The organism is Hymenobacter elongatus, assembly GCF_004745955.1.
GTDB classification, from domain to species: domain Bacteria; phylum Bacteroidota; class Bacteroidia; order Cytophagales; family Hymenobacteraceae; genus Hymenobacter; species Hymenobacter elongatus.
Map to the genome: position 1 here is coordinate 57,488 of NZ_SRLD01000008.1, position 56,575 is coordinate 114,062.

The 56,575-nt window shown below is 60.9% G+C and carries 52 protein-coding genes and 2 pseudogenes (2 of these 54 cut by a window edge); 18 read left to right on the forward strand and 36 right to left on the reverse strand.

What is annotated here, in order from left to right; all coding sequences use genetic code 11:
• From E5J99_RS05850 to E5J99_RS05880, 7 genes and pseudogenes are all read right to left on the reverse strand, one after another.
• Positions 1–752, reverse strand: the 5' portion of a protein-coding gene (locus E5J99_RS05850; protein ID WP_135496789.1) for an NHL repeat-containing protein. The gene continues 325 nt to the left of window position 1, outside the view; the window shows 752 of its 1,077 coding nt (coding positions 1–752); its start codon is at positions 750–752; the stop codon falls past the left edge of the window.
• A 268-nt stretch (positions 753–1,020) separates the two neighbouring features.
• Positions 1,021–2,151, reverse strand: a complete 1,131-nt coding sequence (locus E5J99_RS05855) for a porin (RefSeq protein WP_135496790.1) — start codon at positions 2,149–2,151, stop codon at positions 1,021–1,023.
• Between the two features lie 171 nt (positions 2,152–2,322).
• A complete protein-coding gene (locus E5J99_RS05860) occupies positions 2,323–2,547 on the reverse strand; it encodes a potassium-transporting ATPase subunit C (protein ID WP_167852012.1) in 225 nt (74 codons plus the stop codon).
• A complete protein-coding gene (locus tag E5J99_RS22215) occupies positions 2,480–2,785 on the reverse strand; it encodes a potassium-transporting ATPase subunit C (protein WP_135496792.1) in 306 nt (101 codons plus the stop codon). The genes E5J99_RS05860 and E5J99_RS22215 overlap by 68 nt, the downstream gene beginning before the upstream one ends.
• 30 nt (positions 2,786–2,815) lie before the next feature.
• Positions 2,816–3,175 (reverse strand): annotated as a pseudogene (locus E5J99_RS05870) (potassium-transporting ATPase subunit B); the annotation flags it as partial.
• Positions 3,176–3,452: 277 nt separating this feature from the next.
• Positions 3,453–3,776 carry a potassium-transporting ATPase subunit KdpA gene (locus E5J99_RS05875; protein WP_394345943.1) on the reverse strand — a complete coding sequence of 108 codons (324 nt, stop codon included), beginning with the start codon at positions 3,774–3,776 and terminating at the stop codon, positions 3,453–3,455.
• A gap of 118 nt (positions 3,777–3,894) precedes the next feature.
• A pseudogene (locus E5J99_RS05880) lies at positions 3,895–4,461 on the reverse strand (potassium-transporting ATPase subunit KdpA).
• A gap of 143 nt (positions 4,462–4,604) precedes the next feature.
• Between E5J99_RS05880 and nhaA the strand changes: the two are divergent.
• On the forward strand, positions 4,605–5,921 hold the full coding sequence (gene nhaA, locus E5J99_RS05885; protein WP_135496793.1) for a Na+/H+ antiporter NhaA: 1,317 nt from the start codon (positions 4,605–4,607) through the stop codon (positions 5,919–5,921).
• A gap of 58 nt (positions 5,922–5,979) precedes the next feature.
• On the opposite strand, the gene E5J99_RS05890 is transcribed toward nhaA, so the two are convergent.
• The 4 genes from E5J99_RS05890 to E5J99_RS05900 all read right to left on the reverse strand — a co-directional run bounded on the left by E5J99_RS05890 (position 5,980) and on the right by E5J99_RS05900 (position 8,153).
• Positions 5,980–6,645 carry a DUF2461 domain-containing protein gene (locus E5J99_RS05890; protein WP_135496794.1) on the reverse strand — a complete coding sequence of 222 codons (666 nt, stop codon included), beginning with the start codon at positions 6,643–6,645 and terminating at the stop codon, positions 5,980–5,982.
• 181 nt (positions 6,646–6,826) lie between these two features.
• Complete coding sequence (locus tag E5J99_RS05895; protein WP_135496795.1) at positions 6,827–7,105, reverse strand: helix-turn-helix domain-containing protein; 279 nt, start codon at positions 7,103–7,105, stop codon at positions 6,827–6,829.
• The gene (locus E5J99_RS21195) at positions 7,093–7,257 is read right to left on the reverse strand and encodes a hypothetical protein (RefSeq protein WP_167852013.1); all 165 of its coding nucleotides are present in this window, start codon (positions 7,255–7,257) and stop codon (positions 7,093–7,095) included. Before E5J99_RS21195 ends, E5J99_RS05895 begins: the two co-directional genes overlap by 13 nt.
• Positions 7,258–7,286: 29 nt before the next feature.
• Positions 7,287–8,153, reverse strand: a complete 867-nt coding sequence (locus E5J99_RS05900; RefSeq protein ID WP_135496796.1) for a DNA/RNA non-specific endonuclease — start codon at positions 8,151–8,153, stop codon at positions 7,287–7,289.
• 347 nt (positions 8,154–8,500) lie between these two features.
• Between E5J99_RS05900 and E5J99_RS05905 the strand changes: the two genes are divergently transcribed.
• From E5J99_RS05905 to E5J99_RS05935, 7 genes are all read left to right on the forward strand, one after another.
• On the forward strand, positions 8,501–9,208 hold the full coding sequence (locus E5J99_RS05905) for a hypothetical protein (RefSeq protein ID WP_135496797.1): 708 nt from the start codon (positions 8,501–8,503) through the stop codon (positions 9,206–9,208).
• An 88-nt stretch (positions 9,209–9,296) separates the two neighbouring features.
• Positions 9,297–10,283 carry a PspA/IM30 family protein gene (locus E5J99_RS05910; protein ID WP_135496798.1) on the forward strand — a complete coding sequence of 329 codons (987 nt, stop codon included), beginning with the start codon at positions 9,297–9,299 and terminating at the stop codon, positions 10,281–10,283.
• A gap of 239 nt (positions 10,284–10,522) precedes the next feature.
• Positions 10,523–12,301 carry an OmpA family protein gene (locus E5J99_RS05915; protein WP_135496799.1) on the forward strand — a complete coding sequence of 593 codons (1,779 nt, stop codon included), beginning with the start codon at positions 10,523–10,525 and terminating at the stop codon, positions 12,299–12,301.
• 95 nt (positions 12,302–12,396) lie between these two features.
• Complete coding sequence (locus tag E5J99_RS05920; protein WP_135496800.1) at positions 12,397–13,173, forward strand: ABC transporter permease; 777 nt, start codon at positions 12,397–12,399, stop codon at positions 13,171–13,173.
• Positions 13,174–13,724: 551 nt separating this feature from the next.
• Positions 13,725–14,549: an ATP-binding cassette domain-containing protein gene (locus tag E5J99_RS05925; protein WP_135496801.1), complete on the forward strand. Its 825-nt coding sequence runs from the start codon at positions 13,725–13,727 to the stop codon at positions 14,547–14,549.
• A gap of 67 nt (positions 14,550–14,616) precedes the next feature.
• Entirely contained in the window at positions 14,617–15,981 is a 1,365-nt protein-coding gene (locus E5J99_RS05930; protein ID WP_135496802.1) for a sigma-54-dependent transcriptional regulator, read from the forward strand.
• 217 nt (positions 15,982–16,198) lie between these two features.
• Positions 16,199–17,962 (forward strand): sensor histidine kinase, encoded by a 1,764-nt coding sequence (locus tag E5J99_RS05935; RefSeq protein ID WP_167852014.1) that lies wholly within the window; start codon positions 16,199–16,201, stop codon positions 17,960–17,962.
• A gap of 125 nt (positions 17,963–18,087) precedes the next feature.
• Here E5J99_RS05935 and E5J99_RS05940 read toward each other — a convergent pair whose 3' ends face one another.
• Positions 18,088–18,360: a hypothetical protein gene (locus E5J99_RS05940; RefSeq protein WP_135496804.1), complete on the reverse strand. Its 273-nt coding sequence runs from the start codon at positions 18,358–18,360 to the stop codon at positions 18,088–18,090.
• 382 nt (positions 18,361–18,742) lie between these two features.
• On the opposite strand from E5J99_RS05940, the gene E5J99_RS05945 reads away from it, so the two are divergent.
• A complete protein-coding gene (locus E5J99_RS05945; protein ID WP_135496805.1) occupies positions 18,743–19,909 on the forward strand; it encodes a hypothetical protein in 1,167 nt (388 codons plus the stop codon).
• 104 nt (positions 19,910–20,013) lie between these two features.
• On the opposite strand, the gene E5J99_RS05950 is transcribed toward E5J99_RS05945, so the two are convergent.
• Positions 20,014–23,022 (reverse strand): TonB-dependent receptor, encoded by a 3,009-nt coding sequence (locus E5J99_RS05950; RefSeq protein ID WP_167852015.1) that lies wholly within the window; start codon positions 23,020–23,022, stop codon positions 20,014–20,016.
• A 474-nt stretch (positions 23,023–23,496) separates the two neighbouring features.
• Between E5J99_RS05950 and E5J99_RS05955 the strand changes: the two genes are divergently transcribed.
• Positions 23,497–24,294 carry a DUF547 domain-containing protein gene (locus E5J99_RS05955; protein WP_135496807.1) on the forward strand — a complete coding sequence of 266 codons (798 nt, stop codon included), beginning with the start codon at positions 23,497–23,499 and terminating at the stop codon, positions 24,292–24,294.
• Between the two features lie 124 nt (positions 24,295–24,418).
• Here E5J99_RS05955 and E5J99_RS05960 read toward each other — a convergent pair whose 3' ends face one another.
• Together E5J99_RS05960 and parS are read right to left on the reverse strand one after the other, a co-directional pair.
• The gene (locus tag E5J99_RS05960; protein ID WP_135496808.1) at positions 24,419–24,886 is read right to left on the reverse strand and encodes an RES family NAD+ phosphorylase; all 468 of its coding nucleotides are present in this window, start codon (positions 24,884–24,886) and stop codon (positions 24,419–24,421) included.
• Positions 24,887–24,966: 80 nt separating this feature from the next.
• Positions 24,967–25,419, reverse strand: a complete 453-nt coding sequence (parS, locus tag E5J99_RS05965) for a type II RES/Xre toxin-antitoxin system antitoxin (RefSeq protein ID WP_135496809.1) — start codon at positions 25,417–25,419, stop codon at positions 24,967–24,969.
• 141 nt (positions 25,420–25,560) lie between these two features.
• Between parS and E5J99_RS05970 the strand changes: the two genes are divergently transcribed.
• The 6 genes from E5J99_RS05970 (at position 25,561) to E5J99_RS05995 (ending at position 33,527) form a co-directional block, all read left to right on the forward strand.
• The gene (locus E5J99_RS05970) at positions 25,561–26,238 is read left to right on the forward strand and encodes an HD domain-containing protein (RefSeq protein ID WP_135496810.1); all 678 of its coding nucleotides are present in this window, start codon (positions 25,561–25,563) and stop codon (positions 26,236–26,238) included.
• A 66-nt stretch (positions 26,239–26,304) separates the two neighbouring features.
• Positions 26,305–26,547 (forward strand): hypothetical protein, encoded by a 243-nt coding sequence (locus tag E5J99_RS05975; RefSeq protein ID WP_135496811.1) that lies wholly within the window; start codon positions 26,305–26,307, stop codon positions 26,545–26,547.
• Positions 26,548–26,660: 113 nt separating this feature from the next.
• On the forward strand, positions 26,661–29,243 hold the full coding sequence (gyrA, locus tag E5J99_RS05980; protein ID WP_135496843.1) for a DNA gyrase subunit A: 2,583 nt from the start codon (positions 26,661–26,663) through the stop codon (positions 29,241–29,243).
• Between the two features lie 170 nt (positions 29,244–29,413).
• A complete protein-coding gene (locus E5J99_RS05985) occupies positions 29,414–30,559 on the forward strand; it encodes a tetratricopeptide repeat protein (RefSeq protein WP_135496812.1) in 1,146 nt (381 codons plus the stop codon).
• A gap of 818 nt (positions 30,560–31,377) precedes the next feature.
• Positions 31,378–32,382: a hypothetical protein gene (locus tag E5J99_RS05990; RefSeq protein ID WP_135496813.1), complete on the forward strand. Its 1,005-nt coding sequence runs from the start codon at positions 31,378–31,380 to the stop codon at positions 32,380–32,382.
• A 155-nt stretch (positions 32,383–32,537) separates the two neighbouring features.
• Entirely contained in the window at positions 32,538–33,527 is a 990-nt protein-coding gene (locus E5J99_RS05995) for a GDP-mannose 4,6-dehydratase (RefSeq protein ID WP_135496814.1), read from the forward strand.
• Between the two features lie 12 nt (positions 33,528–33,539).
• Here the strand turns inward: E5J99_RS05995 and E5J99_RS06000 are convergent, their stop codons facing one another.
• The 10 genes from E5J99_RS06000 to hisG form a co-directional block, all read right to left on the reverse strand.
• The gene (locus E5J99_RS06000) at positions 33,540–34,196 is read right to left on the reverse strand and encodes a lipid-A-disaccharide synthase N-terminal domain-containing protein (RefSeq protein WP_135496815.1); all 657 of its coding nucleotides are present in this window, start codon (positions 34,194–34,196) and stop codon (positions 33,540–33,542) included.
• Between the two features lie 19 nt (positions 34,197–34,215).
• The gene (locus E5J99_RS06005; RefSeq protein WP_135496816.1) at positions 34,216–34,974 is read right to left on the reverse strand and encodes a glycosyltransferase; all 759 of its coding nucleotides are present in this window, start codon (positions 34,972–34,974) and stop codon (positions 34,216–34,218) included.
• A gap of 206 nt (positions 34,975–35,180) precedes the next feature.
• Positions 35,181–35,822, reverse strand: coding sequence for a bifunctional phosphoribosyl-AMP cyclohydrolase/phosphoribosyl-ATP diphosphatase HisIE (gene hisIE / locus E5J99_RS06010; RefSeq protein ID WP_135496817.1), 642 nt, complete (start codon positions 35,820–35,822; stop codon positions 35,181–35,183).
• Between the two features lie 71 nt (positions 35,823–35,893).
• Positions 35,894–36,652 (reverse strand): imidazole glycerol phosphate synthase subunit HisF, encoded by a 759-nt coding sequence (hisF, locus tag E5J99_RS06015; protein ID WP_135496818.1) that lies wholly within the window; start codon positions 36,650–36,652, stop codon positions 35,894–35,896.
• Between the two features lie 23 nt (positions 36,653–36,675).
• Positions 36,676–37,392 (reverse strand): 1-(5-phosphoribosyl)-5-[(5-phosphoribosylamino)methylideneamino]imidazole-4-carboxamide isomerase, encoded by a 717-nt coding sequence (gene hisA / locus E5J99_RS06020; protein WP_135496819.1) that lies wholly within the window; start codon positions 37,390–37,392, stop codon positions 36,676–36,678.
• Between the two features lie 7 nt (positions 37,393–37,399).
• Complete coding sequence (hisH, locus tag E5J99_RS06025) at positions 37,400–37,987, reverse strand: imidazole glycerol phosphate synthase subunit HisH (protein WP_135496820.1); 588 nt, start codon at positions 37,985–37,987, stop codon at positions 37,400–37,402.
• A 145-nt stretch (positions 37,988–38,132) separates the two neighbouring features.
• The gene (gene hisB / locus E5J99_RS06030; RefSeq protein ID WP_135496821.1) at positions 38,133–39,236 is read right to left on the reverse strand and encodes a bifunctional histidinol-phosphatase/imidazoleglycerol-phosphate dehydratase HisB; all 1,104 of its coding nucleotides are present in this window, start codon (positions 39,234–39,236) and stop codon (positions 38,133–38,135) included.
• 48 nt (positions 39,237–39,284) lie between these two features.
• Positions 39,285–40,337, reverse strand: coding sequence for a histidinol-phosphate transaminase (gene hisC, locus E5J99_RS06035; RefSeq protein WP_135496822.1), 1,053 nt, complete (start codon positions 40,335–40,337; stop codon positions 39,285–39,287).
• A gap of 61 nt (positions 40,338–40,398) precedes the next feature.
• Positions 40,399–41,709, reverse strand: coding sequence for a histidinol dehydrogenase (gene hisD, locus E5J99_RS06040; protein ID WP_135496823.1), 1,311 nt, complete (start codon positions 41,707–41,709; stop codon positions 40,399–40,401).
• Between the two features lie 174 nt (positions 41,710–41,883).
• Entirely contained in the window at positions 41,884–42,735 is an 852-nt protein-coding gene (gene hisG / locus E5J99_RS06045) for an ATP phosphoribosyltransferase (protein WP_135496824.1), read from the reverse strand.
• Between the two features lie 499 nt (positions 42,736–43,234).
• Here hisG and E5J99_RS06050 point away from each other — a divergent pair, with 499 nt between their 5' ends.
• Complete coding sequence (locus tag E5J99_RS06050; RefSeq protein ID WP_135496825.1) at positions 43,235–44,158, forward strand: DUF2911 domain-containing protein; 924 nt, start codon at positions 43,235–43,237, stop codon at positions 44,156–44,158.
• 102 nt (positions 44,159–44,260) lie between these two features.
• Here E5J99_RS06050 and E5J99_RS06055 read toward each other — a convergent pair whose 3' ends face one another.
• The 6 genes from E5J99_RS06055 to mnmA form a co-directional block, all read right to left on the reverse strand.
• On the reverse strand, positions 44,261–46,804 hold the full coding sequence (locus E5J99_RS06055; protein ID WP_135496826.1) for a TonB-dependent receptor: 2,544 nt from the start codon (positions 46,802–46,804) through the stop codon (positions 44,261–44,263).
• A complete protein-coding gene (gene rpe / locus E5J99_RS06060; RefSeq protein ID WP_245318739.1) occupies positions 46,804–47,508 on the reverse strand; it encodes a ribulose-phosphate 3-epimerase in 705 nt (234 codons plus the stop codon). Before rpe ends, E5J99_RS06055 begins: the two co-directional genes overlap by 1 nt.
• A 195-nt stretch (positions 47,509–47,703) precedes the next feature.
• Positions 47,704–48,027, reverse strand: coding sequence for a hypothetical protein (locus E5J99_RS06065; RefSeq protein WP_135496827.1), 324 nt, complete (start codon positions 48,025–48,027; stop codon positions 47,704–47,706).
• Positions 48,028–48,195: 168 nt separating this feature from the next.
• A complete protein-coding gene (locus E5J99_RS06070; protein ID WP_135496828.1) occupies positions 48,196–49,893 on the reverse strand; it encodes a S8 family serine peptidase in 1,698 nt (565 codons plus the stop codon).
• Positions 49,894–50,075: 182 nt separating this feature from the next.
• Positions 50,076–50,786 (reverse strand): hypothetical protein, encoded by a 711-nt coding sequence (locus E5J99_RS06075; protein ID WP_135496829.1) that lies wholly within the window; start codon positions 50,784–50,786, stop codon positions 50,076–50,078.
• Positions 50,787–50,849: 63 nt separating this feature from the next.
• A complete protein-coding gene (gene mnmA, locus E5J99_RS06080; protein ID WP_135496830.1) occupies positions 50,850–52,004 on the reverse strand; it encodes a tRNA 2-thiouridine(34) synthase MnmA in 1,155 nt (384 codons plus the stop codon).
• 273 nt (positions 52,005–52,277) lie between these two features.
• Here mnmA and E5J99_RS06085 point away from each other — a divergent pair, with 273 nt between their 5' ends.
• A complete protein-coding gene (locus E5J99_RS06085; RefSeq protein ID WP_135496831.1) occupies positions 52,278–52,904 on the forward strand; it encodes a beta/alpha barrel domain-containing protein in 627 nt (208 codons plus the stop codon).
• A gap of 22 nt (positions 52,905–52,926) precedes the next feature.
• Here the strand turns inward: E5J99_RS06085 and E5J99_RS06090 are convergent, their stop codons facing one another.
• From E5J99_RS06090 to E5J99_RS06105, 5 genes are all read right to left on the reverse strand, one after another.
• Positions 52,927–53,628 (reverse strand): hypothetical protein, encoded by a 702-nt coding sequence (locus E5J99_RS06090; protein WP_167852016.1) that lies wholly within the window; start codon positions 53,626–53,628, stop codon positions 52,927–52,929.
• Between the two features lie 12 nt (positions 53,629–53,640).
• Positions 53,641–53,763: a hypothetical protein gene (locus E5J99_RS22005; protein WP_262712970.1), complete on the reverse strand. Its 123-nt coding sequence runs from the start codon at positions 53,761–53,763 to the stop codon at positions 53,641–53,643.
• Positions 53,764–53,776: 13 nt separating this feature from the next.
• The gene (gene trmB, locus E5J99_RS06095) at positions 53,777–54,439 is read right to left on the reverse strand and encodes a tRNA (guanosine(46)-N7)-methyltransferase TrmB (RefSeq protein ID WP_135496833.1); all 663 of its coding nucleotides are present in this window, start codon (positions 54,437–54,439) and stop codon (positions 53,777–53,779) included.
• A 9-nt stretch (positions 54,440–54,448) separates the two neighbouring features.
• On the reverse strand, positions 54,449–55,756 hold the full coding sequence (locus E5J99_RS06100) for a bifunctional folylpolyglutamate synthase/dihydrofolate synthase (RefSeq protein ID WP_135496834.1): 1,308 nt from the start codon (positions 55,754–55,756) through the stop codon (positions 54,449–54,451).
• Positions 55,757–55,866: 110 nt separating this feature from the next.
• On the reverse strand, positions 55,867–56,575 hold the 3' portion of the coding sequence (locus E5J99_RS06105; protein WP_135496835.1) for a hypothetical protein. Its footprint extends 176 nt past the window's final position; only the last 709 of its 885 coding nucleotides appear in the window; its start codon lies off the right edge, out of view; its stop codon occupies positions 55,867–55,869.

Below are 56,575 nucleotides of genomic sequence, written 5' to 3' on the forward strand. Positions count from 1 at the left end.
TGGCCGGCGGGCGTAATTTTCCGGATGGTATGCGTACCGTTTTCAGCCACATAGACTATTCCTGCGGAATCTACGGCGATGCCCGAAGGGTGAGAAAACCGCGCCATGGCGTTTTCTCCATCGATAGCGCCTTTCTGGCCCGCCGCGCCGGCGAGGGTCGTCACCACGCCCGCCGCCGTAATGCACCGAATCGTATGGCTCTCGGTGTCGGCTACGTACACGATGCCTTTTGTGTCCACCGCAAGAGCGTGCGGATAGTTGAAGCGGGCTTCGTCTCCCTGCCCGTTTGTGCTGCCTTTCCGACCGGCTTTGCCCGCCAGGGTTGTCACGCTACCGGCGAGCGTGATTTTTCGGATTATGTGATTCTCGCCATCTGCCACATATAGAGTGCCAGATGCATCGATAGCCAGGCCCACGGGACGGTTGAAGCGGGCCGCTGTACCCTGGCCATCGAGGTGGCCTTTGCTACCCGCTGTGCCGGCCAGGGTTGTTACCGCGCCCAGCGGCGTGATTCGGCGAATGGTATGATTGTCTGTATCGGCTATATACACCGCGCCGTCTGTTGCGACGGCAATGCCCGTCGGCCGGTTGAAGCGCGCGGCGCGGCCGGTTCCGTCGCTACTGCCCGGCTGTCGGGCGGCCCCCGCCACGGTCGTAACCCTGTGGCTCAACGCACTGGCGGGCTGCTGCGCATACGTGGGTACCGGCAAGAGGAGTAGCATGGCCAGGCAGCTGGGAGAAAGAATGTTCATGCGAAACGGGCGAGGTGGCGCAGTATACTACGGAAGTGCGTGCTGCAAAATTGGATCTGTTCCTGCTCGTCTCCAGGAAGCCTGGCACCAGGTTGTGGGCTTCCTGGAGCATGCGGTGGGTTTTGCTGGCTGCCAGCCCGATGCAGACCTTGTAGACCTTGCAGACCTTGAGCCGGCCGCGGCGGCGGTCCTGCACTAGGCGCAGAAACCGCTCGGCGAGTTGGTCGCACGGCTGGTCGGCGGCGGGCGTCATGGGAAGGAGGAGGCGTTAAAACGAAATGGCAATGCTGGACGTCACGTTGCCGTAGCTGTCGGAGGTCCGGCCGTCTTTGTGCTCGAAGACCTTCTCCTCCGCGTTCAGCACGCGGCCTTCCACCCGGAGCAGCACGTTGCCGGTGGGGGCGTAGTCGAGGTTGAGCGACGCGCCTTTTACCTGGAAATCGGCATCCGTCACGTTGGGCATACTGGAGTTGATGATAACCCCGTGGTCGGCGTTGTAGTACTCCCCGCGCAGGGCCGCGGTCCACTTATCGGCCAGCTGGTAGCGCACGAAGGCCGCGCCGGTGTGCCAGGTGTCGGACCTGTGGCCCCGGGCGGCCTGCTCCTGCTTGCCCACGTCGAAAACCAGCGCCAGCGAGAGGCGGTCGGTGGCAGTGTAGCTGGCGTAGAAGTTATGAAAATAGCGCCGGCGCTTCACCGAGTCCTGGGGCTGCTCGTTGCCAAAAAAGCCGCTGCTGTTGAGGAGCAGCTTGTCGGTGGGCTTCCACTGAAGCTGGGTGCCCAAGGCCTTGGCCTGGTTGGTTTCGCGGATATTCTGCCAGCCATTCAGTCCCAGCACCGTCAGCGTCAGCCGGGGGGGCAGCTCATAGGTAAAGCGCACTCCCGATTCGTAGTAGGGCGAGTTTTCGGCCATGAGCGAGCGGCTCAGCGTCCAGTTGTCCTTGCTGACGGCCGACTCGAACCCGATGTGGGCCCCAAAAATGCCGGCATCGAGCCAGGCTTTCTGAAAGGGCCGGAAGCCGGCGTAAGCCTCATAAATGTGCTTAAACACCTGGTCTTCGGCCGCATAGTTGGCCGACACGTAGGAGCCGGCGTGCAGGCCAAGAGCGCCCCGCACCTTTTCATCTTGGTAACGCAGCCCGATCAGCGCGTTGTTGACCGTAAACTCGTTCTGGCGGTCGTGCGAGTACAGAAAGCCGGGCCGGTCCTGGGTGTCGTTGTGCTTGAAATCGTAGCCGTAATAGGCATCCACGAAGCCGTAGGGCGTAAGCGGGCCAGCGGTGGCCGGCGTGGCCGGGGCCTGGGCGGGCGTCACCACCGAATCGGCTGCGGGCGCAGTTTGGGCCCAGGTGGTAAAGGCCCCCAGCAGACTGAGGGCAAGTAGCGAAATAGCTTTCATAAGCAAGTGCGCGCCGGGAAAAAGCCGGGTGGGCGCTAAAAAAAGAGTCGGGAGAAGTGAATTCTGGGGCTCAAATGCTACCCAAAGCAACGGAAACGCCGGAGAAAAAGCTTGGCCTACTGGCAGCTCGCCTCATCCAGCGCCAGGTCCGGGCGCAGCACGCTCACGCGGTCAGGGGCCCGGCAGGCCGTTGTTCGTGTGCTGTGCCACCAACGCCTGCATTTTCGCTACGGCAAGGCGGCAGACCTTTGCCCCATGCGCCACCTGAACAGCGGCGGCCTTGGGCGACAGATACGGGTCGAGGCCGGAGCCGGAGGCGGGGAGCAGCTCAGCGGGCCCCCAGGCTTTGGTCACGCCCGGGTTCTGGAGCCAAGACGTGTCGAGGCGGGCCTGCATGGTGGCCAGGTTCGGGGTTGCTGCCCCCCTTGTCGGAGCCTGCCGAGCCGGCGGTGTTGTAGTCCACGGCCGAAGGGCAGCCCTGGAAGTAGCCGGGCGCATCGAATTTCTGGCTCACGTTGGCGTAGCCTGCCACGCGACCCCTTTGGCTCAGGGTTTCGCCCTGTCCTTGCAGTGGTAATCCATTTACTTTGGCAACGAAGCGGTAGAGATGCGTCGATTCTGCTGCGCTCAGCATGACGTGCTTGTTGTTATATTCGTCGATTCGCTACAAAAACAGCCCGACCAGCAGGTCGATGACCTGGATGCCGATGAAGGGGCCGCCGCCGCCGCCCAGGCCGTAGATGAGCAGGTTGCGGCGCAGCAGGGCCGAGGTGCCGATGGGCTTGTAGGCCACGCCGCGCAACGCCAGCGGCACCAGCGCCGGGATGATGAGGGCGTTGGAAATCACGGCCGAGAGAATGGCCGACTGCGGCGACTTCAGATCCATTACGTTCAAAGCGCCCAGGGCCGGGCCGGCCACCATGAACAGCGCCGGGATGATGGCGAAGTACTTGGCCATGTCGTTGGTGATGGAGAATATAGTCAAAGTCACCCGCGTGATGAGCAGCTGCCTGCCGATTTCCACGGTGAACATCACCGGGTTGCGGAACATGATGCGCGGGGCGAGCTTCTCGAAAGCCTGGTTCACGGCTTCGGAAACCAGCGCGGGCTGGACAAGGAATTGGGATTTAGCATACAGGAAGGTCAATAAGAACAGGCATGCTGAGTGCAGTCGAAGCATCTCTACCGCGCAACCAATTATTTGCTCTTGCAACGAAGCGGTGGAGATGCTTCGACTGTGCTCGGCGTGCCAGACGACGAGGTGTAATACAGGCTGCAATGCTCGGCAATGAGGCTCAGGGTCAGGGCCGGGAAAAAGGCCAGGGCGGCAATGATGACGATGACGGCCAGAGTACCATCACCCCGAAACTGGCCGTGTCGGCGGGCAGCGTGCCGCCGCCTTCGGGCACGTACTTCTTGCGGGCCAGCACCCCGGCAATGGCTACCGGGCCGATGATGGGCAGGAAGCGCCAGAGTAGCATCATCACGCCGGTACTGCTGTTCCACCAAGGCGGGTTGTCGCCGAGGCCCTCGAAGGCCGAGCCGTTGCTGGCTGAGGCGGAGGTGAACTCGTAGAGTATTTCCGAGAAGCCGTGGTAGCCGGGGTTAGCCAGCCAGCTAGCCACTAGACTTGTTCCTGAATAAAGCGAAACGAAAAAAGAACGTCATGCTGAGCGCAGTCGAAGCATCTCCACCGCTTCGTTGCACGACTTGGACGAAGCGGTAGAGATGCTTCGACTGCGCTCAGCATGACAGCCAAATTTTAGCATCGGTTCCTAATTTAGGAACAAGTCTACTGTATTCCTGAGGATTGCCCACGTAGAGGTGGGCCGTTAGGGCCGTGCCGGCCAGAATCAGCAGCGGGTGCGGCAGCGTCACGATGACGGTGATTTTCATTTCCCGGGCCTCGATTTTCTTCCCCAGTAGCTCGGGCGTGCAGCCCGGCAATAAACATGGCAATGATGAGGTGGGTGAAAAAGTTGAGGAGTCCCACGCCGCCGCCCCGTAAAAGGCGTTGGTCATCATGCCCAGCAACTGCACGAGACCCGACAGCGGCATAAGTGAGTCGTGCATGGAGTTGACCGACCCTCAGCCGATGACGGTGTTGGTGATGCTCCGGTAAGCTGAAGCCGCCGCCCCGAACCGGATTCCCTTGCCTTCCATGGCCCCCAGCGCCTGACTGACGCCCAACTGGCTGGGTTGCCGTGCCGGGGCCAGCAGAGCCCCGAAGCCCACGGTCATCACCCCGAAAATCATGCAGGTCAGCTGGCGGCACTTCAGGTAAAAGCTCAGCGCAAATACCATGGCCATGGAGTGAGGGCTAGGGCAATGTTCTGGCCGGCCGGCGGCCGATTCGTGGCACCACCCTGAAGGAGGCTACCGCCGGAAATTCATAACCTTTGTTTCGAACCGGACCGGCACTGAGCCGTACTTTTGCTACTATATTCTGTCTGATGGCTGTTACCCAATTCGTCCGCCCACTGGTGCGGCCCTTTACCGAGTTCTTTCGTCGCGAGGCGGCGGGAAGCATCGTGCTGCTGCTGAGTGCCGTGCTGGCCCTGGTGCTGGCCAATACCAGCTGGGGTCCGGCCCGGTATTTCCCGGCGTTGTGGGATGAGCATCTGCGCATCGCCTTCAACGGCCTGGTGCTGGACAAAAGCCTGCTGCACTGGATCAACGACGGACTGATGACGGTGTTTTTCCTGATCGTGGGCCTGGAAATCAAGCGGGAGGTGCTGGATGGCGAGCTGGCTACCGTGCGGCAAGCGGCCTTGCCGCTGGCGGCTGCGCTGGGCGGAATGCTGATGCCGGCCCTGCTTTTCACGCTCTTCAACCGCGGCACGCCCACGGCCGGGGGCTGGGGCATCCCAATGGCCACCGACATTGCGTTTGCCCTGGCCGTGCTCCAGCTGCTGGGCCCGCGGGTGCCGCTGGGCCTCAAGGTGTTTCTCACCGCCCTGGCCATTGCCGATGACCTGGGGGCGGTGCTCGTCATTGCCGGGTTCTACACCCACGAGCTGCACCTGAACTTTCTCTACCTGGCCCTAGCCACCTGGGCCGGGTTGCTGGGCCTCAATGGGCTAGGGGTACGGAGCCTGTGGCTGTATCTTACATTAGGAGTACTGCTGTGGTACTTCACGCTGCAATCGGGCATCCATGCCACCCTGGCCGGCGTGCTGCTGGCCGTGGCCATTCCGACTCGCATCGGCCACGAACGACCGGCCCTGCTGCGCCTGCTGGAAGCGCGGCTGCGCTTTCTCAACGACGAGGTACACGGGGCCGACGCCGACCCGCGCACCATCAGCGAGGAGCTGGAAGAGCTGGCCGAAACCATCAGCTCGCCGGCGCAAAAGCTGGAGCAGCGGCTGCACTCGGTGGTCGCTTTCGGGATTGTCCCGCTGTTTGCCTTCGCCAATACCAGCCTCGTTATTGATGCCTCGGTGTTTGGCGAGCTATTCTCCCCGCTGGGCCTGGGCATTATGGTGGGGCTGCTGGTAGGCAAGCCCCTGGGCATCGGGCTGCTGGCCTGGCTTGCCGTGCGCCTGGGCTGGGCCACGCTCCCGCCCGGCGTGACGTGGCGGCACCTGTGGGGAGCCGGCGTGCTGGGCGGCATCGGCTTCACGATGTCGCTGTTCATCACCCTGCTGGCCCTGGGCGAGCATTCCCCGGGCGAAGCCGTGGCCAAGCTGGCCATCCTGCTGGCCTCGCTGGTGTCGGGCATGGTGGGCTACCTGCTATTGAGGGCTACTCATGCTAGCCCCGGCCCGTAAGCGGCGGAATCAAACTCAGCTTTCCTGGTCGCCGGCAAGTGGCCGCCGGGTACTCATGCTAGCTCAGGCCGCGGTTCAGGAATTCGACCAAAGGCTGCAGCCCCCGGAAAGCGTCCGTTACGTGGGTACGGAAACCGGGGGCCAGCACGTTGGCATCAGTGAGCGGATGCGCGGCGGTAAAGCTTTTCAGCTTGAGGTAGGGCAAAGCGGGGTTATCGGCCTCGTAGCCTTTCGGGGGGCGCTTTAAGGTGTTCTCCTGGCTCAGGCCGCTGAAGTAGCGGCTGAATTCCGGCCCGGCCAGCCGCCGCTCGAAGGCGGGCAGGTCGTAGTCGATTTCCTGCCGGATGGCGGCCAGCGCGGGAGCGTCAGGCATATACAGGCCGCCGGCCACGAAGGAGCCGCCCGGCTCCAGGTTCAGGTAGTAGCCGGCCGTGGGCGCGCCCTTGCCCCCGGCGTTGAACCAGGCCCCGAAGTTGGATTTGTAGGGCGACTTGTCGGCCGAGAACCGCACGTCGCGGTTGATGCGGAACACGCACTTTTTGGGCTGGAGGTGAGACTCCGCAATGGCCGGGTCGGCAGCTTCAGCGTCGGCCAGCAGGTCGGTTACCAGCGCCAGGAAATCGGCGCGGGCCGCCTCATAGGCCGGCCGTTGCGCGTCGAACCACGGTTTGCTGTTGTTGGCCTGGAGGCCGCTGAGAAAGGTCAGAGTCGTAGAGCGGAGCATGAACGGCGGATTAGACCGGCAAGTACGCTCCTGGCGGGCAAACTACCAGTACGGCTGAACGGCTGCCCGTTCTGTGTGGCTCTGGTCCGCCGCCCGGTTTCTTGCAGATTGGGTGGTCACCTCCCGACGGAAATGGAGTCGGCTCCGGCCCCCGATGCCTGCCGGTTGCCGGTGGAGTACCCTACTCCTCTAGCCCGTACTCCTGCCTCTTGCGGTAGAGCGTGGTCACGGCCACGTTCAGCATGCGGGCGGCCTTGGCCTTATTGCCGTGGGCTTCGGCCAGCACCTGACGGATGTGGTGCAGCTCGGCCGTACGCAGGGGGCGGTCGTGGGAGGCGTTGGGGGTGATGGTTGGCGTAGCGGACAGGTAGTGCAGCTCGGCGGGCAGGTCGTCGACGGTCAGCAGGTCGTGGTCGGCCAGGATTACGGCCCGCTCCAGCACGTTTTTCAGCTCCCGCACATTGCCCCGCCGGTTGTAGGGGGGTTGGGTAGCGCAACGGGCTCCATGCCCCGCAGCCGCTTGCGCAGCTTGGCAGCGTAGAGCTGCACGAAGTGCCGGGCCAGGGGCTCAATATCCTCGCGGCGCACGTCCAGACCCGGATGCGCACTCAAACAGCTTCTAACGGGTAGACAACTGGGCGCTACTGCGTCGGGCCGGTATCGACGCGGGCTTCCAGAGTGGCCTGCACGGCCGTGGGCACCCGGCTCATGATATCATAGCCGGTGGCCTGCTCAATGGCATCCACGGAGGTGCGGTAGCCGCCCCAGCTGGTGCTCACCGCGTTGTCGTTGGGCGTATCGACGGCAATAATGCGGGTCGTGCTCAGCACGCGGGCCGCGTCGTTGGTGCCGGTGGGTAGCACCACAATGACCTTCCAGATCCGCCGGGGCACTGTGATACGACCGTTATCCAGCGTTTCCTGGTAGCCGTTCGAGCCCGTGCCGCCTTTGCCATAGTTGCCCATAAGGATATAGAGCTCATTGCCCCCACCCACCAGCGTGCGGCAGTAGTCTTCGAGGCTGGCCCAGGTGCGCTGGTTGTTAGTGGGGGCCTGGGGTACCATGTTGGTCATCAGGAAAGTAGCGGAGTTATCGGCTGTAGTGCTGGTACGGTCGGCCGAGGGGCAGTTATGGCCCCGGTCGAAGCCCGAGCTCACGTAGCTGCTGCTGCCCACCGCGTACCAGCTCGCGGGTAGCGCCGCGTCGGCACGGAAGTCATCCTGCCGGGCGGCGGTGCCCAGCCACTCTGGGCTCAGGTGCCAGCTTACCCAATTGGGAATTCCTTTGTCGCGGTGGTAGGAAAGCGCATACTGGGGTTTGAGCAGCAGATAATTGGTGGGCTGCTGCGCATCGGTGGTAGCCCCGCTGGGGTTGCCCAGCGTGAGGTGCTCCGGCAGGGCAGTGTCGGGAGCGGGCGGTGCTACGTCTTTCTCCGTGTCGCAGGAGCCGGCCAGCAGGCCCAGCAGCAAGAGAGCGGCAACGGAAAACGCAGGGGTGGCAGTAGGCATAATGAGCGGCAAATAGGAGTGAGGCAGCTGGGAGCGGAAGCGCAAAGAACGCCAGACGGCGGCACAACGCCCCGGCTGGGCCAGAGCGGCTCGACTCGCGTGACTCGATAAGGTGAGGGTGAAGCGGCCCGGCCTGCGCCCCAACACCGCGCCAAAAGCACGCTGTTATGAAAAAATACCCTGCCAAAACGGAAGGGTTTTCTTGCAAGGTTAACCGGTATATGCGCGTATTATAATTTTTAGTGTCTAATAATCAATGTATTACAAGTGGTAAGCGGGCGGGCCGCGCGCGGCGGCATTGGTCTTGGCACTAGGGCCCTATCACCAGTCACCTGAATGCCGCCCCCATGGACCTTTTCGACAATCTGACCAAAGCCGCCAAAGATTTCTTCGTCGAAGGCAACGACTCCACCGTGCCCACGCCGGCCCGGCCCGGCGCCAACGCCCCGCTGGTCCCGCCAGTACCTCAGCAGCTGCCGGTTTCGCCCGGCCCCGGCTCCTTTGCCCTGAGCCAGCCGCTGACGAGCCCGCCCGAGCAGCGCCACCTCGACCACGTCGCGGCCCTGCTGGCCGGCGACGGCAAGGATTTCGTGGCCTACACCAAAATGGTAAAGAGTATGGCGGCCAGTGGGCTGGCCGGGCCGGTGCTCTACCAAACGGCCTTTCACGCCTTTGCTGCCGTCACGGGCCTCGACGCGCCCACGCTGCTGGCCTCGGCTGAGCAATTCGAGCACAAGCTCGCCTCCGACCGCAACAAAGTGCTGGAGCGCCACCAGGAAAAGCTCGGCGAAATCAAGATCCTGAATGCCAAGCCCAGCGCCATTGTGCAGCTGGCGGGGCAGGAGCAGCAGCTCCAGGCCGATCTGGCCGAGTTGACGCGGCAGCTGGAAGCGAAAAGTCAGCAGCTGCAGGCCACCCAGCAGCAGCTGGTGGCCGAGCGCCAGAAAGCCCAGGCCGCGCTGGCGTCCTACGAGCTGGCCAGCAATGCCGCCGCCGCCGATTTGCAGGCCCACCGCCAGGCCGCGCACTCCTTCCTGCTGGGCCTGGTGAAGTAGGCCGCTTATCACTACTCCCGTTTCGCCGCCTCACTACGCGCCATTCCGCCCCATTTCCCGCATTCTCTCACTCCTTCACCTTTTCTCTATGAATACGTTCCTTCCTGACGACCAGCCAACGGGTTTGCCCAAATGGCAACAGCCCGAAAAGGTAGCGGGCTGGGTTTTTCTGGCCGCCGCCGCCGGTGCGGGCCTCTACTTCTGGGGAGCCATCGTGCCCTATCTGGTCGACATCGTCTTCGACACGGTGAAGCTGGGTATCGGCCTGGGGGCGCTGTTTCTGCTGTTTCTTATCCTGACCAGCAAGCGCATCAAAGCCGGCCTCTGGTACGCGGGGCAGCGCATCTTTCGCACCGCAGCGGGCATTTTCGTCGAAACGGACCCGATTGGCATCATGCAGGACTACATCCGCAACACGGAGAAGGAAGCCCGCAACATGGAGGCCGAAGTGGGCCACATAGATGGCGCCCACGAGTTGGTGAAGAAGAAGATGGCCGGCAACAAGCAGCAGCAGCAGGATTACCTGCGCCTGGCCGACTCGGCTGCCCGCAAGGGCGAGAAGGACTTCGCGGAGTCGTATGCCTCGCGGGCCGCGCAGCTCGACGACTACAACAACCGCCTGCAGCCCATGCTCTCGACCACGGCCAACGTGACGCTGGTCATGCGCCAGATTCTGAAAGCGGCCCTGCGCCAGATCGACAACTCGAAGTTCAAAGTCAACCTGCTCAAGGATGAGTACGAGCTGGTGAAGCGCACCAGCTCCGGCATGCGGGCCGCCATGAACATCCTGCGCGGCGACCCCGACAAGAAGTACTTCTTCGATATGGCCACCGACCGCGTGGCCCAGGATATGGCCCAGCAGCTGGGGCAGATCAAGCAGGCCATGCGCTACTCGCAGGAGTTCGTGAAGGAAATGGACATCCAGAACGGCGTGATGAGCGAGAAGGGCCAGCGCCTGCTGGAGAAATACCAGAAAGGCGACTTCAACACGCTGCTCAACGAAAAACCCGGCACCCGAAGCACGGCTGCCACCGCCAAAGCCACCAACGACGCCTATTCCAGCCTGCTGGACTAAAGAGCTAGCGGGAAAAATTCCCCTCCTTTTTTAAGGAGGGGTGCCCGAAGGGCAGGGTGGTGAAGCCGTTGAACGACGACTGGAATTTGCCTGCTGACTACATCAAATTTCTTGCTGCCCCGGAAGTGCCCGCCAAAGGCGCGGCCGACAAACCACCCCGGCCTTCGGCCACCCCTCCTTAAAAAAGAAGAGGAACTCAAACAACCTTCTCCAAAACTTCCCTTTTTTCAACTAATACCATGACAACTCGCGGTAAAATCGTAATCGGTGCCCTAATTGTGACCTTGCTCTATTTCGGCATCAACAAGCTCATCGGCAGCGGTATTCTCTTCAAAAAGGCCACCACCGAGTCGGTGCTGCTCAACTCCATCGAACTGCCCACCCAAACCGGCAGCGGCCGCCCCAACACTGCCGTGCCGCTGGCGCCGCTGCCGGGCAGCACGCCCACCGAAAAAGGCGCGGCCGTGACCTGGGAGGTAATGGCCTGGAACTCGCAGATGGCCGGCATGCTGGCCAACGGCGGCCCCCGCACCACGCAGGGCTCCAGCATGGCGGCCAACGGCCTCGATATGCAGATCGTGCGGCAGGACGACGTGGCCAAGATGCAGGCCGACCTGGTGAAAAATGCCCTGGACCTGCACAACAACCCCGCCGCGCCCGGCCTCATCGTCAGCATTATGGGCGACGGGCTGCCCGCCTTCTCGGCCGTGCAGAGTCAGCTGGAAAAGGCGGGTACGGGCCTGCAGATTCTGCCCTATAGCCCCGGCAAGTCCTTCGGCGAAGACAAGCTGATGGGCCCCAAGGAGTGGCTCGATGACCCCAAGCTGGCCCTGGGCAAAACCATTGCCTGCTACTTGCGCGACGGCGACCAGAATATTGCCCTGAAATGGTGCGCCGACAACGGCCTGAAAGTAAACCCCGACGAAACTACCTACGACCCCGAGGCCGTGAACTTTATGGCCGCCACCGATTTTCTGGTAGCCGCCGAAAAGTACATCGTCGGCAAGCCCGAGCAACGCACCAAAGTGGTGAAAGGCCGGGATACCGGCGTGAAAGTGGACGTAGTGGCCGACGGCGTGGCCACCTGGACGCCCGGCGACGTGAACATTGCCCAGCAAAAAGGCGGCTTGGTGAACATCGTTTCGACCAAGGACTACTCGAACCAGATGCCCAACATTATGGTGACCACCAAGCTCTGGTACGACGCCCACCTTAAGGAAGTAGAAGGTATCATGACGGCGCTGGCCGTGGCCGGCGACCAGGTGAAAACTCACCCCGAGGCGCTGCGCCATGCCGCCGATATTTCGGCCGCCGTGTACGGCGAGAAGGACAAGCCGGGGGCCTACTGGCTACGCTACTACAAAGGCGTGAGCGAAGCCGACCGCACCGGGCAGGTGGTGGAGCTGGGCGGCAGCAAGGTCTTCAACTTCAGTGATAACCTGGCGCTGTTTGGCCTCGAAGAAGGCGGCACCAACATCTATGCCTCGGTGTACAAAACCTTCGGTGACGTGCAAAGCAAGCTCTACCCCAAGGAGCTGCCCAGCTACGTGCCCCTCGACCAGATGCTGGACCTCACGCCGCTCAAAAAGCTGCAAAGTCAGTACAAGGGCAAGGCTATTGCCCCGGCCGAGAAGCAGCAGTTTGCCGCCGACGATGAAATCCGCCAGAGCGTGAGCAAGCGGGCCTGGAACATCGAGTTTGCAACCGGCAAAAGCACCTTCACGCCCGCCGCCGAGCAGGAGCTGACCCAGCTCTTTGATGACCTGGTGGTGGCCGGCCGCCTGAAGGTAGCCGTGCACGGCCACACCGATAACCAGGGCGACCCGCAGCGCAACCAGCAGCTTTCCGAGGACCGCGCCCTGGCCGTGCAGCAGTGGCTGGCCCGCAAAAGCACCAGCGCTTTCCCCGCCGGCCGCGTGCAGGTGTACGCCCACGGGGCCACCGAGCCGCTGGTCAGCAACACGGCCCCCGCCGGCCGGGCCAAAAACCGCCGCGTGGAAATCGTGCTGGGTAAGTAAGCAAGCTCCTCGATCAGGCGCCGCAGAACGGGTGAAAGCGCGCCCTGCGGTGCGTGTCGAAGCAGTGCTACTCCTGTTGCCTAAAGCGTATGTATATGAAAGAGCTGTTTGCCCCCAATGCCCACCCCAGCCGGCCGGTGTTTGCCGGCATGGTGGCCGCGCAGGTGTTCGTGCTGGGGCTGCTGTGGGCCTTCTACCCGCTGCAATTGTTTCCCAGCCTCGGCGACGTGCTGCGGGCCCTGGGCAGCCTGACCACCAGCCAGGGCCTGCTGCAGGAGCTGTGGGCCAGCATGACCACGGCGTTGCAGGCCCTGGCCATCGGCACGGGGCTGGCCCTGCTGATTTCCTACCTCACGGCGCTGCCTTTTTTTCGGCCCATTGCCTACGCCGCCACCAAGATGCGCTACCTCACGCTCACCGGCCTCACGTTTTTTATGGCGCTGCTGCTCAATTCGGGCCACCAGGTGAAGCTCTCGGTGCTGGTGTTTGCCACCACGGTGTACCTCGTCACGGGTATGACGAGCGTGATTCTGACCACTACGCAGGAAGAAATGGACCACGCCCGCACCCTGGGGCTGGGCGAGTGGCGCAGCTTTTTCGAAGTAGTGGTGCGGGGCAAGCTCGATTTGATGCTGGAAGTGGTGCGCCAAAACTTCGCCATCATCTGGACCATGATTACGCTGGTCGAAACCCTCTACCAGTCCGAAGGCGGCATTGGTCTGCTGCTCTACAAGCAGAACCGCTACCTGCACCTCGATGGCGTGCTGGCCATTCAGCTCGTCATCCTGGCCACCGGGGCCGCCCAGGACTATGGGTTCGGGCTGCTGCGCCGGGTATTTTTTCCCCATGCGGCGTTGGCGGCGGCGCGCTAGGCGGCTGCGGCTAGGTGGCCAGTGAACAAAAAGAACGTCATGCTGAGCGAAGTCGAAGCATCTCGCGTGCCATGGTAATCAAACTGCTAATGCTCGCGAGGTACTTCGACTTCGCTCAGTAAATAGGCCAGAATAGATGTTTTGGGCCACCGTTCACATGCCCCAAAGCGTGGACAGTAAAGAAATAGGCCCCGTCACAACTTTTCTGCACGAGCTTATTTATGAAGTTGTTTAGAAAGTCGCCAACTGTAATCAGCACGTCATGCTGAGCTTGTCGAAGCATCTCTACCGCTTCTTTGAACGGCACCTACGAAGCGGTAGAGATGCTTCGACAAGCTCAGCATGACGTTCTTTTGACTTTCTAAACAGCTTCTATGTGACAAGCGGTGTCACAAATTTTTTAGTAGAAAATAAAGTGTGACACCGCTTGTCACACTTTTCCTCATCTGAGTAAAAGTTGTGACAGAAGCTTTGGCAGCCTTCGCCGTTGCCAACAGCAGCCGGCTGATACCCTGCCATCATCCTTTTCCACCCATCCTACTTCCCCGTCCATGACTCCTTATGTGCATAAAGAACCCCTGCTGACGCTCGATAACGTGTCGATGAGCTACAATGGCGAGGTGGTGCTGCGCGACATCAGCGCTCAGGTGTGCGACGTGGTGCGGCCCCACATGACCCAGGGCCAGGTCGTGGGGTTCTACGGCCGCTCGGGCATCGGCAAATCGGTGCTGTGCCGCATCATTGCCGGCCTCACGCCCCCGGCCGCCGGCACGGTGAAGGTGGGCCAGGAGCAGCGCCCCGTGCGGGCCGGCGACGTGGGCCTGGTGCAGCAGCGCTACCCGCTGTTCAACCACCGCACGCTGGCCGACAACCTGCTGCTGGCCGCCAGCCGCCAGCACGACCCCGATAGGGCCCAGCGCGAAGTGGCGGCCTTCCTCGACCGGTTTCGGCTCACGCCGCACCGCCAGAAGTATCCGGCCCAGCTCTCGGGCGGCCAGCGCCAGCGGGCGGCCATTGCCCAGCAGCTGCTGTGCTCCGACCACCTGATTCTGCTCGACGAGCCGTTTTCGGGCCTCGATGTGGCCATGATCGACGAGGTCAAGAAGATTATTCTGGAAGTAACCACGATGGACGAGCTCAACACAGTGGTCATCGTGTCGCACGATATTGCCACCACCACGGCGCTGTCGGATACGCTGTGGCTGCTGGGCTACGAGCGGGATGCGGCCGGGCAGGTGCTGCCCGGGGCCACCATCAGCAAAGACCACCAGTACGATCTGGCCGGCATGGGCCTGGCCTGGCACCCCCAGGTGGAGGCCGAGCCGGAGTTCAACCGCTTCGTGGAGGAGCTGAAAAATGAAATTCGCGCGGTCTGAGGTTGCTGTCCGGCAAGGGTTACTTTTGCCTCGCAGTTGCCTTCATTTCCTTACGCTCCGTTTTGCTATGCCCACCGGTACGCTACTTATCATCGACGACGAAACCAGCTTCCGCCAGCTGCTGGCGCGGGTGCTGGAGCGGGAAGGCTACACCATTCTGCAAGCCCCCGACGCCCGCCGGGGCCTCGACACGCTGGCCCAGCACGCCGGGCAGGTGCTCGTCGTGTTGTCCGACGTGAAGCTGCCCGATGCCCACGGCGTGGAGCTTATTGCCCGGCTGCGCGCCAAGTGCCCCGACGCCGAAATCGTGCTCATGACGGCCTATGGCACTATTCCCGACGGGGTGCAGGCCATGAAGCAGGGCGCGTTCGACTACGTTACCAAGGGCGACTCGGAGGAGCAGCTGTTCGTCATCGTGGAGCGGGCCGCCGACAAGGCCCAGCTGCGCCGCCGCGTGAGCGAGCTGGAACGCCGGGTGCATCAGCAGCACAGCTTCGAAACCATGATTGGCCACTCGCCCGCGTTGCGGGCCGCCCAGCACCTGGCCCGGCAAGTAGCCGCCACCGACAGCACGGTGTTGCTGGAAGGCCCCACGGGCTCGGGCAAGGAGCTCTTTGCCCAGGCCATTCACCAGGCCAGCCCGCGCCGGAGCAAGCCCTTCGTGGCCGTCAACTGCTCGGCTTTTCCCAAGGATTTGCTCGAATCGGAGCTGTTCGGCTACAAGAAGGGCGCGTTTACCGGGGCGCTCACCGATAAGAAAGGGCTGTTGGAAGAAGCCCACGGCGGCACGCTGTTTCTGGATGAAATCGGGGAGCTGGAGCTCAACGTACAGGCCAAGTTTCTGCGGGTGCTCGAAACCCAGACCTTCACCAAGCTCGGCGACACCAAGCCCAGCCAGGTGAACGTGCGCATCGTGGCCGCCACCAACCGCAACCTCAAGCTGGAAGCGGCCGAAAGCCGGTTTCGCCCCGATCTGTACTACCGTCTTTCCGTCTTCACCATCGATTTGCCGCCGCTCAAAGCCCGCGAAACCGATGTGCCCGCGTTGGCTTCCCACTTCCTGCAGTACTTCGCCACCCGCCTCAAAAAGCGCCTCCCGGGCCTGGATGCCGAGTGTCTGCGGCTGCTGCAGGCCTACGACTGGCCGGGCAATGTGCGGGAGCTGAAAAACGTGCTCGAACGGGCCGCCATTCTCACCCCCGACAATGAACTGGTGGCGGCTCACCTGCTGCCCACCGAGTTTTACGCCCTGCCCGGAGCCGCTCGCGCCGCCGACGACCCCCACGACCGGAGCCTGCGGGCCGTGGAAGCCCGCCATATCCGGCAGCTGCTGACCGAGGCAGACGGCAACAAAACCGAAGCCGCCCGCCAGCTCGGCATTGGCCTCACTACGCTCTACCGCAAGCTCCAGGAATACGGTCTGTCGGCCTGAGAACAGGAGTAGGGGAGTTGGCAACAGGCGTTGAGAACATCCTGTTGCAGTGACTGTCAGTCCGCGCGCCGCCGAGGAATCCCGCGGGCACGGGTAGTTGCTTACGCTGGTCGTAGAGATGCTTCGGCGGCGCGCACGCCGGAGCAAGCAGGACGGAAGTACTGCGTTTGTGAACTGTCAAATACGCCCTGATCCGTCATTCCCGCCCCTTGTATATATGACGCTAAAGAATCGAATCCGGCTGAGCGTGCTGAGCATGCTGCTGCTGCTGCTCATCGTGGGCGGCTATGGCTACAGCGTCCTCACGCGCCTCGACCACCGGGCCCAGTACGTGCAAAAGGCCAATATCTACTCCGTGGAATTGGGCCAGCAGATGCTGTGGGCCCTGAGCGGCCTGGCCCTGGAGCCCGCCCGCCCCACGGCGCTGCCCGCGTTACGCCGGGCCCTCACCCGCGAAGCCTCCAATATCACCGAGCCCGGCGAGGCTGCGCTGGTCGATAGCCTCACCCAGAATCTGGCCGACTACCAAGGCTTGGTTGACAGCCAAGCGGCTAACACGGCCCGGCAAGCGGAGCTGCAGCAGCTCCTTGCCCAAACGCACCGGTTGCTAACCCTGAACCTGCGGGCGTCTGCCCGGCAGGCCCGGGCGGCTACCCGGGCGGTAGGAGCCGCCCAAACGACCCTGCTGCTGGTGGTGGCGCTCAGCGCCGCGCTGGGAGTGAGCCTGGTGCTGCGCCTGCCCCGTATTGTGGTGCGGCCCCTGGGGCGACTCAGCGCCAATATTGCGCTGGCCACCAACCCGGCCACCGGGGCCCGGCTGCCGGTAGAGCGGCAGGATGAAGTCGGGACCGTAGCCCAGGCCTTCAACCGCGTGCTGGGCCAGATGCAGGACCTGCGTACGGCTACCCGCGCCGAGCTCCTGATGCAGCGCAACCGCATGGCGAGCATCGTGCAGGGCCTCGATGAAGGTCTGTTGCTGATCGACCAGAACCGCCGCATTATTCTCGTCAACCCCGTCGCCAGCGACTTGCTGGGCCAGCCCGCCGAGGCCCTCATTGGGCGGCTGGCCGCCGACGTGGCTCAGCACAACGAATTTCTGCAGAAGCTGCTGGCCGCCGAAGCCGCCGCCACGGCGCGGGAAACCCCGGCCGCCCCCGAATACACCATCACCCGCCACGGCGAGGACACGTACTACCGGCTGTCGGTGAGCCCTATTTTGTCGTTCAATGACGTGACGGCCCAAACCGAGTTCGTGGGCCATATTCTCTCCCTGCGCAACGTTTCCGACTTCAAAAAGCTGGATCAGGTGAAGTCCAATTTCCTGGCTACGGTGTCGCACGAGCTCAAAACGCCGCTGGCCAGCATCAATCTGAGCTTAAAGCTGCTCCAGGACGAGCGCACCGATGCCACGGAGCGGCAGCGCATCGCCGGGGGCATCCGGCTCGAAACCCAGCGCCTGCTGCGCATGGTGGGCGAGCTGATTGACGTGTCGCGCCTCGACGCGGGCGTGGGCATCAAGCTGAACCCCGAGCCGGTGGCCCTGGCCCTGGTCATGGACTACGCCGATGATACCATTATGGCCCAGCTGGAGGACAAGGAGCTGACGCTGCGCTACGAGCTGCCCGCCGATCTGCCGGCCGTGCGGGCCGACCTGGAGAAGACTACCTGGGTGGTTATCAACCTGATGGCGAATGCCATCCGCTATTCGCCCGCCGGCGAAACCATCGTTATCAGCGCCGTGCACCACGCCCACCTGGTGCAGGTGAGCGTGCGCGACTGTGGCCCCGGCATCGCGCCGGAATACCACGAGCGGGTGTTCAAGCGCTTCGCGCACATTCCCACCAAAGACGGCCAGAAAGGCGGTTCCGGACTGGGTCTAAGCATTTCCCGGGAGTTTATCACTTCCCAGGGCGGCCAGCTGTGGGTCGAAAGCCAGCCCGGCTGCGGCAGTATATTTCACTTCACGCTGCCCGTAGTGTGAGCTGTTGGGGGCGCTGGTGAACAAACAAAGTGGCCCAAACGCCAGAAGGGACTGCCACGGCAGTCCCTTCTGAGGTACTATACTTAAGTGAAATCCTGTGGCCCGAGTAAAATACTGCCCTGGCGCTAGTTTAGCCACACGGTATGCAGCATCTGGAACCGGTGCGGGGCATAGGCATTGTAGTACGGAGCCTCGGCCTGGAAACCCAGGATGTGAATCAGGGGCATACCCTCCAGGTGCGACTCGACAACGCGTACGGGGTAGAGCTGACCTTCTTCGGGCCAGTCGCCGATGTGGTTGAAGGGGCGGCTGCCGGCGTCAATGCAGCGGGCATAGTCCACGAACGGGGCGTGGGTGGTGGCTTCGGCCAGGGTTAGGTTCGCGACTTCGTGAGGCATGGAGCAAAGGTAAGAGACAAATGGGGTTGGGGCACTATGCTAAGTTTCCCTCCGAAATACCGTCTAACACGCCCGGCGGAGTTCGGATTCCTAAGATAGAGAAATTACTTTCCCCACCGCCTGCCGGGCTGGCTTTTGTATCTGCCTAAAAAAAAGACTGTCTGTCAGGTTGTTAGCGCGACAGAGTCCGCTCTTTCCCATCTGGGCGGCCGGGCTGGGGGAGCGGGCGGAAAAAAGAGCCGATTCTCGTTGGTTGCCCAACCTGCGGAGCGGCTCAATCCCGTATGTTGGCCCAGGGCCGGGAAATGCGGAGCCAACCCGCTACTTTGCTGCCTGAGCCCTCCTTTTTCAGGGGGTGCCGTTTTCTCATTCTTTTCTCCCCATGCAGCTGCAGGAAGTCCACAATCCGCAGCAGGCGCGCGAATTCCTGGAATTCCCGGTGCGCCTGTACCGCCCCGACCCGAACTACATCCGTCCACTCGACAAAGATATCGAGCAGGTGTTCAATTCTGAGCGCAACAAATACTTTCGGCACGGGGCCCTGGCCCGCTGGCTGCTGCTCGACGCGCAGGGGCTTACCATTGGCCGGGTGGCCGCTTTCGTGAATGAGCGCACCGCCCACACCTTCGACCAGCCCACCGGCGGTATGGGTTTCTTCGAGTGCATCGACGACCAGGCGGCGGCCACCGTGCTGCTCGATGCGGGTCGCGACTGGTTGTCCGCCCGCGGCATGCAGGCCATGGACGGCCCCATCAACTTTGGTGACCGGGACCAGTGGTGGGGCTTGCTGATCGAGAACTTTGGCCCCCCCGTGTACGGGCAGAACTACAACCCGCCTTACTATCGGCGCTTGCTCGAAACGTATGGCTTTGCGCTGTACTTCAAGCAGTATACCTACTTCCGCAAGGTGGACGCGCCCTTGTCGCCTGAGTATCAGCTGCGGGCGCAGGAGCTGCTCGTGGACCCCGATTACAGCTTCGAGCACCTGCGGCTGAGCAATCTGGCCCGCTACACCGAAGACTTCCGCCAGGTGTACAACAAAGCCTGGGTGAAGCACGACGGCGTGAAGGAAATGACCCCGGAGCAGGCTACCAACATCATGCGCAAGCTGCGGCCCATCATCGACGAGAAAGTGTGCTGGTTTGGCTATTACCAAGGCGCGCCCATCGGCTTTTTTATTGCCCTGCCCGAGCTCAACGAGCTGTTTCGCTATGTTGATGGTCGCCTCGACTGGCTGGGCAAGCTCAAGTTTGCCTACCACCGCTGGCGCGGGGCCGTGCGCACACTCACCGGCATTGCCTTCGGCATCACGCCCGAGCACCAGGGTAAGGGGCTGGAAATGAGCTTTATTCTGGCCGCCAGCAAAGTGGTGCAAGACAAGCACAAGGTGCACTACGAGGACTTTGTGATGAACTGGATTGGCGACTTCAACCCCAAAATGATGTCGGTGGCCGAGAAAATAGGCGGGGAAATCTGGCGGCAGCACGCCACGTTCCGCTACCTGTTCGACCGGCAGAAGGAATTCCACCGCGCCCCAATTATTGAATAAGGCTCGGCATCTGTTGTCTTATAACTGGAAGAAATGCCCAAAAAAAGGCCGCCTCTGGATAGAGGCGGCCTTTTTTCAGTGTCAGCAATTAGCTGTCTACTCTGCTAGAAGCTATAGCCCACGCTGGCCGTGATATTGCGGGGCAGGATAGGGCGCACCAGATTGTAGGCCGACTGCGAAGGAGTCTTGCCATTGCTCGGGTTGAGCGTCTGGTCGTCCACGAACTTCTGGCTGGTGGCGGCGCTGTTCTCGCCGTTGCGGGCGGCGGCATCGCCGTAGCCGAGGGTGTTGAGAATGTTAGAGCCCTGCACCGATAGCCGGACGCCCTGTAGCGCCCCGGCGAAATTGTAGCCCAGGCCGCCGAAGAGCACCCCGTAGCTAGGCAGCAGAATGGTGTTGCGGCGGTTGGCATACCGGTCGCCGAAAAATCGGTAATTGCTGAACACGTCGAACCCGGCCCGGCTGTACTCAAAGCCGGCTTCGAGCAGGATGTCGGGCGTGTCTTCGAGGCGGTTGCCGTCGATGGAAACCAGCGCTCCGGTTTCGTCCAGCTGCTTGAACTCCACGATGCGCGGGGCCTGCAGCGTGCCGATACCGCGCAGAGTGAGGCCCGTTACGGGCTGGAAGGTAATTTCCGCTTCCAGGCCGGCATTCTGCACCGAGCCGCGCTGGCGGTTCAGGGTAAACGAGCCGTCGGGATTTACCTGCTGAATGGTGAAGGGAATGTTGGTATTGCGGCTGTAGAAGGTCGTCAGACCCAGGCCCAGGCGGTCGGTGCTGGCCTTCACGCCGATTTCGGCCTGCTGCACCCGCTGCACGGAGCCGCGGACGGTAGAGTTGCCGGTTTTGTCCTCCGGGTCGGAGCCGAACGCCCATTGGTCGTTGGTCGGTACCACGCCCGAGTTGGAATAGCGACCATATAAGGCCGTGCGCGGGTCGAGCTTGTAATTGACGCCTATCGAGCCGTTCACCGTCTCAAACAGGAAATCCCAGCTGCGGAACTCGCCGGTATTCTGCAGGTAGGAGTTGTCGTACTGCGTGAGATAGTTGCCGTCGAGGCCACCGTTCTGGTACACCGGGTTGGTGGCGCGGGTCGGCGTGAAGTTGAAGTTGAACCGCGTATCGGGCCGCTGTACCGCTGCCGATTTGCCGGCCCGCCCAAAGTTGTGGCTGGCTTCGTAGCGCACGCCCAGGTCGAGGTGCAGCTTCTCACTGATAGCCCACTCATCGCCCAAAAATACGCTGTTGATCTGGGTGGTGCCGTCGGTGTTGGCCAGCACGCCGCCGCTGGTGCCGAAGCTGTAGGCCAGAAAGCCGTTCTGGGTGGCCTGGATGTCCTGGCCCCCGAAGAAAAAGCCCGCCGGGCCCTGCGCCGTCTTAATGGTCAGGTTGAGCAGACGGGGCCGATTGGCCACTTCCTGCACGATCTGATTGTAGCTGAGCTGCTCCTTAATGGTGTAGCGCGACGCGTACCAGCCGCCGCTGAGGTGGTGGCCGCCTACGGTTTTGCTGATCTGCAGCTTGTTGATTACGTTGGTGGCAGGCTTCTCGTCGGGAAAGATACCGGCAATGTTCACCAGCCCGTTGCCATTGAAGTTGAAATTGCCGCCGGTGGGCGTAATCACGCCGTTCGGGTTGGCTGTGGTCGGCGCGGTGTAGCTGCCGCTGGCCACCAGGGCATTATTGTCGGCGTAGCGCAATTCGAAGCCATTGGCTCCCAGGGCGCCAAAGCCGCGGAGGTACGACTGGGCCAGGCCCACGCCCGGAATGGGCGGCGTCAGGTCATACACGCCGTCAGTGCTCAGGTTGGCGTCGAGCAGGCGGGCATTGTCCTGTAGGGTGAAGCCGTTGCCCAGGTCGAAGAATACTTCCGAGCTGATGGATTTGTAGCGGGTATGCTGCCCATCGGCCAGGTCGCGGTTGAGTGTGCCCTGCCCATTATTGAACGGGTTGGGCAGGCTATGGAAGCGCTGATACTCCGAGTACATCGTGCCCCGGTGCAGGTCGGGCCCGCCCGGAATTTGCTCCGGGTTGTTCAGATTTTGGTACGGAATGCTGGTCAAATACGCAACCCGGTCATTCAGGTATTTGCCATACAGACGCACGTAGCCATTTTTCAGGGTGTAGGTCATGTTGGCTTTCACCTGGCCGCCCCGGTTCATGGGGTAGCCGGCGTACTTGGTGCCCACGTCGTAGCGGTAAAAGCCACCCACGTTAAACCGTAGCGGCGTGCCCTTGATGGGGCCGCCCAGGTTGGCATCGACCCGCTGCAGGCCGCCGAGCTGGGCAAAGCCGGAGCGGTCGGAAGAAAAGCCCTGGTCGCCGCCAGTGAGTTTCAGCGTGCCGCTGAGCTGGGCCGAGTTGCCGGTTTTGCTCAGAAAGTTGATCAGGCCGCCCGGGGCGTTGTTGGCCTGAATGGCCGCCGAGCCGCCCCGCACCACTTCCAGCCGGTCGAGCGTCTCATCCACGCGCATGTGAATGTCGCTTTTGGCAAAGGTTAAAGAGCCGACTTCCAGCAGGGGCAGGCCGTCTTCCAGCAGCTGCAGAAAGCCGAAGCCCGATTCGGCGTTGGCTGGCAGGCCGCGGGCCGACACGGAGTTGGCCGCTTCCCCGCCGTCGGAATTTACCCGGAAGCCGGGCACGGCCATGAGCAGATCGGCGGTGCCCCGCGACACGCGGGTCTGAATCTGGCGGGCACTGAGGGTCGTGACAGCCGTTGAGCTTTCCAGCTTGCTCTGCGGGTTGAAGGTGCCCGTCACGACTACGCCGTCCATCAGCAGCGCGTCTTCAGCCAGGGCGGCATTCATCACCGGGTTCTGGGTGGCATCCACCGTTATGGTCTGGGTAGCCGTGCGATACCCCAGAAACGAGGTCGTAACCGTGTAGGTGCCGGGGCCTATGCCGCTGAGCTCAAACTGGCCCTGGGCGTTGGTAGTCGTGTTGCGGCCCGAAGGCTGAAGTACTACAGTGGCCCCGACAAGGGGCTGGCCCTGCGCGTCACGAATCTGGCCGCTGACGCGGCCCGTGTCCTGGGCCAGAGCGGGCATCGCCGTGGCGCAAACCAGGCCAAGGCCCGGCAGCCACTGGCGGAAATGAGTAGGGGTTAGCTGCATAAATGAGAGGAAGGGAAATGAAGAAGGCGCGGTAGGTGTTGCCCAAACCGCCCGCAAATACGCGGTAGCCGCGCAGGCGGTTTGACGTACGCAGGATTTTTGTATATAGGCTATATACAACACTTGTTCCTGAATTAGAAGTGACATAAAAAAGGACGTCATGCTGAGCCTGTCGAAGCATCTCTCCCGCTTCGTTCGCATGGTTGAGAGTACTGTTGCGGTAGAGATGCTTCGACAGGCTCAGCATGACGTCCTTTTTTCGTTTCGCTTTATTCAGGAACAAGTCTACAGTATAACTGGATGGTCGTTCTACCTCCGTCGCGGAGTAGTACCAGTCTGCCGCCTTTTCCAGCACCGGTCTGGCTGGGTGAAATCCGCTTACTTTGTTGGGCGTAGCGGCGTGCAAATCTAAAGTAGAATGCGTTGCGTACATCTGTCCGGTTCTTTAAATTATACACTTTCTTGCCTCGTTCCATGCGGTTTTTGCCCCGTTTGCTGTTGTTTGCTCTGCTTGCGTTTACTTCGGCCTGCCAGAGCGCCTGTAGCTATGTGCGCTACTTCATTCCCCTCAATCCCACTTCCAAGAACGGCCAGCCCGTAGACCACACCGCCTGGAACGGACTGCTGAAAAAGTATGTCGACAGCCGCGGAATGGTAAACTATGCCGGGTTTAAGGCCGACAGCGCCGCCCTGAATGGCTATCTGACCGTACTGCGCGACAACCTGCCCACCGACAAGTGGAACGACCAGCAGCGGCTCGCCTATTGGATTAATGCCTATAACGCCTTTACCATCCAGCGCGTCATCCGGGCGTATCCCATCAAAAGCATCAAGGACTTGGGGGGCGACAAAACGCTGGTAAACACTGTCTGGGACCAGCGCTTTATCCAGCTCGGCGACGAGAAGTTCACGCTCAACGACCTGGAGCAGCGCATCATGCGCAAGCAGTTCGAAGAGCCGCGCATCCACTTTGCTTTGGTCTGCGCGGCTATGTCGTGCCCCAAGCTGCGCAACGAAGCCTACACGGCCGAGCGCCTCACCGCCCAGCTCGACGAGCAGGGCCGGGACTTTATGAACGACCCAACCAAAAACCAGCTCACGCCGCCGGCTTCGCCCAAGGTGTCGGCTATTTTTAGCTTCTACCCCAAGGATTTCGAGAAAAACAAAGGCTCCATTCAGCAGACCATCAACCGCTACGCCACCCAGAAGGTGAATCCGGACGCTGCTTTGTCCTACATGGAATACGACTGGGCCCTGAACGTGCAGAAGTAGGAACTCACTTTCCCAGCACCAGCGCTAGCAACGAAAAAGGCACCGGATAACCGGTGCCTTTTTCGTTGCTAGCGCTCTGCAGCCGCGGTCTGTGTTGGTCCGGAAGCTACTACATCAGGTCATTCTACTTGTCACTATTGTCCGGCTTCAGACGCGGATCAAAGGGATGCGGCTCCAGCGAAATTACCCGTAGCTGCTCGTGTGCCGGGTGCCGGGGATTGAGCAGGTAGTTCCATTCCGTGGGGGCGTGGGCCGAGGGAACCTTCATAATCCAGTGGCTACCTTCGTCCAGCCAGGCGCGGGTAAGCTGGGCCAGCTCCAGCGGATAGGGCATCTGCTGCCAGTTAGCGGGCAGCTGGGCCATGTTTATTTCCCTGATAGGGGTAGCGTCCGGCACTTCCAGGGTCAGGGCAAAATAGTTGCGCGGTAGCGAGGGCGAGTTGGCGAGCACCTCTAGCTTGGCCAGCGACAAATGCTCGGAGGTATACAGAATTGGGGTGCCTTTCTCGTGCCACCGGCCCGCGTAGTAAAGGCCACCCTGGCCGGTAGTGTCTTTGATATAAGGCGATTTGCCGAGCCGGTAGAGGCGCATGCCGGGGGAGCTGGATCAACGGAAGGAACAGGGGAGGAGCCGCTCTGGAATCGGGCAGCACAGGAATAAAATCGTAGGCCTCAGGAGTAAATTCCGTATTCGATGCGGCCCAGAATTTCGCGCACCTGCTCCCGCCCGATGGCAGAAGAAAGCAGCTCCTTGGGCTTGATGCTGCCCAGGGCCGGGTTGGGCGTTTCCAGCCAGTGGTGAAAATCATCCTGATCTTCGAATACGTCCAGTCCTTTGGCTAGTACGGCCGAGAGTTGAATAGTCTTCTCGGCCTCGTCCAGCGTCAGGGCCCGCTTGGCTTGCTCGCGCCGGGCCAGCGTGCTCTCCGATACTCCCAGTACCACACTGATTTCCTTGTTGGAAAAGCGCAGCCGTAGCTGCAAGGCTCGCAACGCCTGCACCGACAGCCCCTTAACGGCCACGGCCAGCAGATCCAGCTCGTTGTGCACCAGCTGCGGAATGACGGCCCCGCCGCCCATCAGATCGACCATCGTGGCCACGGAGGTTCTACGAACGAGAGTCATTTGCTTATTTTTGAATCGTCATTTGAAGGCAATATACGCAATAACCATTTTCCGCGACTATAAATTCACGTGCCGTTGCACCCTGTCTTGCCCGTGCGACTGGCTCGAAGTTGCTACTTTGGCCCGCTACTCTCTTTTCGTATGTCAACTACTACGCTGAACGCGCCGCACATCATTGCCCAAACCGCCGACTTCGTCCGCGACAAATTTCTCGGCGAGGGCTCCGGCCACGACTGGGCCCACATTCGCCGGGTATGGCACACCAGCCGGGCCCTGGCCGTCACGCTGCCCGCTGCCGATCCGCTCGTGACGGAGCTGGCGGCGCTGCTGCACGACGTGGCCGACTGGAAGTTTCACGCCGGTGATGAGGAAGCCGGACCCCGCGCCGCCCGCGCCTGGCTAACGGGTCTGTCGGTGCCCGAGGCTATTATTGTCCGCGTGGAGACCATTATTCGGGAGATTTCCTTCAAAGGGCTGGGGGTGCCCACGCCCATGAGCACGCCGGAAGGGGAAGTAGTGCAGGACGCCGACCGCCTTGATGCCATTGGCGCCATTGGGGTGGCGCGGGCTTTTGCCTACGGCGGCCACAAAGGTCGTTCGCTCCACGACCCCGCCGTGCCGCCCGTGGCCCACGAGTCCTTTGAAAGCTACAAGCGCAACGCGGCTCCTACGATCAACCACTTTTACGAAAAGCTGCTGCACCTGCGCGAGCGGCTGCACACGCCCGCTGCCCGCCGCATTGCCGAGGAGCGCCACCAGTTTCTGGAAACCTTCCTGGCGCAGTTTCTGCGCGAGTGGGAAGGGGAGGACCTCGCCTAAACGACCCTCTCCGTCGGCCTGAAGCTCTGGGCTGGTAACTGGCACCCGAATTTCTACCTTTGGCCCATGACATTTCGTTTGCTTTCTCTGCGGCTCCTGCTGCCGCTGCTGCTACTGGTGGGGGCTGCCTCCTGCCGCACCTGTCCCATGACCTCCTGCCACACGCGCAAGATGCATTCCCATAACGGCAACCGGTATCGGGGGCAGCCGTTGTGGAAAAAACAGAACCCGGCGGTGGGGGAAAAAATCAAGACCTATAATCCCAAAGCCGGCCAGCACAAAGCCGATAAGAGCAAGTCAAAAGAATAGCCTGAATTAGGCAAAACGGGCCCTTTTTCGTAGCTTGCGGGCTTCTCGCAGTACTCATTCACTGGTGCCAAGCGCTCCTCTTTCCAGGAGCCATGGCCGACTTAGATTTCCCTATGGCGGAAGGCGAAAAGATCATTCCGATTAACATTGAAGACGAGATGCGTGGCGCTTACATCGATTATTCGATGTCGGTCATCATCTCCCGGGCGCTGCCCGACGTGCGCGACGGCCTGAAGCCCGTGCACCGACGCGTGCTCTACGGCATGTCCGAACTGGGCGTATCCTACAACAAATCCTATAAAAAAAGTGCCCGTATCGTGGGCGAGGTGCTGGGTAAGTACCACCCCCACGGCGACTCCTCGGTCTACGACACGATGGTGCGCATGGCCCAGGACTGGAGCCTGCGCTATCCGCTGGTGGATGGGCAGGGAAACTTCGGCTCCATCGACGGCGACTCGCCGGCCGCCATGCGCTACACCGAAGCCCGCCTCAAGCGCCTGGCCGACGAAATGCTGGGCGACCTGGACAAGGATACCGTCGATTTTCAACCCAACTTCGATGATTCGCTGGAAGAGCCCAGCGTGATGCCGGCTAAATTCCCGAACCTGCTGGTTAACGGCACGACGGGTATTGCCGTGGGTATGGCTACCAACATGGCCCCTCACAACCTGACAGAAGTCGTTAGCGGCATCATTGCCTACCTCGACAACGAGGACATCACCATTCCCGAGCTGATGGAGTTCGTTACCGCTCCGGATTTTCCGACCGGTGGTACCATCTACGGCTACGAGGGCGTGAAGCAGGCTTTTGAAACCGGCCGGGGCCGCATCGTAATGCGGGCCAAAGCCCACTACGAAACGCTGCCCAGCGGCAAGGAGCAAATCGTCATCACCGAAATTCCCTATATGGTGAATAAGGCGTCGATGATCGAGAAAACTGCTGCGCTGATTAACGAGAAGCGGATCGAGGGCATTTCCGACCTGCGCGACGAGTCCGACCGCGACGGGATGCGTATCGTGTATGATTTGAAGCGCGACGCCATGCCCAACGTGGTGCTCAATCAACTCTACCGCTATACGCAGCTGCAATCCTCTTTCGGCGTCAACAACGTGTGCCTGGTGAAAGGCCGCCCGATGACGTTGAACCTGAAGGAGCTGATTCACTATTTCGTGGAGCACCGCGCCGATGTTATCGTGCGCCGTACGCGCTACGAGCTGGCCGAAGCTCAGAAGCGGGCCCACATCCTGGAAGGCTTGCTTATTGCGCTCGATCATCTGGATGAGGTAATCGCTCTGATCCGGAGCTCCCGCGACGGGGATGCCGCCCGGGCCCAGCTGATCGAGCGCTTCGCCCTGAGTGAGGTGCAGGCCCGCGCTATCCTGGACATGCGTCTGCAGCGCCTCACGGGCCTGGAGCGCGACAAAATCGTGCAGGAGTACGAAGAGCTCATGCGGCTGGTCGACCATCTGAAGGCGGTATTGGCTTCCGATGAGCTCCAGCGCCAGATCATCAAGGATGAGTTGATCGACATCCGGGAACGGTATGGCGATAAGCGCCGCACCATGATTGAGTACGCCGGCGGCGACTTCTCAATGGAGGACATGATTGCCGACGAGAGCATGGTTATCACCATCTCGCGCGAAGGCTACATCAAGCGCACAGCCTTGGACGAATACCGGACGCAGGGACGCGGTGGCGTAGGTGCCAAAGGAGCAGCCTCCAAGCAGGACGACTTCACGGAGCACCTGTTTGTGGCAACCACCCACGAGTACCTGCTATTCTTTACGGAGCTGGGCCGCGTGTTTTGGCTCAAGGTGTACGAAGTTCCGGAAGGAGGGAAGAACACCAAAGGCCGGCCGATTCAGAACCTGATTGAGATTCCGCGCGAGGATTCGGTGCGCTCCGTGCTGAACGTGCGTGGGCTGCGCGACCCGGACTACCTGGAAAATACCTTCCTGATGTTCTGCACGGAGCAGGGCACGGTGAAGAAAACGCCGCTCGAAGCGTATTCGCGACCCCGTACGGCTGGTATCAACGCCATTACCATCAACGAGGGCGACCGGCTGCTGGACGTACAGCTCACCACCGGCACCAGTGAGATTGTGGTGGCCCTGAGCTCAGGCCGGGCTGTGCGCTTCCCGGAAGGCAAAGTGCGCTCGATGGGCCGCAACGCCGCCGGGGTGCGCGGTATCAGCCTGGCCGATAAGACCGATCGGGTAGTCGGCATGGTCTGCATTTCTGACCCAACCACCCAGGAGTTGTTGGTGGTGTCGGAGAATGGTTATGGCAAGCGCAGTTCCCTGGAGGAGTACCGCGTCACCAACCGGGGTGGTAAGGGCGTGCGCGCCATGAAAATCACGGACAAAACCGGGGCGCTGGTAGCCATCAAGGACGTGCAGGACTCGGACGAGCTGATGATTATCAACAAGTCCGGTATCACCATCCGGCTGCGCATGAGTGATTTGCGCACCATTGGGCGGGCTACGCAGGGCGTACGGCTGCTGAAAATCAATGAGGGCGACGAAATATCATCGGTGGCCAAAGTGGCCACCGATGATAAGGAGCCCGACGCTCTGGAGGGTGAAGGCGGGGTAAACGGTAGCCCGGACGGGGCCGCGGAGCATCTGTCGGATGCACCTCTGGCATCGGATGATGTAGCTTCCCTAACCGATCCGGATACGCTTAGCGACAACTAAGAGTTAAAAAGGCTTGCGTACTTTCGGGCACGGTATTCGTTTAGAATGCCCAACTGAGGGCATGCAAGCCTTTTTCCTTTCTCGCCGGGCGGCTGAACCAAGTGTTGGCCCCGGGCGTTTCTTTTCCAATTCCTTCCACTCATCCATCCTTTATTCTTCAGCCAAAAACCATGAAGAAGATTTTTCTGACGCTCGTAGCTGCTGCCGCGCTGCATACTGCTTCGGCCCAACAATCGGCCGTGACGAATGCTATCCTGAACCAGCGTAGCGGATTGCTCGATAAAGCACAGGTCGATATTGACAAGGCGGTGCTCAACGAGAAGACCTCTACCAAAGCCAAAACCTGGTATACGCGGGGCGAGATTTACGAGGGAATATTGGCGAGCCCCATCTACAGCAAAAACCTGAAAGCCAGTGAAGGCACGAAAATAGCCTACGAGTCTTATAACAAAACCATCGAGCTTGATGGGAAAACAGGGGAGTTCGGCAAGCTGGCCGTGCAGAAGCTAGACAACCTCTACGGGCTGGCTTTCAACGCCGGCGTTGAAAGCTACAACGGCAAAAACTACGATGCCGCACTCGAGTCGTATCGGATGGCCCAGCAGATTCGCCCGCAGGATACGACGGCGTATCTGTATGCAGCATACGCTGCCGAAGCCAAGCAGGATTACAGCACCGCCAGAGACACGTATGGCAAGCTGCTGGCGATGAACTACAAGTCGCCCGCTTTGTACGGTCGGATGCTGCAGATGGCCCGGCAGGAGAAAAACGACGCGGAGGCAATGAAAGTAGTTCAGCAAGCCCTGGTTGCTTACCCCAACAACAAGGTCTTCATGCTCGAGGAGCTGAACATGTACCTCAGCGCGGGCCGTGGACCGGAAGCAATCGGCAAGCTGGAAAAAGCTATTGCCGCCGATCCGACGAACGGGAACTTGTACGCGGTGCTCGGCTCACTGTATGATCAGGGCAAGCAGCCGGAAAAAGCCCTGGCTGCTTACCGGAAGTCGGTGGAAGTAGATCCGAGCAACTTCGATGCGCAATTCAACCTGGGCGTATACAACTATAATAAAGCGGCCGATCTGTTCACCAAGGCTAGTAAGATGGACTTGGCTACGTATCAGAAGTCGGGTAAGAAATTCGAGGCCGATGGCAAGAAATACTTCCAGGAATCATTGCCGTATTTCGAGAAGGCGTTGCAGTTGCAGCCCAATGATCGGGCGGTGGTTTCTTCCTTGCAGAAAGTATACGTCCGCTTAGGACGTAATGCCGACGCCGAAAAGATGAACACCAAGCTGGAGGCGCTGAATAAAAAATAAGATAATCTCTGCACCAGCAGGGGATGTTTAAAAAAGCGGCTCGTTGCACAACGAGCCGCTTTTTTAAAAACCGTACTTAACATAATATAAATTATAAGACAAATCGCCAGCAGTTAATGCAGTCTAGGTTTTACAGTCGTTTCCGGGCAGAATCTCCATTGTATAGAGTCCTCGGTTACGACTGACTTGCTGCCGAATTAGGGCGTTTGTGTGGAAGCGCAGGATCAGCTAGCTGTAGGTTATTCTCGTTGGAGTTGTCACTGCGGCTACCAGAAAGCTTGGAAGCTATTTTAGGCAGCATCCTTTAAACTTTGTTTTATCGTTCTCATGCTGCCTCCTTATTCTGCAAAGTGCCGATGAAAGAATTTCAATCTAAATCTACTGTCATATCAGTGTTCGATTCAGTGTGCGCGTGTGTTGGAATCTAACTACAGTTCCATAGCGTTTCATTCTTTTTTTAGGGTACCCCGCTCCTGGTAGTTTATGTGCGTTTCAGTGGTACCTAGCCGTATGTGATCTGTTGAACACTTAAATGCGTGAAGATCTGTTGTGGGTTGTAAACAAGCTGTAAACAGAGCATTGGCCCTCCCTGTCGGCCCCGCGGCCCTAGCATGTATGAGTGGTATTTGTTAATCACTTTGGGTGCGGTATCAGCAAGGGTTTACCTTCGATAGTGATTCAATCATTACAAGTCTATCAAAGTATAAAATAGTATAAAAAAGCTTTTAAATATTATACTTTTTTATACTATTTGCTGCTATTATATACTTGCTGTTCTTATACTTGTACTTTCATCTCTTGTCTGAATTACTCGTTACATGCCCAAGACCATAGACTATCCGCGCACTAGCTACATGAGCGCATGGGAAGTAGCGGAAGTAGTTGATGACACTGGCGGTAAATGCGCTATCGACACATGTGCCCGGAAGTTAAACCGCAAAGTGAGTGGCTCTTTCAAGGCCATCATTGGTTCGGCAGTGAAGTTTGGCTTAGTTACCAGCAAGCGTGAGCTACTGACAACTACTAATCTGTTTCGCCGCATTAAACACGCCTACGACAAGCAGGAAGAGAAAGTATTCCATCGCGAGGCCTTCCTGCATCCTCCACTCTTTACGCAGATCTGCCGCAAGTTTCGCAACAGGGAATTACCCGTGCATATGCTTGACGTGATGCTTATCCGAGAGTTTGGCGTCGAGGAGATAAATGCGCAGGTTGTGGCCAAGTCATTCGTTGAAGGGGCCCGCATGGCCGGGATAATGGATGAACGCAACACAGTGGCTGACATAGACCAATTGGCAGCTCAACAAGCGCCACGCCGGGAGCTGGCTAGCACGGAACTACCACAGAACCTTTTCAAAACCCAAACAACTCCGCCCGAGCCAACAGCTACTGCTGATGCTTCCAATAGTAGTGCAGCTGTGACCTCTTTTGTATTTGTACCTGCGCCCACCAGCCCGCCAACAGCTTCCATACGGACCCATGACGCGGTATCAAGCTTATTCGGGTTGGATACAGAAAGTATGGACGACGTGGTGGAAGACATTGGTTCTGCGCCAGAGCTTTACAACAGCTCGCAAACACCGCTAGCAAGTAAAGAGACCTGGGCGCCAACGCAACCCGAACCACTGGCACGTAAAGCCCCACACGCTTCGGAATCATCTACAGCAACAGATTCTAACAGTAAGGCCCCAACTGTCCAGGAAGGCTACTTCATTCGGATTAGCGGGCCAGGGATTGATACGCAACTGGCTATTCAGGATATTGACGACCTACAGATTGTGAATATCCTGCTGGAAAAGGTGCGGAAACAACTTAGCCGCTGACACTTTGTCGGCTCTACTCCCACTCGGGAAAAACGCAATTCTCTGCACTTGTTTATTAATTATGTTAAACAGAAAATTGTTGTACCCCCCCGCCGCTTGCCCTGATACCCTTACCTTTATTTCATTCGCTGCTTTTACCATTTTGGCTTCTCTCTATGCATACTGTCCTGGTTACCGGCTGCGCGGGCTTCATTGGGTCGCACGTATGCGAGCAGCTCCTGGCCCAAGGCTACCGGGTTCTGGGCCTCGATAACTTTGATCTATTCTACGACCGCCGCCGCAAAGAGGTAAATATGGCGGCTCTGCTGCTCCACCCCGGCTTTGTATTTTACGAGCTTGATTTGCGGGCTGGCTCGCTAGCATTACACGAGAACTTACCCCCGGAAGAAATCGACATAGTAGTGCATCTTGCCGCCAAGGCGGGCGTCGGACTGTCGGTACGGGAGCCTCAGGCGTACCTGGAAAACAACGTGCAGGGCACACTGCATCTGCTGGAATGGATGCGGCAGCGCTGCATCACCAAGCTGTTTTTCTCCTCCTCCTCTTCCGTGTATGGCAATACTGCTCAAAAGCCCTTCCGGGAAGATATGGCGCTGGTGCACAGTTGTCTATCGCCGTATGCGGTCAGTAAGCTGGCTGGAGAACATCTAACCCATACGTACCACCATCTGTACGGATTGTCGGTCATAGTGGGCCGTTTTTTTACGGTATATGGCCCGCGCCAGCGCCCCGACCTGGCCATTTATAAATTCGCGCAGCTCCTGCGCCAGCAGCAGCCAATTCCGGTGTATGGCGATGGATCGACGGCCCGCGACTACACTTTCGTCGATGATACCGTAGCCGGGATTCTGCAGGGCGTGGCGTATCTGGTGCGCAAGCAATGCGTCTACGAAATCGTTAACCTAGGAAACCATCATCCCGTCCCCCTACTAACGCTTATCCGGGCCGTAGCGGCAGCGGTGGGAATTCCCGGCAAACCTCATTTAGTCTTTCAACCGATGCAGGCCGGCGATGCCGATACGACCTTCGCCGACATCGGCAAAGCGCACCAACTCCTCGGCTACACGCCTCGCACCACCCTGGACGACGGACTACAGCAGTTTGTGGCCTGGCTTGACCAGCCCACACTAGTAGACACCATTTGAACAAACGGCGTACTAACGCCCAGGCAGGTTTAAACCGACCTGCGGCCGCTGCTCCCGCCGCAACAGCAGAATATTGCGAGCATATACCACCGTACCAAACACGTTGCCAACAATCAGTACACTATCGAGGCGTAGCAGCGCATAGGTCAGAATCAGGATGGAACCGGCTAGGCTGACCACCCAGAAGCCCAAGGGTAGCACAGAGGTCCCCCGGCGCTCGGAGTACAGCCACTGGTAGACAAAGCGCAGTAGAAATACGACCTGCCCCACCGCCCCCAGCACCAGCCAGCCGCCGGGAATAGCCGTGTGCAGCATGTGCTGCAGGCCAAAATGCGGAGTTCCTACCCCGAACCACCCCAGCATCCCCAGCGGGAATCCGTAGGCTACCAACCGGAACCACGAGCTGAGCTTCCCCCATTCGCCCAGCAGCTGCAGGTTGCGGATATAGATACCATAGCTCAGCAGCTGTGCGACCAGAATGATGGGGTCGTGGCGCAGCATGCCGTATATAATCATCAGAAAGGATGACAGCAGGCTTATCTTCCAGAATAGCGTAGGCACCAGCACCCGCCGGGCCCGTTCGCTCTGCACCCATTGCAGCACGATGCGACTGGAAAACAGCAGCTGCGAAACCAGCCCAATGGCCAGCGCGAGGGTATGGCCACTCATACTTCCTTAACAGCGAACGTTACGACGACCGGGACTCGGCGCGCAGGGCCTCCCCGATTTCGTAGTTTTTCCAGCGGCTCCGAATCCAGCGGAAGCCGAACGTATCGACCAGGGGCTTCCAGGCGCGGTTCCAGAGGGTATATTTGGCCGTGCCGGCAAAGCGCGGGAAATGCTGAACCGGCAGCTGCTTCACCCGCCCGCCCTGCAGCTGCACCAACGCTCCCAGGAAGCGGTGCATGCCGTGAAATAACGGCAGCCGTCGGGCATATTCTATTTTGAGAATTTTGAGGGGGCAGCCCGTATCCTGGATACCATCATTAATAAGGGTCCGGCGTACGGTATTGGCCAACCGGGAAGACAGCTTTTTAACCAGCGTATCCTGCCGCCGGGCCCGGATACCATTGACCATGTCGTACTCGGGAAAGAAGGCCAGAAAGTGGAGGAAGTCGAGCGGCGTGGTCTGAATGTCGGAGTCGATATACCCGACCAGGGTGCCGCGGCAGTGGTCGATACCGGCTTTGATGGCCGTGCTCAGCCCCTGATTGCGGGCCAGGGAAATATATTCGTAGCGCACATCCGAGCCGCAAATACCGCGTAGCAACGCCAGCGAGCCGTCGGTACTGCCATCGTTCACAAACAGTACGGTGGTGGGTAGCGGCGTCTGGGCCAGAAAGACGTTCATCTCCACCACAAACTGCCCCAGGCTTTCCTCCTCGTTGTAGACGGGAACCAGCACCGTTAGCTGCTGCCGAGCCAAATAAGAAGAGGTATCAGACATACAAGTGCTTCAAGCGGGGTGTAAAATAGCACTAATTATCCTGAGCCTGGTTTTGACGTCCTTGCGCGAGGTGACTATTCAGCTCGTCCAGCACTACCTACTCCGCAAGGATGCAACTCATCGAGCTTTTACATCGATTACCAACTTAAACCGGCAACACACGACAGCGCCCCGTTCCGATAGAATACAATACCAGAACGGGACGACTAATCGCGCCGGATGCCCCCGGAAATAGTCGTGTGACGCTGCCGCAACACGGCAAGGACATCGTCCAGAGATAAGCCAGAGGCGGCCAGCAGCACCAGCAGGTGATAGAGCAAGTCGGCAGCTTCGCCGGGCAGACCCTGCTTGTTGCCGGCCACGGCATCAATGACGGTTTCGACGGCTTCCTCCCCTACTTTCTGGGCAATCTTGGGCAAGCCTTTGCGAAACAACGAAGCCGTGTAGGACTTCGGATCTTCGTCGGGAAAGTCGCGGCGGCGCTGCACCAGCTGCTCCAGCTCGGCCAGAAAGCTGATCGGAGCCGTGGGCAGGGCCGTTTGGTCGACCTGCTCGAAACAGCTGACCGTACCGCGGTGGCAGGTCGGGCCGTCGGGCCGGGCCCGCACCAGGATGGCATCCTGGTCGCAGTCGGCGTGCAGGCTGACGACGGTCAGGAAGTTGCCGGAGGTTTCGCCCTTGGTCCAGAGCCGGTTTTTGGAGCGGGAGAAGAACGTCACGCGGCCTTCGGCCTGGGTTTTGGTCCAGGCTTCCTCATTCATGTATCCCAGCATCAGTACCTGCCCCGTGGCAGCATCCTGTACTACGGCGGGCAGCAGCCCATCCATTTTTTTAAAGTCGAGTTCCACGCGTACAGATCAGGTTAAGAAGAAAGGCTGCCGACCAACAGAGCCGACGGCAAGCAGAGCCGCCCCGCAGGCTACAGCCGCATCGGAATGCCTTCGGCCTGCAGGTGCTCTTTCAGCTCCCGGATGCCGATTTCGCCGAAATGAAAGATGCTGGCGGCCAGACCGGCGTGGGCCTGCGCCTGCTGGAAGACCTGGGTGAAGTGCGCCATGCTCCCCGCCCCGCCCGAAGCCACCACCGGGATGGATACGGCCCGGGCCACGGCGCCGGTTATATCCAGGGCAAAGCCATCCTTAGTGCCGTCGTTGCTCATGGAGGTCAGCAACAGCTCGCCGGCCCCACGCTCGGCGGCCTCCCGGCACCAGGCCACGGCGTCGCGCTCGGTATTATGGGTACCGGCGCGGGTATACACCTGCCACCCGGCCTCGGCCGTGTAGCGCGCATCGGCCGCTACCACGATGCACTGGCTGCCGAAGCGGCGGGCCAGCTCGTCGATCAGCTCGGGGCGGTGCAGGGCCGCAGAGTTGATGCTGACCTTATCGGCTCCACTCAGCAGCAAGGCTTCCACATCAGCCACGGTACCGATACCGCCCCCCACGGTAAAAGGAATATCCAGCTCGCGGGCCACGTCGCGCACCAAATGAAGTAGCGTGGTGCGCTTCTGGTTGGTAGCCGTGATATCGAGAAATACCAGCTCGTCGGCTCCTTCCTGGGCGTAGCGGGCCGCCAGGGCCACCGGGTCGCCGGCGTCGCGCAGGCCCTCGAAGCGGACGCCCTTCACGGTGCGGCCATCTTTCACGTCGAGGCAGGGAATAATACGTTTGGTGAGCATACAGCTAGGGCTGGAATAGAGAGCTAGAGGAACTTCTGCAGGTCGGCCAACGAGATGGTGCCCTCGTAGATGGCTTTGCCAATAATAGCGCCGTGCATCCCGGCTTCGGCCAAGGCTTCCACGTCGGCCAGCGTCGTGACGCCGCCGCTGGCCACGAGCTGGGCGGCGGGCAACTGGCGGCGCAGGAGCTGGTAGGTTTCCAGGGCCGGACCCTGCAGCTTGCCATCCTTGCTGACATCGGTGCACACAAAAGTGGTGGCTCCCTGGGCTAGGTACGCGGCAATAAACTCGGCCACCGTCCGCTCCGACTGCTCGGCCCAGGCATTGATAGAAATGTGGTTGTCGCGAAAATCAGCCCCAATCAGGATGCGCGCCGCTCCAAACGTGCGCAGCCACTGCGCCACGGTTTCGGGCTCCCGCACCGCAATGCTGCCGGCCGTAATCTGGGCAGCACCCGCGTCGAAGGCCTGGCGCACGGCCTGCTCACTCTGCAAGCCGCCCCCAAAGTCAATCACGAGACTGGTGTGGCGGGCAATGCTTTCCAGCACGGCCAGGTTCACCGGCTGCCGGGCCCGGGCCCCATCCAGATCTACCAGGTGCAGGCGGCGCACCCCGGCGGCTTCGAAGCGCTGGGCTACGGCCAGCGGGTCGGCATCGTAGGTGGTTTGCTGGGCAAAGTCGCCTTCGGTGAGGCGCACGCACTGGCCGTGGATGAGGTCAATAGCGGGAATGATTTCCATGGGAGAATTAAAGCTTCAGGAAGTTGTCGAGAATACGCGTACCCACCGGGCCGCTCTTCTCGGTATGAAACTGCACGGCGTAGAAGTTGTGGTGCTGCACGGCGGCGCTGAAGGGCATGGGGTAGGCGGCCTCAGCAATAGTATACTCGCCGACGGGAGCATAGTAGCTGTGCACGAAGTACACGAAGTCCTGCTCCCGCAAGCCGGCAAACAAGGGCGAGCGAAGCTGCTGCAATGTATTCCAGCCCATGTGGGGCACCTTGAACTCGGCCGCCGCCGCAAAGCGCTTCACCTCGAAGGGCAGAATTCCCAGCATCGAGGTGTCGTTTTCCTCGCTGTGGGTACCCAGCAGCTGCATGCCCAGACAGATTCCCAGGAAGGGCTGGGTGAGCGTGGGCAATACCTGATCCAGGCCCTGCGCCCGCAGCTCCCGCATGGCGGAAGCAGCCTCACCCTCGCCCGGAAACAGAATCTTATCGGCCCGCCGGATAACCTCCGGATCGGCCGTGAGCGTGGCCTGCACACCCAGCCGCTCCAGGGCAAACAGCACCGACTGCACGTTGCCGCCCTTATAATCTATTACCGCTATTTTCATTTGAGTAATGTTAGGCGTTTATTCATTTGCATAATAAGAGAAACCTAGCGGTGTCAGTCAGGGGGTTAACCAGCTAAACCACCCACTACAGGCACGCATGAGCTCTTTATCCAAATGTTAAAACATTTGGATAAAGAGGGTGACTCTACAAAATTCCTTTCGTGCTGGGAATTTCCATCTTGCCGGCATCCCGCACCAAGGCCATCTTGATGGCCTTGGCGACGGCCTTGAAAATGGCTTCGATCTTGTGGTGTTCGTTCTGGCCTTCGCACTTAATGTTGAGGTTGCAGCGGGCCGCGTCAGAGAAGCTCTTGAAGAAATGGTAGAATAATTCGCAGGGCATATCCCCTACCCGCTCCCGCTTGAACTCGGCCTCCCACACAATCCAGGGCCGGCCGGAAAAGTCGATGGCGGCCTGGGCCAGCACGTCGTCCATGGGCAGCAGAAAGCCGTAGCGGGCCAGGCCGCGCTTGTCGCCCAGGGCCTGGGTGAAGGCTTCGCCCAGGGCAATGGCCGTGTCTTCGATGGTATGGTGCTCATCGATGTGCAGGTCGCCCTGCACCTGGATTTTCATATCAACGCCCGAGTGCTTGCTGAGCTGATCGAGCATGTGGTCGAAGAAGCCCAGGCCGGTGTGCATCTCAGGACGCCCCGCTCCGTCGAGGTTCAGCTCGATGCGGATCTTGGTTTCGTTCGTGTCGCGCTGCACGATGGCGCGGCGGGCGGGCAGGCGCAGAAACTGGTAGATGCTTTCCCAGCTCGTCGTCGTCAGGGCCGCACGGTCGTCGGCTTCCTCCCGAATCAGAATAGATTGGCTGCCCAGGTTATGGGCCAGCTCCACGTCGGTAAGCCGGTCGCCGATAACGAAGGAGTTCGGCAAATCATAGCTTCCCTCGGCCAGGTAGTGCTGCAGCATGCCGATGCCCGGCTTACGGGTGGACAGATTGTCGTGGGGGAAACTGCGGTCGATGTGCTCCCGGACAAACTCCACTCCTTCCGAGCGCAGCACGTCGAGCATCATCGTATGCGCGGGCCAGAAGGTTTCTTCCGGGAAGCTGGCCGTACCCAGCCCGTCCTGGTTGCTGACCAGCACCAGCTCGTAGTCCAGCTCGCGGGCGATGCGGGCCAAAGCGGTAATGGCGCCGGGCACAAACTGAAATTTCTCCCGGGTCAGGGCATCAACCTGGAAATCGGTGGGCGGCTCAAGCAGGATGGTGCCGTCGCGGTCTATGAACAGTACTTTCTTCATGCGGATATACTAGCCGGCTCTCAGGAACCGGGGAGGTTAGGCAAAAACTTAAACGGAATATTCCCGCAGGGCCGCGACCAGCTGCTCATTCTCAGCCGCCGTACCCACGGTCAGCCGCAGGCAGCCCGCACAGCCGGGCTGGGTCGTCCGATTACGAACCACGATGCCCTGGCTCAGCAGGTAGGCATAGACGGCCGTGGCGTCGGAACGGAAGCGTACCAGCAGGAAGTTGGCGTCGGAAGGAAATATATGCTCTACGATACGCACCGCCGGCAGGTGGGCCTGCAGCCAGATGCGGCCTGCCAGCAACTGCTGCCGCATCTGCTCAAAGTGCGGGGCATCGTGCAGCGCGGCCAGCGCGTGCCGCTGCGTGGCCTCCGACACATTATACGGAGGCTTGATCTTATTGAGGAAGCTGATGACTGCCGGCGAGGCAAAAGCCATTCCCAGCCGCAGGCCCGCCAGGCCCCAGGCCTTGGAGAAGGTTTGCAGAACGACCAGGTTGGGAAACTCCGCCAGCCGCGTAGTCCAGCTGGGAGCCGCGGCAAAATCGGCGTACGCTTCATCCACGACCACCAGCCCCCGGAAGCCGCGCAGTACCTGCTCCAGCGCCTGGGCGTGCAGCAGGTTGCCGGTCGGGTTATTGGGCGAGCACAGAAACACCAGCTTAGCCGCGGAAGCAACTATCTGCGCCACGGCTTCGGCCGAAAGCTGAAAGTCGGCCGTCAGCGGGATGCGCTCCAGGCGCACGTCGTTGAGGTTGGCCGCCACTTCGTACATGCCATAGGTGGGCGGCAGAATCAGGATGCTGTCCTGGCCGGGCGTGCAGGTCAGGCGCACGAGCAGGTCGATGGCCTCATCCGAGCCGTTGCCAAGAAAAATCTGGGCCGGGTCCAGCCCCTTGAGGGTAGCCAGCTCGGCTTTTACGGCCCGCTGCTGCGGGTCGGGGTAGCGGTTGAACACCTCCGGACCGGCGCTGCCGAGGCTGTTCTCGTTGGCATCCAGCATCACGCGGGCGTCACCCTGAAATTCGTCGCGGGCCGAGGAATAGGGCTGCATGGCCCGGATGTTGGGACGGATATTTTTTTCGAGCTCGAACATGCACTACAGAATCAGTGGACCGTCCTGGCGAAGCGCAAGGACAGGGCGAGGTGAATAGAGGCTAGACTTGGGTTTGGGTGGGGCTTACCAGGGTTTCCAGCCGAAGCGTGATGGCGCGGGCGTGGGCAGTGAGGCCTTCGGCTTCCGCCATCGTCTCGACCACGGAACCCAGACCGTGCAGACCCTCGGCAGTGATGCGCTGAAACGTAATCTTTTTCAGGAACGAATCGAGCGACACGCCACTGTAGTTGCGCGCGTAGCCGTTGGTGGGCAGCGTGTGGTTGGTGCCCGAGGCGTAGTCGCCGGCCGCTTCCGGCGTGAGGTGGCCCAGGAATACCGAGCCGGCGCTGGTGACGCCCTCGGCTAGCTGCTCGGGGTTCTTCACGGCCAGAATCAAGTGCTCGGGCGCGTACTGGTTCGAGAAGAAGAGCATTTCCTCGGCCGTCCGCAGCAGAATGGCGCGGCTTTCGGCCAGGGCCTGGGCTGCTACGGTGGCGCGGGGCAGCGTAGCCAGCTGGCGCTGCACCTCCACCTGCGTGGCCTCAAGCATTGCCAGCGAATCCGAAAGCAGAATCACCTGCGAGTCGGGTCCGTGCTCGGCCTGACTGAGCAGATCAGCGGCCACAAACACCGGATTGGCCGTTTCATCGGCAATGACCAGCACTTCCGACGGGCCGGCGGGCATGTCAATGGCCACGCCGTAGCGGGTAGCCAGCTGCTTGGCGGCCGTCACGTAGCGGTTGCCGGGCCCGAAAATCTTATCCACGGCCGGCACCGACTCCGTACCGCCGCACAGCGCGGCCACGGCCTGCGCGCCCCCGGCCTTGATGATGGTCGTGATATTGAGCAGCTGGGCCGTGAACAGGATAACGGGATTAACCGAGCCGTCTTTCTGCGGCGGCGTGCAGAGCACCACCTCCGGGCAGCCGGCCAGCCGGGCCGGTACACCCAGCATCAGCAGCGTGCTGAACAAGGGAGCCGTACCACCGGGAATATATAACCCCACCCGCTGCACCGGCACCGCCCGGCGCCAGCACAGCACGCCCGGCATCGTCTCGACCCGTTCTTCGGTGGGACGCTGCGCCTCGTGAAAGCGACGGATGTTGGCGTGGGCCTGCCGGATGGCGGTCTGCAATTCGGCAGGGACCTGCGCCTGGGAGGCCTGCATTTCTTCGGGCGTTACCCGCAGGCCCGCGCGCACATCAGCTCCGTCGAGTTGCTGGGCGTATTCCAGCAGGGCCGCGTCGCCGCGCTGGCGCACATCGGCAAAAATCTGCGCCACGCGCTGCTCCACGTCCTGGGCTTGGCCGGCGGCGGCCCGCTGTTGCAGCGCCGCCCATTCCGGCTGGCTGGGATATTGAAAGATTTGCATCTGGTTGAGTCTGGGGTAGGATGGATTCTGGCGTGGGCAGGATTCGGGACGGTAGGCATACCGGGCATCCAACCGAAAACGACCCGGGCTGTTGGGGCGAAGTTCAGAAAGTGCCGTAGGGTGTAGGCACTACCGCCTGCTTCCTGGCACGCCAGCCCCGGGTAGGCCGGCTTACTAGCTAATCATCTTCTCAATCGGCAATACCAGGATGCCTTCCGCACCCACGGCCTTGAGCTGACCAGTGATGTGCCAGAAATCGTCCTCGTTGACTACCGACTGCACCGACACCCAGCCTTCCTCGGCCAGCGGCGTCACCGTCGGCGACTTGATGCCGGGCAGCAGCGCCTTCACCGCGGCCAGAGCGGCCACGGGCGCATTCAACAGAATGTACTTGTTGCGGCGGGCCCGGCGCACGGCCTGCATCCGGAACTGCAGCTGGTTGAGCAACTCCTGCTTTTCGGCCGACAGCTGCTGGTTGGCAATCAGCACGGCTTCGGAGCGAAACACGGTTTCCACTTCCCGCAGCCCGTTGCCGAGCAGCGTGGAGCCCGACGAGACAATGTCGCAGATGGCATCGGCCAGGCCGATGCTGGGGGCAATTTCTACCGAGCCGCTGATGGTGTGCAGCTGGGCCTGCACGCCCTGGCCAGCCAGGTAGCGACCCAGAATCTGGGGATACGACGTGGCGATGTTCTTGCCCTGCAAGTCCGCTACCGAGTCGTAGCCTTCTGAGCGCAGGATGGCCAGCGAGAGCCGGCATTTGCTGAAGCCCAGCTTTTCCACTTCCAGATCGGGGAAACCGGCTTCTACCAGCACATTCTGGCCCACGATACCCAGGTCAGCCACGCCGTCCTGCACGTAGCCGGGAATATCATCGTCGCGCAGAAACAGGATTTCCAGGGGAAAATTGGTGGCTTCGGTTTTGAGTTTGTAGCTGCTGCTAACGAAAGAAATACCGCACTCCCGGATCAGGTTGAGCGAGTCTTCGCTCAGGCGGCCCGACTTCTGAATGGCCAGACGAATCATAAAGCAGTGGTTAGTAAGAATGAAGCAGCGGCAACGTACCCATTCGGGCCGGCATGCTGTTCATCGGAGTGGAAACGAGAAGGGAGAAAACCGGCTGGCGGCCAAATAGCGCCAATAGCGGGTGGGGCCGCCTGTGGGGGCGGCCAGGCACTCGGCGTACGAGATGCCCAACGGGGTCGATATGCTTGTGTCATTCCTCTCTTAAGAGGAATGGTGCCCGTGCAGATGATGATGATGATGCGCCGCGCGCAGCCAGCCAGTAGCGGCACCCGTGTGGGTGGCCTGGGAGCTGAGGGAGCAAAAAAAGGACGCGGCGAAGGGCATACGGGGTAATTGTGAGGCAAAAGTACGCGCACCGGGCTCGAAACAAAATAATTCCGACAAAAAATATTCCGAACCCCGAACTTTGTGGTTTACCCGGTGTCAACCTCTTTTTGGCACTATTGTTTCGGAGTCATTCGTTTTCGCCCTCGCCCCGCCCTTTCCACCTGTTGCTCCTATGGTTGTAGCCCGCATCTTTTCCACTGCTACCTGTCGTGTTGGCCTGCTGCTGGCCCTAGCCGGCGGCTGTTGCACGGCCCAGGCCCAACAAGCTGCCCAGCCAAGAACGGCCGCCGCCGCCCCGGAGCTGCCCCTGCCCCAGGCCAGCCCCCACGCCGTCCTGATCCAGACCATCGGCCTGACGGACGTGACGGTGGACTATCATACACCCTCGGTGAAGGGCCGCGCTATCTGGGGCCAGCTAGTGCCCTATGAGCAAGTGTGGCGCGCGGGTGCCAATGAGAATACCGTGCTGACGTTCCCCGACCCCGTGTCTCTGAACGGCCAGGCTGTGCCCGCCGGCAAGTATTCGTTTTACGTGCTACCCAAGTCCGACCAAGACTGGGAGTTGATTCTGAACCGCGTTACCACGCACTGGGGCAGCGAGGGCTACAACGCCAAAGACGACCAGCTACGCCTGCCCGTGGTGCCCGAAGCCTCGCCGTTTCATGAAAATCTGGTGTACTGGTTTTCCGAGATGAAGCCCGCTGGCGGCCGGCTGAATTTGTCCTGGGAAAAGCGCACGGTCAGCATGCTCATCGAAACCGATGTACATACCAAAGCGCTGGCCGGCATCGAGAAAGTACTGGCGGCCTACCCCACCAACTGGCAGCTGCTGGCCCAGGCCGCCGACTACCTCGTGCAGAACAACATTCACTCGGAGCTGGCCCTGCGCTACATCAACGAGTCGCTGCGGCTAAAGGAGGTGTACACCAATAACTGGATTAAGGCCCGGCTGCTGGCCTCCAAGCAAGACTACGGCACGGCCATCGTCTATGGCCGACGCGCCCTGAAGCTGGGCGAGAAAGATGACCCCGGCTTCAAGTCAAAACAGCCCAACATGCGCATCACACTCACCGAGTGGCAGTCGAAGGCCTATTAATCGGGCGCCGCAAAGCCCGTAATAATTCCGTAAGCAACGACCAAAAAGAGGGTCGGACAGGATATCCTGTCCGACCCTCTTTTTGGTCGTTGCTTACTTTCCTCAGAAGCGGGCAATAACCCGCAGATTAATTACCCGCTGCGACAGATAGTTCGGAACGGCGTAGGTACGGGCATTTACATCCTGCACGTAGCTGTAGCCGGCCACGTTGTTAGCCGCCAGTACGTTCAGAATTTCCAGACCCAGCCACAGACTTTCCAGCTGCCCGACGCGGCGCGTTTCAGCGGCGGTGGTAGAAAGGGAAATCACCTTGGAGAAACCCAGATCCACGCGCTTGTAGGAGCGGGTCAGTTTGGTGGTGCCGCGCTCCTCGGGCAGGCTGGGCGGACTGAAGGGCAGACCGGTACCGAACACGAAGTTGACGTAGCCCTTCACTGAAGGGTTACCCGGCAGCTGATCCTGAAAGAAGATACCGAAGTTCAGGCGCTGGTCGGAGGGCCGGCGGATGTAGCCCTGCGCGGTGCGCCCCACGACTTCACCGGTGGCCGCATATTGGGTGAGCGAGTCGCCTTCGATATTTTCACGGGTCGTTAGCAGGCCCAGGCTAAACCAGGATTCTACACCTTTCACAAACTCGCCGCTCACGCGCGTATCGAGGCCGGCAGCGTAGGCCGTGGCGTTGTTTTTGGCAAAATAGCGCAGCCGCACGTTGTCGATATCGTAGGGAATGACGTCGGTCAGGTACTTGAAATACAGCTCGCTGGTGAACACGAAAGGCCGGCTCCACTGCCGGAAACGCAACTCGTTGCCGGCAATAAAATGCAGGGAGCGTTGGGCCCGCAGCTCCGGATTCAGGGCCGCCTGCTGCACAAGCACATCCTTAGGCGTCGCCTGGGTGCCACGGGTCTGGTCGCGCAGCTCGCGGTAAAACGGCGGCTGGTAGTACAGGCCGGTCGCAAACTTGAACGACAGATTGGGGTTGCGCCGGGTGATGAAGGAATACTGCACCCGCGGGCTCACCGTCAGCTGCCGGTTCACCGACCAGTAGCTGGTGCGCACGCCGTAGGTGAGCGTGCGCAGCGTGTCGAACTCCACGGTGTGCTGGGCGTAGCCCTGGTAGCGGGTGCTGGCCAGGCTCAGGTCCGACAGCAGCCGGGTGCGGCGGTAGTCGGGCACAAAATCGGCGGAGTCGACGAAACTATACTCGTTGAGCTGATCTTCGATTTTCTCCCGGCCCACCTTTGCCCCCCAGCGCACTGTGTGCCGGGTGCCGGGCGTCCAGCGCCCCCGGGCTTCCAGCGTGGCCACGCGGGCCAGCAGGTTATTGCGCGAGTGGTCGAAGCGCGAGCCTACGTCGCGCTGCCGCACGGCCTGGTTGAAATCCGGCGAGTTCGGGTCGCGGTTAATTTCGGCGAAGCTGTAGGCAGCCTCCACGTCGCGGTACTCAAACTCGCGGGAAATGAGAGCCCCGGCCAGCAGCTCGCCCTGCAGGTTGTCCGAAAAGTTGTGGCGCAGATTGAGCCCTCCCTGATAGGTATCGTACTGCATCCGCTCCCGCCCGTTGTAGGCAATAAAGAGGCGGGTGAACTGATTGGTAGAAGTGCTGAACGTGGCCTGACCCGATTCGGGGTTGAAGCGAAAATCGTTGTGGGCAAAGGTCGTCAGCAGGCCCAGGCTGGTGCGCTCGGGGTTGTCTTTGGGGCCCAGCGCGGCATTGATGTAGGCCTGCCCATCGTAGAAGGTCGGATTGTAGCCGCCCTGCTGCTGCTTCAGGGAGCGGAGCACGTAGGTGGCGTTTTTGTAGCGAATGCCGGCCAGGTAGCTGATGCGCTTATTGGGCGACGTAGCCTCCACGTGCATCGTGCCTCCCACCAGGCTGGCCGTGGCCGAGCCGCCAAAGCGCTGGGGCTTCTTGTACTCGATGCTCAGCACCGAGGAAAGTCGGTCGCCAAACTTGGGCTGCCAGCCGCCGGACGAAAACTCGATGCGGTCTACCAGATCGGGATTCACAAAGCTCAGGCCTTCCTGCTGGGCCGAGGTCACCAGAAACGGGCGGTACACCTCAATACCATTGACATACACCAGGTTTTCGTCGTAGTTGCCGCCCCGCACGGTATAGGTGCTCGTCAGCTCATTATTAGCGACCACGCCCGGCAGCGTCGTCAGAATCTTGTTGAAGTCGCCGAAAGCCGACGGCAGTTCCTTAACCGAGCGTGGATCGATGCGCACTACGCTGACCTGCTCGCGGGTATTGGTTTCGTCGTTGCGCGCCCGCACAGTTACTTCGCTCATGGCCCGTGGCGCCAGCGCCAACGTAATACTCAGCTCCCGGTTTTCGGCCAGATTCAAGACCAGGCGCTGCGGCTGGTAGCCCAGGCGGCGCGTGACCAGCGTGGGCGGCTTGCCCGTCAGGGGCCGCACTACACTCAGGGCAAACCGGCCCGCATCGTCCGTATTGGTGCCCCCAGGCTGGCCTTCCACTCCCACGCTTACTTGTTCGAGCGGCGTGCCCGCCGCATCGCGCACGGTGCCGGTAATGAGCACCCGGGCGGCTTGCTGGGCCAGGGCCGCGCCACGTGGGGTAAGCACCAACAGGACGCAGAGCAGACAAACCCGCAACGGCAGAGAGATACTATAGCGCTGCATTAGCGGGCCGGCTGGGTTTCAGCTACCAGCGCGTTCAGCTGCTGGCGCATGGTGGCCAGCGTGGCCACCGGGTCGGGCGAGTTGAAAACGAAGCTGCCCGCCACCAGCACGTCGGCCCCCGCTTCGACCAGCGCGGCAGCGTTATCGAGGCTTACCCCGCCGTCAATTTCAATCAGGGCCGAGGAGTTATAGTCAACAATCAACTCTTTCAGGGCCGCTACTTTGCGCAGGGTGTTGGGAATAAACGACTGCCCGCCAAAGCCCGGATTCACCGACATAATGCACACCAGGTCGAGGTCGGCAATGATGTCTTCCAGCACGGCCACCGGCGTATGCGGATTCAGGGCCACGCCCGCCCGGCAGCCCAGGGCCTTGATTTGCTGCACCACCCGGTGCAGATGCGGGCAGGCTTCATAGTGCACCGTAATGTTGGCCGCTCCCGCGTCGCGGAAAGCCGCCAGATACTGCTGCGGCTCCTCTATCATCAGGTGCACGTCCAGCGGCTGCTGGGCGTGGCGGTGAATGGCCTGCAGCACCGGAATGCCGAAGGAGATATTGGGCACGAAGCGGCCGTCCATCACGTCGCAATGCAGCCAGTCGGCGGCGCTGCCAGCCAGACGCTCGGTTTCGTGTTGGAGGTTGCCAAAATCGGCGGCAAGCAGAGAAGGGGCCAGCAAAGGCACTATACGACGGGACGAATTCATAGCGCGAAGGTAACGGTTTGGGGGGCAGGTTTTAGTATATGCACCCCGGGCCCAGCCCCGCTTTTCTTTCACCTACTACGCTCCGGTGCCGCACGATACAGCACCCCCTCGGCCCGGCTCTGCTACAGCCAGACCGCGAGGGTGCGGAAAAGTGTACCGCCGCCAGCGGTAGTACATCGAGGTGCCAAACAAAGGTTACTTGTCGGCTTTTTTCCAGGCCTGCCAGTCCAGCCCCCCATCTTCGCGCTTGCGCAGAAACACCGTCTGATCATCCTTCTGGGTTTTGCCGAAAGTGACATCGCCCCGGCAGTCGAGGCATTTGACGGACGTGTACTTGAATTTGTCCTGGGCCACGCGCGAGGACAAGTCCAGATTGTCGGAGCCGCACAGACCGCAGGTCACTACATCGGGAAAGCTGAGCCGGTCGTACTCCGCCACCACGTCGTGGAAGTTCGTGCCCTGCACCGTGAAATGAAACTGGCGGCGCCCAATGCGCTTGGTGACCATTAATTGTAACATGCCGGAAGGAGTAAAAGGGGTATGAAGTAGGCAGAAAGATACTAATATCCTTGGCTTTAGCCAACACCTGAAAGCAGGATTTAATTGCATAAAAACGCCGAAACAGCAAACCAAGCCCCAAATAGAGTGATTCACCGTTTCGGCGTTAACTATTTTCTTTAGCAGCAATTACAATTTCACGAACCGTACTGTTCGCTGCCCCTTGCTGCTGCTGATGGTGCAGGTATATATCCCTTTGGCCAACGGGCCGGGCCGCAGCTGCACCTGCGCGGCAGTAGTAGCGGGGAGCTGCTGCTCAGCCACCATGGCTCCGCGGGCATCCACTATCCGCACGCTGAGCGGCTGGCCCTGGAAGGAAGGTGTAAGCTGCACGAATAGCTCATCGGTACTAGGATTGGGATATACCGCCAGATTCTCCACGCCCGCCTCCGGAGTGCCGTTCGACAAGGGAGTACCGGGTTTGGCTAGCGCATAGGCCCGCACAAAATCGGGAATACCGTAGCCGAGCAAGTTGTCGGGAGCCGTGGCCTGGGAGCCGGAACGCTGCAGGAAGCTGATAACCTGCTGGGCCGTCAGGTCGCGGTTGGCCTGCCAGAAGCCCGCCGCCATACCAGCCATAATCGGGCACGAAAAGGAAGTACCATTGGCCCGCGAAGCCGCGCCCGAAGGCGTCAGAATGGCGGCCTGGGAGCCCTGGGCCGCGACGTTGGGCTTGATGCGCCCATCGGCCGTGGGGCCTACGGAGCTGAAGCCCGCCCGCCGCAGCCCAGCATCTACCGCGCCCACGGTCAGAATGGAGTCGGCATCGGCAGGAGCCGTTACGTAGCGCCAGCTGCTGCCGCCTTCGTTGCCGGCGCTGTTCACGACCAGTATTCCGACGCGGGCGGCTACGGCGGCGGCGCGGGTCGAAATGGCCGTGCGCCCGTTCAGATCGGCATAGCTGTAGTCCTTGGTCGGGTCGTCGAAGGTGGTGTAGCCCAAGGACGAGCTGATGATGTCCACGCCCACCGAATCAGAGTATTCGGCCGCAATGAGCCAGTTCATTTCCTCTACCGGACTTTCCGGCACGACGTCTTCGGTGATGCACAAATGATAGGTAGCCTTGGGAGCCGTACCGATGAAGAAGCCCGCCTGATTGGCCGCCATAGTTGACAAGCAATTGGTACCGTGGTTATTCCGCAGGTACACATCCTTGTTTTTGTCGATAAAATTGAACGTGCTGGCCAAGCGCTGCTCCTGAAACAGGGGCGCGAAAGCCGGAATCTGGTTCACGCCCGGGAAGCCGGCATCGAAAACGGCAATATGGATGCCCTCCCCCCGGAAATTGGCGCTGTGCATGGCCACGGCCCCAATCATATTGTTCTGGCCGTAGGCCGTGCCGTAGTCGGCGGGAGCGGCCGCGCGCTCCTGGGGCAGCACCGGCTCAGGGGTCCGCTTACGGTCGGCGCCGGCGGTCTGCGGGGCGCGGTTGAGCGTCACGACGCTGCGCACGAACGGCAGGGTTTGAATCGTAGCCAGCGTGGTGGAGTCGCACTCGACCACGGCCGCGTTGAACCACCGGGAAGTGTACCAGAGCTGAGCTTTGGGCACGGCTTTCACCTGGGCCACGTAGCTGGGGTTCACCGGCAGGTCGCGGGGCAGCACGCTGATGTTTTGGCGGGCACGGCGCTGAATGGAGCGCGCCGACAGATACGCCTGGGGCTGGGCCACAGTGAAGGGCGAGCCGGCTTTGTCGCGGAAGTATACGAGGTGCTTGCGCACAGTGGGCACGGCCCGCACGGCGGGCGAGGGCACGTCGGAGCCCGCCGCAGCGGCCGACAGGGAACCCAGGCTCAGGCCCGAGAACAACAGAGTAGAAAAACGCATTCGTAGTGGGTGGAGTTAGCTTGCGGGAAGATACTAAACTGTCCGCTTTTCGGCGGCCGGCTGCCCGCTGCGACCCGGGCGAAGAAATCGCCGACACCGGGCACGAAAAAGGCGACAGGTGAAATACACCTGTCGCCGGAATTACGTTGCAGCTACCGCTATTAATCTGGGTGCTCTTCGCCCTACAGCTTTCCTTCCTCAAGCAGAACCTCTACCCGCGACTGCCCCTGATAAATCCGAGTGTTGGTGCGGGAACACGTCTGGGCCTGCTGGTCGCAGTAGTTGAAGCGCCGCCGCACCCGGTACACCGGCCCGATGCCTTTGGCGTACACCTGGGTATACTTCGACAGGTAATACTCGTCGTCGAAGCCGGTGATGTTGTCATCGATCAGAGCCGTGGTCAGCGTCTGCTCGTAGCGGTAGGTTTTGCCCCCCGTCGTAACCTGGAAGGGCTCTCCTACTTTTTCATAGCGCCGGCTTTCATCTTCCTGCTTAATAACAGTATCGACCGCGCTAAAAGCCGTCATGTTCCAGGCACGGTCTTTTCGCACCGGAAACACCAGCTCCACAGTGCGGCGGTTGTTGCGCGTCAGTACCAGAGCGCCCTCGGTGGGCGTAACCACCATTACGCTGTCGTCGCGCCAGGCATCGGTGGGCAACAGGCGCTTGGCCCGCACCAGGCGGTAGCCCGTGACGCCCGCCGCCCCCGTGATTGGGTCCGTAATCGTTTCCCGAAACTGGTAGGTCGTTACTTGCCTTTGGTAGTTTGCCCACAGCGTATCGGACACCGCGTAAATGCGGTAGCGGCCTACTTCCAGCGGGTAGTAGTCGGTGCCCGACTCGGGGCCCGGTACCGACTCGTTCTGGCAGCCGGCCAGGGCCAGGACGGCCACTGGAACCAGCTGGAATAATTTTCTGCGAGAGAAATAGCGCGTCATTAGCTTACTCGTATACTATTAGGCTGTAACGGAAGGGGCGAAAGTACGGGCGGGCACCTCCGCAATGGTGTGGCGCTCAATCCAGCCGCCACCGAGCACATCTTGCCCGTCGTAGAAAACGGCGGCCTGCCCCGGCGTAATGGCGTGCACCGGCTCCTCGAAATACACCCGGATCTTGTCGCCCACCTGTTCCAGAAACGCCGGTGCGCCATCGTGGTTGTAGCGGACTTTGGTGGTAGCCGGCACCAGGCCCCGGCCTTCCAGGGAGGCTAGCTTGCCCATATTGAGCTTGCCCACCAGCGTGGCCGTGCTGGCCAGCTCGTCGTAATTGCCGAGCACGACCTGATTGCTATCGGGGCGAATTTCGGTGACGTAGGCCGGGAAGCCCAACGCTATGCCCAGGCCCTTGCGCTGCCCGATGGTGTAGAACGGATAGCCCTCGTGGTGGCCCAGCACGGTGCCGTCGCGCAATACGTACTCGCCCCCGGCCACGCGCGCCTCCAGCCCCGCTACCCGCCGCCGCAGAAAGCCCCGGTAGTCGTTGTCCGGAATAAAACAGATTTCGTAGCTCTCGGGCTTGTTCACGAGCTCCGTGAAGCCCCGCCGGCGCGCCTCGTCGTAGATTTCGGTTTTGCGCATGCCGCCCAGCGGAAAAATGGTGCGCGCCAGGCTCTCCTGCGACACGCCCCACAGCGCGTACGACTGGTCCTTATGCTCGTCGAGGCCCTTGCTGATTACGTAACGGCCCGCTTCCTGCCGGATGTTGGCGTAGTGGCCCGTAGCAATGTAGTGGCAGCCGAGCTGGTCGGCCCGGCGCAGCAAGGCGTCCCACTTGATGTGCGTATTGCAGAGCACGCACGGATTGGGGGTGCGGCCGGCCAAATATTCCTCCGTGAAGTTGTCGATAACAAAGTCACCGAATTCGTCGCGGATGTCGATGATGTAGTGCGGAAAGCCCAGCTCCACGGCTATCTGCCGGGCATCGTTAATGGAGTCGAGCGAGCAGCAGCCGGTTTCCTTTTTCGAGCCCCCGGCCGAGGCATAATCCCAGGTCTTCATCGTCATGCCCACCACCTCGTAGCCCTGCTCGTGCAGCAGCACTGCGGCCACGGAGCTGTCGATGCCGCCGCTCATAGCGACCAGTACCCGTCCTTTCGTCCCTGAAGTATTCATAACGTACAAAAGCCACTTGGCCCGCTGAAAGTTTCCGGGCCGTGAGATACAAAGGTAGGCAGTCCAGAGTTGCGAACCGACGCCGCCGCGCCGGGTGGTCCGAGCTGCCCAGCGCAGCCTGTGTTGGGCCACCGGCGGGCCATTTTTCACGACTTCTCCCGGCGGGCTTTTACGGGCTTCCCGCAGGGGCAGTAGTTACGCACTGGGTTTTTATGCCGAATATTACCGCGTTATCTTCCTTTTCTCCTGTTCAATTCGCTTAGCTTCTCGTCCATGCCTCTGATTACCTCTGTGCTTGTACGCGGCATCAACAACCTGTCGGACGCGCGCTACTGCGCCGGTATGGGTGCCGACTACCTCACCTTCCGCCTCGATCCGGCCTTGCCCGGCTATCTGGAGCCGGCGCTGGTGCAGGAGCTAAGCGGCTGGGTAGCCGGCGTGCAGCTGGTAGGAGAATTTGACACGCTGTCGATTCCGGAAATCAATGCCCTGGCCGCTACCTGCGGGCTGCACCACGTGCTACTGCACCGCCGACGCACCGCCGAGGAATTGTCGCAGCTGGCCGTGCCGGCGCTGAAGCTAATTAAGTGGATTCCGGATATGCTGGCCGAGGACGTTGAAAAGCGGTTCCGCGACCAGCAGGCCCACGTGGCGGGGTTCGTGCTGGCCACAGCCCCGCCCGAGCCACTCTCGGCCATGCAGCGGGCGCAGCTTACCCAGCAGGCCCGCACCTACAAGCTCTGGCTGGGCACGGCTTTCGCGACGGCCGTGAGTGTGCGGCAGTTCGTGCAGGAAATACAGCCGGCGGGCATCGTGCTCGAAGGCGGCGAGGAAATTAAGACCGGCCTGCGCGACTTTTCGGAGATGGAAGCCATTTTCGAACAGCTGGAAGACGAGTAGCCCCTCCCGGCCTGCGCCGAAACTAGCCTATCACGGCCGTAAGCTCAAAAACAGGCTCGCCCAGCCGCTCGTCCCCGGAAATCTGCACTGAGGCCTGGGCCAACGCGCGGGGCAGGCTTTTGGTAAACAGCCGCCAGGCCACCGTGCCATCCATAACGACCGTTGCTGCTGGAACTCCCGCAAACTGAGGCACGAGCTGCCAGCTCTCGACGCTTCGTACCATATGCCACGTGCCACCCGCTTCGCCGCTTATCACGAAGGCAATTGCCTGCCCCGCTTCAGCATCCACGGCCCGGTAGTGGTGCGGCAGTGCCCTCAGGCAGGTAGCCAGAAATGGCTGATACAGCTCCCGCGTCAGTAGCGGAGCCTCCTGCCCCACCGCCTGCCGTATTTGCTGCTGATGGTGCCACTTTTCGGTGTAGTCGCGGGCTACGTAAAACCAGTTGGCCGACGCTGCTTCACCGGCCCAGCCTACGGCAAAAGTAGCCGGCGCGGCGGGGTCGAGCCCAGCCAGGTAGCGGGTATATGCCGGCCCCGATACTTCCAGCAGCCACCGGATAACCGCCGGACTCAGCCGCTGACCTGCCGCTACCCAGTCGGCATTGAGCTGGTTGAGAAACGACACGATTTCGGGGTACGAGCCGCCCGCTGGCTGCTGGCCGAAGTAGCCGTCGCGCAGCATCGAGAGGCTGCGCAGGTTACCATCCAGCAGGTGCAGGGCCACGTCGCGCACCCGCTACTGCGGGGCCAGCGTCGGTAGCTCCCACTGTTCGGGCGTCAGCCCCGCCAGCAGCTTCAGCAGCAGCTGGTTGAGAACCGGAAACAGGTGGGCCGTGTGCAGCGGCGGCAGTGGTTGCATGGGCAGCGCGGAGCTAGCTAAGCGTAAACTGCAGGTACTTAATCGGGATTCCCTCGGCCCGGAAGCGCTTTTCGTAGTGAGTCTGGATATCCTCGGCGTGGGGCAGCAGCTCGGCCGAGGCGTACAAATCCTTGGTCTGGGCCAGCACCGTAGCGCCGGGCCGCTGGGTCACGATTTCCAGGGAGTAGTCGAACAGGTCGCCGGCGTCGGTTTTGAGGTGCACCAAGCCGCCGGGGCGCAGAATATGCTGGTACAGATCCAGAAAGCGCGGCGCGGTGAGCCGACGCTTGGCATCGCCCAGCAGCGGCCGGGGGTCGGGGAAGGTTATCCAGATTTCGCTCAGCTCACCGTGGCCAAAATGCTGCAGCAGGTCGAGAGCCCGCATGCGCACGAAGCCCACGTTGGTCAGGCCCAGCTCCTGGGCCCGGTGGCTCCCCTTCCAGATTCGGTCACCCTTGATATCGAGGCCCAGAAAATTACGGTCGGGGTAGCGCTCGGCCAGCCCCACGGTGTAGTCGCCTTTGCCGCAGCCCACTTCCAGGGTTATCGGGTTGGACTGGGCGAAAAACCCGGTTTGCCAGCGGCCAGCCAGCTGCTGGAAGTTGGCTTTGCCCGGCTCCACAATGTCCGGCCGCTCGGCGTTATTGGCAAAGCGCTTCTGTTTTACTCGACTCATATTGGGTTGTTACTCGGAATATAGTTCTTCAATTTCGGCCACGACAAACGTGCTGCCCCCGATAAAAATCACGTCTTCGGCCGTAGCCACCGCGCGGGCCGCCGCTACGGCCGCCGCCACCGGGCCATGCGCAAGGCCCCGCAAGCCCACGGCGGCGGCTCGGGCGGCCAGCTCCGGCGCGGCCAAAGCCCGCGGAATGGCTGCCTGACAAAAGTAATAGGTGGCCGCCGTGGGTAGCAAGCCCAGCATAGTAGTCACATCCTTATCATTGACTACGCCCAACACGATGTGGAGCCGCTGATAGGATAAGCGCGTCAGCTGAGCGGTGATAAAGCGAATCCCGGCCTCGTTGTGGCCCGTGTCGCAAATCACCAGCGGCTGGCGGCCCAGCACCGTCCAGCGGCCCCGGAAGCCGGTGAGGCGGCGCACATTGCGCAGGCCTGCCACCACCGCCGCCTCGGGCAGGCTCCAGCCCTGCTGCCGCAGTTCGTCGAGCACGGCCAGCACGCCGGGTACGTTCAGCCGCTGGTAGTCGCCGGCCAAGTCTACTTCCAGCAAGTGGTCGGCCGCGCCGGGTTGGGTAATGCGCAGTAGCTGGCGGGTGGCATCCGGCAGCGGCGGCTCAGCCAGCGCCGCTTCATAGCGCGCATCGGCGAAGTGAAGCAGTGCGCCGACCTCCCGGGCTTTCTGCTCGAAAACCGCCTGCACTGCCAGCTGGGTCTGGCTGATAACAACGGGCACGCCGGGCTTGATGATACCGGCTTTTTCGGCCGCAATCAGCGGGAGCGTATCGCCCAGCAGGTTCTGGTGGTCGAAGCTGATATTGGTAATCAGCGACACCACAGGGGTAATGATGTTGGTGGAATCAAGCCGCCCGCCCAGCCCTACTTCTACCACGGCTATATCCACCTGCTGCTCGGCGAAATACGAGTAGGCCAGGGCCACGCACATCTCGAAAAAAGATGGCTGAATCTGCTCAAACAACGGCCGCCACTTCGCCACCCACTGCACGAGATACTCCGGATCCAGATCCTGGCCGTTGCGCTTGATGCGTTCCGTGAATTCGCGCAGGTGGGGCGAGGTATACAGCCCCACGTTGTAGCCGGCGACCTGCAAAACGGCCGCCAGCATGTTCGAGCTGCTGCCTTTGCCGTTGGTGCCAGCCACGTGTATAGCTTTGAAACGCCGCTCCGGATGCCCCATCGCGGCGGCCAGAGCTTCCGTATTGCCCAAGCCGGGTTTAAAGCCCGCTACTCCCACCCGCTGAAACATCGGAAGTTGTTCGTAGAGGTAGGCCAAGGTTTCGCGGTAGGTCATGCGGAAGGAATGCGGATGGAAAGGAAGCGTGCGGCAGCCGGAGTACAAAAGAAGCCCGCCGGCCGGAATAATCCGACCGGCGGGCCCGGAATAGCGACAGATACCGGCAGTTAGCGCACGGTGATTTTGAAGGTGTAGAAGCCCGTGGCACCACCTGCTGCCGAGCTGGTACGCCGGAAATCAGCGTTTTCCAGCGCATCACGGCACACCTTCTCCTGGGCTGGCGTCACGTTGCCCGCCACTTTGGTTACGGCTTCCACCTCACCATCGGCATTGATTTTAATCTTGAAACGCACAAAGCCCGAGGTATTATCCAGCGCGGGCGCATCAGGCTTCGAGACAAACGCCCAACCTGCCATTTCCAACCCACCCGAGCCGGGGCTGCTGCCGCTGCCCCCGCTGCCGGGCTGGCCGTACAGCGCTTTGGCATCGAGCGAACCGTTGGGGTTGCCCTGGTCGCCGACGGAGCCGGGCTTATCGCCGTTGTTGTTGCCGGTGGGGGCGTTGCTGGTGCCATTCTCTCCGTTGCCACCGCCACTGGCGCTGCCTTTGGGCGTGTAGAGTGTACGGGGCTTTTCAGCGGGCTTGGGCACTTCCCGCACTTCCTCTTTCTTGGGCGCGGGCTTTTCTACGGGCGGTACGCTCACCGGGCTTTCCTCGGCTTCCGAAGTCACTATCTTATCCTCAGAAGCCTGTTGGGGCACGGGTTCCGCCGCCTGCTGCACGGGGCGCGGCTCCGGGTCGGGGGCCGAAGCGGGCGGGCGGCTGTCCTCCCGGTTCGGCGACTCGTTGGCCAGGGCTTTGCTCTGCACGTCGCCG

Excerpts from the sequence above, each read along its gene's own strand:
- E5J99_RS05855 (WP_135496790.1), bottom strand. The coding sequence starts at position 2,151 with ATGAAAGCTATTTCGCTACTTGCCCTCAGTCTGCTGGGGGCCTTTACC.
- E5J99_RS05860 (WP_167852012.1), bottom strand. The coding sequence starts at position 2,547 with ATGCAGGCCCGCCTCGACACGTCTTGGCTCCAGAACCCGGGCGTGACC.
- E5J99_RS22215 (WP_135496792.1), bottom strand. The coding sequence starts at position 2,785 with ATGCTGAGCGCAGCAGAATCGACGCATCTCTACCGCTTCGTTGCCAAA.
- nhaA (WP_135496793.1), top strand. The coding sequence starts at position 4,605 with ATGGCTGTTACCCAATTCGTCCGCCCACTGGTGCGGCCCTTTACCGAG.
- E5J99_RS05890 (WP_135496794.1), bottom strand. The coding sequence starts at position 6,645 with ATGCTCCGCTCTACGACTCTGACCTTTCTCAGCGGCCTCCAGGCCAAC.
- E5J99_RS05900 (WP_135496796.1), bottom strand. The coding sequence starts at position 8,153 with ATGCCTACTGCCACCCCTGCGTTTTCCGTTGCCGCTCTCTTGCTGCTG.
- E5J99_RS05905 (WP_135496797.1), top strand. The coding sequence starts at position 8,501 with ATGGACCTTTTCGACAATCTGACCAAAGCCGCCAAAGATTTCTTCGTC.
- E5J99_RS05910 (WP_135496798.1), top strand. The coding sequence starts at position 9,297 with ATGAATACGTTCCTTCCTGACGACCAGCCAACGGGTTTGCCCAAATGG.
- E5J99_RS05915 (WP_135496799.1), top strand. The coding sequence starts at position 10,523 with ATGACAACTCGCGGTAAAATCGTAATCGGTGCCCTAATTGTGACCTTG.
- E5J99_RS05920 (WP_135496800.1), top strand. The coding sequence starts at position 12,397 with ATGAAAGAGCTGTTTGCCCCCAATGCCCACCCCAGCCGGCCGGTGTTT.
- E5J99_RS05925 (WP_135496801.1), top strand. The coding sequence starts at position 13,725 with ATGACTCCTTATGTGCATAAAGAACCCCTGCTGACGCTCGATAACGTG.
- E5J99_RS05930 (WP_135496802.1), top strand. The coding sequence starts at position 14,617 with ATGCCCACCGGTACGCTACTTATCATCGACGACGAAACCAGCTTCCGC.
- E5J99_RS05935 (WP_167852014.1), top strand. The coding sequence starts at position 16,199 with ATGACGCTAAAGAATCGAATCCGGCTGAGCGTGCTGAGCATGCTGCTG.
- E5J99_RS05940 (WP_135496804.1), bottom strand. The coding sequence starts at position 18,360 with ATGCCTCACGAAGTCGCGAACCTAACCCTGGCCGAAGCCACCACCCAC.
- E5J99_RS05945 (WP_135496805.1), top strand. The coding sequence starts at position 18,743 with ATGCAGCTGCAGGAAGTCCACAATCCGCAGCAGGCGCGCGAATTCCTG.
- E5J99_RS05950 (WP_167852015.1), bottom strand. The coding sequence starts at position 23,022 with ATGCAGCTAACCCCTACTCATTTCCGCCAGTGGCTGCCGGGCCTTGGC.
- E5J99_RS05955 (WP_135496807.1), top strand. The coding sequence starts at position 23,497 with ATGCGGTTTTTGCCCCGTTTGCTGTTGTTTGCTCTGCTTGCGTTTACT.
- E5J99_RS05960 (WP_135496808.1), bottom strand. The coding sequence starts at position 24,886 with ATGCGCCTCTACCGGCTCGGCAAATCGCCTTATATCAAAGACACTACC.
- parS (WP_135496809.1), bottom strand. The coding sequence starts at position 25,419 with ATGACTCTCGTTCGTAGAACCTCCGTGGCCACGATGGTCGATCTGATG.
- E5J99_RS05970 (WP_135496810.1), top strand. The coding sequence starts at position 25,561 with ATGTCAACTACTACGCTGAACGCGCCGCACATCATTGCCCAAACCGCC.
- E5J99_RS05975 (WP_135496811.1), top strand. The coding sequence starts at position 26,305 with ATGACATTTCGTTTGCTTTCTCTGCGGCTCCTGCTGCCGCTGCTGCTA.
- gyrA (WP_135496843.1), top strand. The coding sequence starts at position 26,661 with ATGGCGGAAGGCGAAAAGATCATTCCGATTAACATTGAAGACGAGATG.
- E5J99_RS05985 (WP_135496812.1), top strand. The coding sequence starts at position 29,414 with ATGAAGAAGATTTTTCTGACGCTCGTAGCTGCTGCCGCGCTGCATACT.
- E5J99_RS05990 (WP_135496813.1), top strand. The coding sequence starts at position 31,378 with ATGCCCAAGACCATAGACTATCCGCGCACTAGCTACATGAGCGCATGG.
- E5J99_RS05995 (WP_135496814.1), top strand. The coding sequence starts at position 32,538 with ATGCATACTGTCCTGGTTACCGGCTGCGCGGGCTTCATTGGGTCGCAC.
- E5J99_RS06000 (WP_135496815.1), bottom strand. The coding sequence starts at position 34,196 with ATGAGTGGCCATACCCTCGCGCTGGCCATTGGGCTGGTTTCGCAGCTG.
- E5J99_RS06005 (WP_135496816.1), bottom strand. The coding sequence starts at position 34,974 with ATGTCTGATACCTCTTCTTATTTGGCTCGGCAGCAGCTAACGGTGCTG.
- hisF (WP_135496818.1), bottom strand. The coding sequence starts at position 36,652 with ATGCTCACCAAACGTATTATTCCCTGCCTCGACGTGAAAGATGGCCGC.
- hisA (WP_135496819.1), bottom strand. The coding sequence starts at position 37,392 with ATGGAAATCATTCCCGCTATTGACCTCATCCACGGCCAGTGCGTGCGC.
- hisH (WP_135496820.1), bottom strand. The coding sequence starts at position 37,987 with ATGAAAATAGCGGTAATAGATTATAAGGGCGGCAACGTGCAGTCGGTG.
- hisB (WP_135496821.1), bottom strand. The coding sequence starts at position 39,236 with ATGAAGAAAGTACTGTTCATAGACCGCGACGGCACCATCCTGCTTGAG.
- hisC (WP_135496822.1), bottom strand. The coding sequence starts at position 40,337 with ATGTTCGAGCTCGAAAAAAATATCCGTCCCAACATCCGGGCCATGCAG.
- hisD (WP_135496823.1), bottom strand. The coding sequence starts at position 41,709 with ATGCAAATCTTTCAATATCCCAGCCAGCCGGAATGGGCGGCGCTGCAA.
- hisG (WP_135496824.1), bottom strand. The coding sequence starts at position 42,735 with ATGATTCGTCTGGCCATTCAGAAGTCGGGCCGCCTGAGCGAAGACTCG.
- E5J99_RS06050 (WP_135496825.1), top strand. The coding sequence starts at position 43,235 with ATGGTTGTAGCCCGCATCTTTTCCACTGCTACCTGTCGTGTTGGCCTG.
- E5J99_RS06055 (WP_135496826.1), bottom strand. The coding sequence starts at position 46,804 with ATGCAGCGCTATAGTATCTCTCTGCCGTTGCGGGTTTGTCTGCTCTGC.
- rpe (WP_245318739.1), bottom strand. The coding sequence starts at position 47,508 with ATGAATTCGTCCCGTCGTATAGTGCCTTTGCTGGCCCCTTCTCTGCTT.
- E5J99_RS06065 (WP_135496827.1), bottom strand. The coding sequence starts at position 48,027 with ATGTTACAATTAATGGTCACCAAGCGCATTGGGCGCCGCCAGTTTCAT.
- E5J99_RS06070 (WP_135496828.1), bottom strand. The coding sequence starts at position 49,893 with ATGCGTTTTTCTACTCTGTTGTTCTCGGGCCTGAGCCTGGGTTCCCTG.
- mnmA (WP_135496830.1), bottom strand. The coding sequence starts at position 52,004 with ATGAATACTTCAGGGACGAAAGGACGGGTACTGGTCGCTATGAGCGGC.
- E5J99_RS06085 (WP_135496831.1), top strand. The coding sequence starts at position 52,278 with ATGCCTCTGATTACCTCTGTGCTTGTACGCGGCATCAACAACCTGTCG.
- E5J99_RS22005 (WP_262712970.1), bottom strand. The coding sequence starts at position 53,763 with ATGCAACCACTGCCGCCGCTGCACACGGCCCACCTGTTTCCGGTTCTC.
- trmB (WP_135496833.1), bottom strand. The coding sequence starts at position 54,439 with ATGAGTCGAGTAAAACAGAAGCGCTTTGCCAATAACGCCGAGCGGCCG.
- E5J99_RS06100 (WP_135496834.1), bottom strand. The coding sequence starts at position 55,756 with ATGACCTACCGCGAAACCTTGGCCTACCTCTACGAACAACTTCCGATG.